53 protein-coding genes and 1 pseudogene (2 of these 54 only partly in view) are annotated in these 57,671 nt (G+C 63.5%); 19 read left to right on the top strand and 35 right to left on the bottom strand.

What is annotated here, in order from left to right:
• From ACFOEV_RS10010 to glsB, 5 genes are all read left to right on the top strand, one after another.
• Positions 1-313, top strand: the 3' end of a protein-coding gene (locus ACFOEV_RS10010) for an alpha/beta hydrolase (protein ID WP_386773424.1). Its footprint begins 719 nt before the window's first position; only the last 313 of its 1,032 coding nucleotides appear in the window; its start codon lies off the left edge, out of view; the stop codon is at positions 311-313.
• A gap of 389 nt (positions 314-702) precedes the next feature.
• A complete protein-coding gene (locus tag ACFOEV_RS10005; RefSeq protein ID WP_386773422.1) occupies positions 703-2,430 on the top strand; it encodes a transporter substrate-binding domain-containing protein in 1,728 nt (575 codons plus the stop codon).
• Between the two features lie 62 nt (positions 2,431-2,492).
• Entirely contained in the window at positions 2,493-3,905 is a 1,413-nt protein-coding gene (locus ACFOEV_RS10000; RefSeq protein WP_386773420.1) for a sigma-54-dependent transcriptional regulator, read from the top strand.
• A 373-nt stretch (positions 3,906-4,278) separates the two neighbouring features.
• Positions 4,279-5,745 (top strand): alanine/glycine:cation symporter family protein, encoded by a 1,467-nt coding sequence (locus ACFOEV_RS09995; protein WP_386773877.1) that lies wholly within the window; start codon positions 4,279-4,281, stop codon positions 5,743-5,745.
• 117 nt (positions 5,746-5,862) lie between these two features.
• On the top strand, positions 5,863-6,783 hold the full coding sequence (glsB, locus tag ACFOEV_RS09990; protein ID WP_386773418.1) for a glutaminase B: 921 nt from the start codon (positions 5,863-5,865) through the stop codon (positions 6,781-6,783).
• Positions 6,784-6,822: 39 nt separating this feature from the next.
• Here the strand turns inward: glsB and ACFOEV_RS09985 are convergent, their stop codons facing one another.
• Positions 6,823-8,028, bottom strand: a complete 1,206-nt coding sequence (locus tag ACFOEV_RS09985) for an MFS transporter (RefSeq protein WP_386773416.1) — start codon at positions 8,026-8,028, stop codon at positions 6,823-6,825.
• Positions 8,029-8,132: 104 nt separating this feature from the next.
• Between ACFOEV_RS09985 and gmk the strand changes: the two genes are divergently transcribed.
• From gmk to ACFOEV_RS09955, 6 genes are all read left to right on the top strand, one after another.
• Positions 8,133-8,792 carry a guanylate kinase gene (gene gmk, locus ACFOEV_RS09980; protein WP_386773414.1) on the top strand — a complete coding sequence of 220 codons (660 nt, stop codon included), beginning with the start codon at positions 8,133-8,135 and terminating at the stop codon, positions 8,790-8,792.
• Positions 8,793-8,864: 72 nt separating this feature from the next.
• Entirely contained in the window at positions 8,865-9,116 is a 252-nt protein-coding gene (rpoZ, locus tag ACFOEV_RS09975) for a DNA-directed RNA polymerase subunit omega (protein ID WP_386773412.1), read from the top strand.
• Between the two features lie 29 nt (positions 9,117-9,145).
• Positions 9,146-11,284 carry a RelA/SpoT family protein gene (locus ACFOEV_RS09970; RefSeq protein WP_386773410.1) on the top strand — a complete coding sequence of 713 codons (2,139 nt, stop codon included), beginning with the start codon at positions 9,146-9,148 and terminating at the stop codon, positions 11,282-11,284.
• A 90-nt stretch (positions 11,285-11,374) separates the two neighbouring features.
• Positions 11,375-11,764, top strand: coding sequence for a RidA family protein (locus ACFOEV_RS09965; RefSeq protein WP_386773408.1), 390 nt, complete (start codon positions 11,375-11,377; stop codon positions 11,762-11,764).
• Positions 11,765-11,780: 16 nt separating this feature from the next.
• Positions 11,781-12,299, top strand: a complete 519-nt coding sequence (gene thpR / locus ACFOEV_RS09960; RefSeq protein ID WP_386773406.1) for an RNA 2',3'-cyclic phosphodiesterase — start codon at positions 11,781-11,783, stop codon at positions 12,297-12,299.
• Positions 12,300-12,308: 9 nt separating this feature from the next.
• Positions 12,309-12,815 carry an acyloxyacyl hydrolase gene (locus tag ACFOEV_RS09955; RefSeq protein WP_386773404.1) on the top strand — a complete coding sequence of 169 codons (507 nt, stop codon included), beginning with the start codon at positions 12,309-12,311 and terminating at the stop codon, positions 12,813-12,815.
• Positions 12,816-12,822: 7 nt separating this feature from the next.
• On the opposite strand, the gene ACFOEV_RS09950 is transcribed toward ACFOEV_RS09955, so the two are convergent.
• Positions 12,823-13,698 carry an SDR family oxidoreductase gene (locus ACFOEV_RS09950; protein WP_386773402.1) on the bottom strand — a complete coding sequence of 292 codons (876 nt, stop codon included), beginning with the start codon at positions 13,696-13,698 and terminating at the stop codon, positions 12,823-12,825.
• 82 nt (positions 13,699-13,780) lie between these two features.
• Here ACFOEV_RS09950 and ACFOEV_RS09945 point away from each other — a divergent pair, with 82 nt between their 5' ends.
• Together ACFOEV_RS09945 and recG are read left to right on the top strand one after the other, a co-directional pair.
• A complete protein-coding gene (locus tag ACFOEV_RS09945) occupies positions 13,781-14,704 on the top strand; it encodes a hydrogen peroxide-inducible genes activator (RefSeq protein ID WP_386773401.1) in 924 nt (307 codons plus the stop codon).
• On the top strand, positions 14,701-16,782 hold the full coding sequence (recG, locus tag ACFOEV_RS09940) for an ATP-dependent DNA helicase RecG (RefSeq protein WP_386773399.1): 2,082 nt from the start codon (positions 14,701-14,703) through the stop codon (positions 16,780-16,782). Before ACFOEV_RS09945 ends, recG begins: the two co-directional genes overlap by 4 nt.
• A gap of 160 nt (positions 16,783-16,942) precedes the next feature.
• On the opposite strand, the gene ACFOEV_RS09935 is transcribed toward recG, so the two are convergent.
• The 3 genes from ACFOEV_RS09935 to ACFOEV_RS09925 form a co-directional block, all read right to left on the bottom strand.
• Positions 16,943-17,299 (bottom strand): hypothetical protein, encoded by a 357-nt coding sequence (locus tag ACFOEV_RS09935; protein ID WP_386773397.1) that lies wholly within the window; start codon positions 17,297-17,299, stop codon positions 16,943-16,945.
• A 131-nt stretch (positions 17,300-17,430) separates the two neighbouring features.
• Positions 17,431-17,706 carry an HU family DNA-binding protein gene (locus tag ACFOEV_RS09930; RefSeq protein WP_386773395.1) on the bottom strand — a complete coding sequence of 92 codons (276 nt, stop codon included), beginning with the start codon at positions 17,704-17,706 and terminating at the stop codon, positions 17,431-17,433.
• 145 nt (positions 17,707-17,851) lie between these two features.
• Positions 17,852-19,012, bottom strand: a complete 1,161-nt coding sequence (locus ACFOEV_RS09925) for an NAD(P)/FAD-dependent oxidoreductase (RefSeq protein ID WP_386773394.1) — start codon at positions 19,010-19,012, stop codon at positions 17,852-17,854.
• 147 nt (positions 19,013-19,159) lie between these two features.
• Here ACFOEV_RS09925 and ACFOEV_RS09920 point away from each other — a divergent pair, with 147 nt between their 5' ends.
• The 4 genes from ACFOEV_RS09920 to phoR all read left to right on the top strand — a co-directional run bounded on the left by ACFOEV_RS09920 (position 19,160) and on the right by phoR (position 22,669).
• Entirely contained in the window at positions 19,160-19,636 is a 477-nt protein-coding gene (locus ACFOEV_RS09920) for a chorismate--pyruvate lyase family protein (protein ID WP_386773392.1), read from the top strand.
• Between the two features lie 29 nt (positions 19,637-19,665).
• Complete coding sequence (gene ubiA / locus ACFOEV_RS09915; protein ID WP_386773390.1) at positions 19,666-20,556, top strand: 4-hydroxybenzoate octaprenyltransferase; 891 nt, start codon at positions 19,666-19,668, stop codon at positions 20,554-20,556.
• Positions 20,557-20,658: 102 nt separating this feature from the next.
• Positions 20,659-21,348, top strand: a complete 690-nt coding sequence (gene phoB / locus ACFOEV_RS09910) for a phosphate regulon transcriptional regulator PhoB (protein ID WP_386773388.1) — start codon at positions 20,659-20,661, stop codon at positions 21,346-21,348.
• Position 21,349: 1 nt separating this feature from the next.
• Positions 21,350-22,669 (top strand): phosphate regulon sensor histidine kinase PhoR, encoded by a 1,320-nt coding sequence (gene phoR, locus ACFOEV_RS09905; RefSeq protein WP_386773386.1) that lies wholly within the window; start codon positions 21,350-21,352, stop codon positions 22,667-22,669.
• Here the strand turns inward: phoR and cysZ are convergent.
• From cysZ to ACFOEV_RS09875, 6 genes and pseudogenes are all read right to left on the bottom strand, one after another.
• Positions 22,657-23,394 carry a sulfate transporter CysZ gene (gene cysZ / locus ACFOEV_RS09900; protein WP_386773384.1) on the bottom strand — a complete coding sequence of 246 codons (738 nt, stop codon included), beginning with the start codon at positions 23,392-23,394 and terminating at the stop codon, positions 22,657-22,659. The genes phoR and cysZ overlap by 13 nt on opposite strands.
• Before the next feature lie 87 nt (positions 23,395-23,481).
• Positions 23,482-24,210 (bottom strand): phosphate signaling complex protein PhoU, encoded by a 729-nt coding sequence (phoU, locus tag ACFOEV_RS09895; RefSeq protein ID WP_386773382.1) that lies wholly within the window; start codon positions 24,208-24,210, stop codon positions 23,482-23,484.
• A 32-nt stretch (positions 24,211-24,242) separates the two neighbouring features.
• A complete protein-coding gene (gene pstB / locus ACFOEV_RS09890; RefSeq protein ID WP_386773875.1) occupies positions 24,243-25,046 on the bottom strand; it encodes a phosphate ABC transporter ATP-binding protein PstB in 804 nt (267 codons plus the stop codon).
• Positions 25,047-25,087: 41 nt separating this feature from the next.
• Positions 25,088-26,671: a phosphate ABC transporter permease PstA gene (gene pstA / locus ACFOEV_RS09885; protein ID WP_386773380.1), complete on the bottom strand. Its 1,584-nt coding sequence runs from the start codon at positions 26,669-26,671 to the stop codon at positions 25,088-25,090.
• Positions 26,668-27,603, bottom strand: a pseudogene (locus tag ACFOEV_RS09880) (ABC transporter permease subunit); the annotation flags it as partial. The pseudogene ACFOEV_RS09880 and the gene pstA, both read right to left, overlap by 4 nt.
• Before the next feature lie 994 nt (positions 27,604-28,597).
• Positions 28,598-29,536, bottom strand: a complete 939-nt coding sequence (locus tag ACFOEV_RS09875) for a PstS family phosphate ABC transporter substrate-binding protein (protein ID WP_386773378.1) — start codon at positions 29,534-29,536, stop codon at positions 28,598-28,600.
• A gap of 161 nt (positions 29,537-29,697) precedes the next feature.
• Here ACFOEV_RS09875 and ACFOEV_RS09870 point away from each other — a divergent pair, with 161 nt between their 5' ends.
• Positions 29,698-30,114 (top strand): acyl-CoA thioesterase, encoded by a 417-nt coding sequence (locus ACFOEV_RS09870; protein WP_386773872.1) that lies wholly within the window; start codon positions 29,698-29,700, stop codon positions 30,112-30,114.
• 56 nt (positions 30,115-30,170) lie between these two features.
• On the opposite strand, the gene ACFOEV_RS09865 is transcribed toward ACFOEV_RS09870, so the two are convergent.
• The 3 genes from ACFOEV_RS09865 to hexR all read right to left on the bottom strand — a co-directional run bounded on the left by ACFOEV_RS09865 (position 30,171) and on the right by hexR (position 34,674).
• Complete coding sequence (locus ACFOEV_RS09865; RefSeq protein WP_386773376.1) at positions 30,171-31,259, bottom strand: TRAP transporter substrate-binding protein; 1,089 nt, start codon at positions 31,257-31,259, stop codon at positions 30,171-30,173.
• 147 nt (positions 31,260-31,406) lie between these two features.
• On the bottom strand, positions 31,407-33,614 hold the full coding sequence (gene uvrD / locus ACFOEV_RS09860) for a DNA helicase II (protein WP_386773374.1): 2,208 nt from the start codon (positions 33,612-33,614) through the stop codon (positions 31,407-31,409).
• Positions 33,615-33,810: 196 nt separating this feature from the next.
• The gene (gene hexR / locus ACFOEV_RS09855) at positions 33,811-34,674 is read right to left on the bottom strand and encodes a transcriptional regulator HexR (RefSeq protein WP_386773372.1); all 864 of its coding nucleotides are present in this window, start codon (positions 34,672-34,674) and stop codon (positions 33,811-33,813) included.
• 289 nt (positions 34,675-34,963) lie between these two features.
• Between hexR and ACFOEV_RS09850 the strand changes: the two genes are divergently transcribed.
• Complete coding sequence (locus ACFOEV_RS09850; RefSeq protein ID WP_386773370.1) at positions 34,964-35,164, top strand: PA3496 family putative envelope integrity protein; 201 nt, start codon at positions 34,964-34,966, stop codon at positions 35,162-35,164.
• Between the two features lie 89 nt (positions 35,165-35,253).
• On the opposite strand, the gene ACFOEV_RS09845 is transcribed toward ACFOEV_RS09850, so the two are convergent.
• The 21 genes from ACFOEV_RS09845 to ACFOEV_RS09745 all read right to left on the bottom strand — a co-directional run.
• Positions 35,254-36,594, bottom strand: a complete 1,341-nt coding sequence (locus ACFOEV_RS09845; RefSeq protein WP_386773367.1) for a sodium-dependent transporter — start codon at positions 36,592-36,594, stop codon at positions 35,254-35,256.
• Positions 36,595-36,937: 343 nt separating this feature from the next.
• Positions 36,938-37,795, bottom strand: a complete 858-nt coding sequence (locus ACFOEV_RS09840; RefSeq protein WP_386773365.1) for a DUF72 domain-containing protein — start codon at positions 37,793-37,795, stop codon at positions 36,938-36,940.
• A gap of 35 nt (positions 37,796-37,830) precedes the next feature.
• Positions 37,831-39,666, bottom strand: coding sequence for a glutamine--fructose-6-phosphate transaminase (isomerizing) (gene glmS, locus ACFOEV_RS09835; protein WP_386773363.1), 1,836 nt, complete (start codon positions 39,664-39,666; stop codon positions 37,831-37,833).
• Positions 39,667-39,679: 13 nt separating this feature from the next.
• Complete coding sequence (glmU, locus tag ACFOEV_RS09830) at positions 39,680-41,053, bottom strand: bifunctional UDP-N-acetylglucosamine diphosphorylase/glucosamine-1-phosphate N-acetyltransferase GlmU (RefSeq protein WP_386773870.1); 1,374 nt, start codon at positions 41,051-41,053, stop codon at positions 39,680-39,682.
• Positions 41,053-42,159, bottom strand: coding sequence for an FAD:protein FMN transferase (locus ACFOEV_RS09825; RefSeq protein ID WP_386773362.1), 1,107 nt, complete (start codon positions 42,157-42,159; stop codon positions 41,053-41,055). The genes glmU and ACFOEV_RS09825 overlap by 1 nt, the downstream gene beginning before the upstream one ends.
• Before the next feature lie 23 nt (positions 42,160-42,182).
• Positions 42,183-42,980, bottom strand: a complete 798-nt coding sequence (locus tag ACFOEV_RS09820) for an undecaprenyl-diphosphate phosphatase (RefSeq protein WP_386773360.1) — start codon at positions 42,978-42,980, stop codon at positions 42,183-42,185.
• A gap of 204 nt (positions 42,981-43,184) precedes the next feature.
• A complete protein-coding gene (mgtE, locus tag ACFOEV_RS09815) occupies positions 43,185-44,558 on the bottom strand; it encodes a magnesium transporter (protein ID WP_386773358.1) in 1,374 nt (457 codons plus the stop codon).
• A gap of 122 nt (positions 44,559-44,680) precedes the next feature.
• Positions 44,681-45,109, bottom strand: coding sequence for a F0F1 ATP synthase subunit epsilon (locus tag ACFOEV_RS09810; RefSeq protein ID WP_386773356.1), 429 nt, complete (start codon positions 45,107-45,109; stop codon positions 44,681-44,683).
• Between the two features lie 27 nt (positions 45,110-45,136).
• On the bottom strand, positions 45,137-46,513 hold the full coding sequence (gene atpD / locus ACFOEV_RS09805; protein ID WP_386773354.1) for a F0F1 ATP synthase subunit beta: 1,377 nt from the start codon (positions 46,511-46,513) through the stop codon (positions 45,137-45,139).
• Between the two features lie 151 nt (positions 46,514-46,664).
• Positions 46,665-47,546 carry a F0F1 ATP synthase subunit gamma gene (atpG, locus tag ACFOEV_RS09800; RefSeq protein WP_386773352.1) on the bottom strand — a complete coding sequence of 294 codons (882 nt, stop codon included), beginning with the start codon at positions 47,544-47,546 and terminating at the stop codon, positions 46,665-46,667.
• Between the two features lie 74 nt (positions 47,547-47,620).
• The gene (atpA, locus tag ACFOEV_RS09795; protein ID WP_386773350.1) at positions 47,621-49,165 is read right to left on the bottom strand and encodes a F0F1 ATP synthase subunit alpha; all 1,545 of its coding nucleotides are present in this window, start codon (positions 49,163-49,165) and stop codon (positions 47,621-47,623) included.
• Positions 49,166-49,181: 16 nt separating this feature from the next.
• On the bottom strand, positions 49,182-49,718 hold the full coding sequence (locus ACFOEV_RS09790; RefSeq protein WP_386773348.1) for a F0F1 ATP synthase subunit delta: 537 nt from the start codon (positions 49,716-49,718) through the stop codon (positions 49,182-49,184).
• Between the two features lie 11 nt (positions 49,719-49,729).
• On the bottom strand, positions 49,730-50,200 hold the full coding sequence (locus ACFOEV_RS09785; protein ID WP_386773346.1) for a F0F1 ATP synthase subunit B: 471 nt from the start codon (positions 50,198-50,200) through the stop codon (positions 49,730-49,732).
• Between the two features lie 65 nt (positions 50,201-50,265).
• On the bottom strand, positions 50,266-50,514 hold the full coding sequence (gene atpE / locus ACFOEV_RS09780) for a F0F1 ATP synthase subunit C (RefSeq protein WP_386773344.1): 249 nt from the start codon (positions 50,512-50,514) through the stop codon (positions 50,266-50,268).
• Positions 50,515-50,567: 53 nt separating this feature from the next.
• Positions 50,568-51,431, bottom strand: a complete 864-nt coding sequence (gene atpB, locus ACFOEV_RS09775; protein WP_386773342.1) for a F0F1 ATP synthase subunit A — start codon at positions 51,429-51,431, stop codon at positions 50,568-50,570.
• Between the two features lie 14 nt (positions 51,432-51,445).
• Positions 51,446-51,844 (bottom strand): ATP synthase subunit I, encoded by a 399-nt coding sequence (locus ACFOEV_RS09770; RefSeq protein ID WP_386773340.1) that lies wholly within the window; start codon positions 51,842-51,844, stop codon positions 51,446-51,448.
• 199 nt (positions 51,845-52,043) lie between these two features.
• Entirely contained in the window at positions 52,044-52,970 is a 927-nt protein-coding gene (locus ACFOEV_RS09765; protein WP_386773338.1) for a ParB/RepB/Spo0J family partition protein, read from the bottom strand.
• A gap of 29 nt (positions 52,971-52,999) precedes the next feature.
• Complete coding sequence (locus tag ACFOEV_RS09760; protein WP_386773336.1) at positions 53,000-53,770, bottom strand: ParA family protein; 771 nt, start codon at positions 53,768-53,770, stop codon at positions 53,000-53,002.
• Between the two features lie 56 nt (positions 53,771-53,826).
• Positions 53,827-54,489, bottom strand: coding sequence for a 16S rRNA (guanine(527)-N(7))-methyltransferase RsmG (gene rsmG / locus ACFOEV_RS09755; protein ID WP_386773334.1), 663 nt, complete (start codon positions 54,487-54,489; stop codon positions 53,827-53,829).
• A complete protein-coding gene (gene mnmG / locus ACFOEV_RS09750) occupies positions 54,486-56,381 on the bottom strand; it encodes a tRNA uridine-5-carboxymethylaminomethyl(34) synthesis enzyme MnmG (protein ID WP_386773332.1) in 1,896 nt (631 codons plus the stop codon). Before mnmG ends, rsmG begins: the two co-directional genes overlap by 4 nt.
• 544 nt (positions 56,382-56,925) lie before the next feature.
• A protein-coding gene (locus ACFOEV_RS09745; protein WP_386773330.1) for an amino acid ABC transporter ATP-binding protein crosses the window boundary here: on the bottom strand, positions 56,926-57,671 show its 3' portion. The gene runs 28 nt beyond the window's last position; 746 of the gene's 774 nt are visible here — the last part of the coding sequence; its start codon lies off the right edge, out of view; it ends in the stop codon at positions 56,926-56,928.

Below are 57,671 nucleotides of genomic sequence, written 5' to 3'. Positions count from 1 at the left end.
TTCACGGGGTGAATACACACCTGAGAGTTCTTCACCGCAGTTGACCACTCATCCGACGCTGACCAGCAATGTCAAATTCATGAATTTCTATCCGTTCGAGGACATCGCGACGATCTCGCCGCGTCCGATGCTGTTCATCGCGGGTGAGAATGCGCATTCCATCGAATTCAGCGAAGACGCCTACCGGCTGGCTGCCGAGCCAAAGGAACTGGTGATTGTCCCGGATGCAGGCCACGTGGATCTGTATGATCGTGTCGATCTGATCCCATTTGATAAACTGGAAGCGTTTTTTCAAAGTCACTTGAAGCTGTAACGTTCTGCCGCAGCTGGCCGGGGGTGTCGCTCGTTGATATCCCGATTTTCTGCCTCCCCGTCAGAGATCCTTCAATCCCTCATTTTGGATTCATCCCAAAATGAGGGATCATTATGAGTGCATGACTACCACGGGTCAGGTGTACTCATCCTGATACCTCAACGTGCCAACGCCACGCCCATAGCGGTGTTGCGCTCAGAACCTGCATCCGCCCAATAAGAACCGCACGATTTGAGCGTGAGGACCGAAGCCCACCTAGGGTAGCTGTTCCAAAAGGCCAAAGTTGGAGAACGACGAGGCCGTAGGGAGTACAATGAGGAGCGATTGGCGACCAGGGCGAGTCGATATCTCAGTTCATTGATATACAAAGAAGAACCTCAAGGATCTGGATGCGGATTGAACATCGAGTGACGCGGTGGCTGGTGGCGATCGCCGCCTGCCTCGTACTGATTCCTTTGCAGAGTTGGGGACAGGAGTCACCCTCCGCCAGGGGAGACAGGGGTGACACCATCGTCGTCGGCGGGGATCACTACCACCCGCCTTACGAGTTTCTCGACGAGGATGGCCAGCCTGCTGGCTACAACGTGGAGCTGACCCGGGCCATCGCCGAGGTCATGGGAATCGACGTGCGAATCGAGCTGGCCACCTGGGGCGACATGCGCGAGCGGCTGGAGAACGGCGAGATCGATGCACTCCAGGGCATGTCCTACTCCGACGAGCGCGCCGAGCAATTCGATTTCGCGCCGTCTCATGCCATCGTGCATCAATCGATTTTCGCCCGACGTGGCGACCCGGTGGTGGACGTGGAAGGCTTGCGGGACAAGGAAGTGATCGTCCAGCGCGGCGACATCATGCACGATTACCTGATCGAGCATGACGTGGGCGCCAAACTGATCACCGTGGATACCCACGCCGATGCGCTTCGGGCGCTGGCTTCCGGCCAACACGACTACGCCCTGGTGGCCAATCTGCCGGCGCTCTACCTGAGCCGGGAGCTGGGGCTGACCAATCTCGTGCCGGTGGCAAAGCCCTTTTCCCTGCGCTACGGCTACGCGGTGAAGAAAGGGAACTCGAACCTGCTCGCCCAGTTCAGCGAAGGGCTGGCCATCCTGAAGAACACCGGGCGCCACCAGGCGATCTACGACAAGTGGCTCGGCCCCCTGGAGGGCACGCACGGCATCCCCTGGAAGAAAGTCGGCCAGGTCGGCGCGGCGGCCTCCGCGGCCCTGCTGCTAATTCTCGGCGGTATCGTGGTCTGGAACCGGATGCTCAAGCGGCAAGTCGCCAGCCGCACCGAGGAACTGCGCCAGCATCAGCAGCAGCTGATCCAGGCCGACAAGATGACCTCGCTGGGCATTCTGGTGTCCGGCGTGGCGCATGAGATCAACAACCCCAGCAGCCTGCTGCTGCTGAACCTGCCGGTACTGCGCGACGCCTATGCCGATTCCCGGGAAATTCTCGAAGCGCACTACCGCACGCACGGCGATTTCACGCTCGGCGGTCTGGCATATTCGCGGATGCGTGAAGAGATCCCTCTCATGCTCGACGAGATGCTGGAAGGCACCCAGCGTATCAAGCGCATCGTCGGCGATCTCAAGGACTTCGCGCGCCAGGGCAGCGCCGACCTGGGCGAAACCCTGGACCTCAACCAGGTAGTGATCACCGCCGTACGTCTGGTCGACAACTCGATCCGCAAGGCCACCTATCGCTTCGAGACGCACTACGCCACGGACCTACCGCCGCTCAAGGGCAACGCCCAGCGTATCGAACAGGTGGTGATCAATCTGGTGCTGAATGCCTGCCAGGCCCTGGACAGCACGGAACAGGGCATCTTCCTGGCGACCCGCCATGATCGTGTGAAGCGTTGTGTGGTACTGGAAATCCGCGATCAGGGCAGGGGCATCGATCCCGAATCGCTGACCCTGCTGACGGATCCCTTTTTCACCACCCGGCGTGAATGCGGCGGCACCGGGCTGGGCCTGTCGGTATCCTCCGGAATCGTTCGCGAACACCATGGCACCCTGGAGTTCGACTCCAGGCTCGGTGAAGGCACGACCGTTACCCTGGCCTTGCCGGCATCAGCGGAAACGACGCCCTCGCGCCCGGCGCCGAGCTGAAGCAACGCACGCTCGCAGTACGACCAATCACGCAATCCTGGACGGTAGGTGGAAAGCGCTCGATGACGATGAACCTGTACCCCTCATTCGGCCTGCTGCTCGTCGACGACGAGCCCTCTTTCCTGCGCAGCCTGAGCATTGCGCTGGAGCGCTCCGGCGGCATCACCCATATCCACCGCTGCCAGGAGAGCCGCGAGGTGATGGGGATCCTGGCGCGCGAGAACATCGGCCTGGTGACCCTCGACCTCACCATGCCGCACCTCTCCGGCGAGCGGCTGCTGAAACGCATCGTCGAGGAGCACCCGGATATCGGCGTCATCGTGATCAGCGGCCTGAACCAGGTGGAAACCGCCGTGAACTGCATCAAGCTCGGTGCCTTCGACTATTTCGTCAAGACCGATGAGGAGGGTCGGTTGATCGAAGGGGTCAAGCGGGCCATCCACCTGCAGGAGCTGCGGCGCGAGAACCAGGAGCTGCGCAAGCGCTTCCTCAACGACACCCTGGAACATCCCGAGGCGTTCGCGCATATCGTCACCGGCGACAAGGGCATGCGCTCGGTCTTCCAGTATCTGGAGTCGGTGGCGCCGACCAACCAGCCGATCCTGGTGAGTGGGGAAAGCGGTGTGGGCAAGGAGCTGATCGCTCGCGCGGCCCACACCCTGAGTGGTCGACAGGGCCCGCTGGTGTGCGTCAATGTGGCGGGGCTGGATGACAACGTCTTCGCCGATACGCTGTTCGGCCACCAGCGCGGGGCCTTCACCGGCGCCGAACAGGCGCGTGCCGGCATGATCGAACAGGCGGCGGACGGCACCCTCTTTCTCGACGAGATCGGCGACCTCAGCATGGCCTCCCAGGTAAAGCTGCTGCGCCTGCTGCAGGAAGGCGAGTACTACCCGCTCGGCAGCGACCGGCCCAAGCGCATGCGGGCCCGGGTCGTGGTCGCCACCCACCAGGACTTGGGCGAGAAGCAGAGGGCGGGGGAATTCCGCAAGGATCTCTACTACCGGCTGCGCACCCACCAGGTCCATATCCCGCCGTTGCGGCAGCGCAAATCGGACATTCCGCTGCTGCTCGAGCATTTCCTGAGCGAAGCGGCCGAGGAGCTCGGCAAGGACAAACCGACTTATCCCCCCGAACTGACGGTACTGCTAGCCAACTACGGCTTTCCCGGCAATGTGCGCGAGCTGCGCGCCATGGCCTTCGATGCCATCAGCGTCCACAAGGCCAGGACGCTGTCCATGGATGTCTTCAAGCGCACCATCCATCAGACAAACCAGGACGCCGGCACGGACCTCGCCGTCGAGCGCACCGTGTTCGCGGCCGATGAATCCCTGCCGACGCTGCATGAAGTAACCGACCTGCTGGTGCATGAAGCGATGCGGCGTGCCGAGGGCAACCAGTCCATCGCCTCGCGCCTACTGGGCATCTCGCAGCCGGCGCTGAGCAAGCGGTTGAAGAAGATGCGCACGTCCTAGGAAAACCCTGATCGCCAACCCCCTATAACCAAAGCGATATTTATAACATTGGTTATAATCGGCGATATCTCATTGTATTCCCAGTAATTTCCATGCCGCCCCTCAATGATCGTCAGGCATTGGTTATACCCCTTTGTTGTGCGCCGACTACCAATCCACTTCATGAATTATATACAAAACAATAAGTTAACTTCATCAACGTAACTGGCATGCTCTTTGCGTTATATGGGATCGGCTCGCACATCGCGAGCCCGGTATCGACAAACGCAAGTCAAGAGGTTCGACTCATCATGCCAAAAACAACAATGGCGGTAGCCATCCCACGGGTTGCTTCGCTTTCCCTGTCTGCAACGGCCACGGATGGAGATTCATGATGCTGGATTTGATCAACGATCTCCTCTGGGGCAAGGTGCTGATCGCACTGCTGATCGCGGTTGGCATCGGCTTTACTCTGGCCTCCCGCTTCGTCCAGTTTCGTTATTTTGGCCGCATGTTCCGAATCCTGAGCGCCAGCCAGGCGTTCAAGCGGGACAAGCACGGCCACCTGAGCTCTTTCCAGGCCTTGCTGCTGTCCGTCGCCGGGCGTGTCGGTGGCGGCAATATCGCCGGGGTGGCGGTGGCGATCACCCTCGGCGGTCCGGGCGCCATCTTCTGGATGTGGGTGGTCGGCCTGATGGGCATGGCCACCAGCTATCTCGAATGCACCCTCGCCCAGGCCTACAAGACAGCGGAACCCAACGGCACCTATCGCGGCGGCCCGGCGTACTACATCTCCCGCGGGCTGGGCAGCAACTGGAAGTGGCTCGCAAGCCTCTATTCGGTGCTGCTGCTGGTCACCTTCGGGTTCGGCTTCACCGCCCTGCAATCCTATGCCGTCGCCACCTCGGTGGATGATGCCTTCGGCATCCCGGTCCTCTACACCGGTATCGGCATGGCAATTGTCGTCGGCCTGATCATCTTCGGTGGCGTCAAGCGGATCGCCCGGGTGGCGGAAGTTCTGGTGCCCGTGATGGCGGTCAGTTATCTGCTGGTTGCCATCGTGGTGCTGGCCCTGAACGTCACCCGGATCCCCGAGGCGATCATGCTGATCGTCCACAGCGCCTTCGGTCTCGAGCAGGCGGTCGGCGGCGGTATCGGGGCGGCCATCCTGATGGGGGTCAAGCGTGGCCTGTTCTCCAATGAGGCGGGCCTGGGCAGCGCCCCGAACGTGGCCGCGGTCGCCTACGTGCCGCACCCGGCCAACCAGGGCATCGTGCAGGCGTTCTCGGTGTTCATCGACACCCTGATCATCTGTTCGGCCACGGCCTTCATCATCCTGCTTAGCGGCGCCTACGACCCAGCCTCCGGGATCGAGATCGGCGGCGTGGCGCTGACCCAAGCCTCGCTGGCCGATCATGTGGGCGAATGGGGGCGTAGCTTCGTCAGCGTCGCGCTGCTGCTGTTTGGCTTCAGCACCATCCTCTACAACTACTATCTCGGCGAAAACAGCATCAACTTCTTGAGCGAGCAGAACAAGACGTTGTTCAACGTCTTCCGGATCGCCATCATCGGCCTGTGTAGCTGGGGAGCGATCACCGATCTGGGTACCGTGTTTGCCTTCGCCGACGTGACCATGGGCTTCCTGGCGCTGGCCAACCTGATTGCCCTGATCATGCTGATCAAGCCGGGGCTGCGTTTCATGCGTGACTTCGACGACCAGATCAAGGCGGGTATCAAACAGCCGATTTTCGACGCCAGCAAGTTTGCCGACCTGGACATCGATGCGGCCGCCTGGGATATCGAGCCCGAGGACTTGCAGCGGGTACAACAGGCTCAAGTGGCCACACCTCCCTCCAGCTAAGCGGACAGGTAGCATCCGCGATTCGTCCGGCCCGGAGCGACATGGTCGCTCCGGGCCGGCTTCCCCTCATCCCTTGCAAGTTATGCAAGGACGCCTGAAAACCTGGTACCTGAACTCATGGTGAAGATGCGGGATTGGGTAGAAGAGATAAACGAGCGGGCCAGAACCAAGCTCGGAATCGGACGCGTCGCCGACTACATCCCGGCGCTGGCGGAACGGGATGCCAACAAATTCGGCATCGCCATCTGTACCAATGAAGGAGAGATATACGCGGCAGGCGATGCACTCGAACCGTTCTCGATACAAAGTATCTCGAAAGTGTTCCTGCTGACCCTGTCGCTACGAGTTTATGGAAACGCGTTATGGGAGCGGGTCGGACTCAATCCATCGGGCATGCCGTTCAATTCCCTGACGCAGCTCGAGGCGGAACGAGGCAAGCCTCGAAACCCCTTCATCAATGCCGGCGCCATCGTGGTTGCCGACCGCCTGGTCAGCGCCTTCGCCACGCCGTCGAAGCATCTCCAGGATGTCGCCAGGAAATTGTCCGGCAACGAGTCGATCCTGATCGACAGGCGTGTCCTGGAGTCGGAATGGCAGCATCGCTCACGCAACGCCGCCATGGCCTACCTGATGAAGGCTTTCGACAATATCGACAATGACGTCGATCATGTCCTGCATTCCTATTTTTCCTGCTGTTCATTGAGCATGAGCTGCATCGACCTCGCCATTGCCCTGAATTATCTGGCGGCAGACGGTCATGCACACGCCACGGGCGAGCCGTTCATCGCGCCGGACCTGGCGCGCCGGATCAATTCGATCATGGTTACCTCCGGCATGTATGACGCCGCGGGCGACTTCGCCTACCGTGTGGGGTTACCCGCCAAGAGCGGTGTCGGTGGCGGCATCGTCGCCATCGTGCCGGGCAAATTCTCGGTGTGTGCCTGGTCGCCGGCACTCGACGAAAACGGCAACTCGGTGGCCGCCCAGTATGCCCTGGAACTGCTCGCGAGTGAGATGGACGCGCGGCTCGGGCGTTAGCACTGCCCGAGCAAACCGCCGTGGCCGTTCGTTGCCCGGTTACACCGAGGACGCCAGGGTGCGCCGCCGCAATAGCACCAGTGCCACGGCCGAGAGTAGCGCCACGAAGCCAGCGAACCCCACGCCGGTGGCCGCCAGGCCGATGACCCGTGCCACCAGCCCGATGCCGACCACGGGAATCGACAGCGCCACGTAGGCCACGACGAAGAACGCCGACGTCACCGCGCCACGCTGGTCGACTGGACTCGCCGCAGCGACCGCCCCCAGCCCGGCACGGAAGGCGATGCCTTGCCCCAGCCCGACGACGGCCGCCCCGGCCAGGAAGATCCCCAGCGAGGGTACGCCGATGCCGGTGCCGATCAGGCCTGCCCCCACGATCACCACGCTACAACCCAGCGGTAGACGCCTGTGCTCGGCAAAACGCCCCTGTAGGCGCTGCCCCAGGGTCGAGGCGAAGAAGACCCCGCCGGCGACGACGCCGATCAGCGCCAGGTGGGAGTAACCCAGCACCTGCCCCATGAAGGCCGGCGCGGTGGCGGTGAAGAAGCCCAGCACCGCGAAGCCGGCAAACCCGGCAGTGGCTGCGGGGAGAAACACCTCGCGTACCTCGGGTGGCACCTTCAGACGCTGGAGAGACAAGCGTGGATGGGCGGGGCGTACGACCGTCTCCGGGGCCAACCACACGGCGACCATGGCCAGCGCGAGCAAGCCCAGATGAACGGCATAGGCGAGATGCAGCGGCCAGGGGGCATATTGTCCCAGCAGCCCGGCGGTCACTGGCCCCAGGCCCAGACCGCCCATGTTGGCGGCGGTGGCGACGAAGGTGGCGGGTCGCTTCCAGGCCGGCGGTGCCAGTTCGATCACCGCCACGGTCGCCGTGCCGGTGAAGATCCCGGCGGAAATGCCCGAGAGGAGACGCCCGGCGAGTAACGATGTCAGGCCATCGCTGTGATAGAACACCACATCGCTGGACGCGGCAGCGACCAGCCCCAGGAACAGCAGTGGGCGACGACCGACCTGATCCGACCAGCGTCCGGTGACGATCAGTGCCGCGATCACCCCCACTGCGTAGACAGCGAAGATCACCGTGATCATCAACTGGGAAAAGCCGAACCGCTGCTGATAGAGCGGATACAGCGGTGTCGGCAGGGTCGTACCCAGCATGATCACCAGGAAGGCGAAGGCGACACCGAGGAAGAGCAGACGCGAGGTGAGCGCACGGGGAGGCGACGAGACAGTGGGCATAGCCATCCTTGTCCGGAGGAATCCGACTGCGACAGTGTAGAAGCAGCTAAACAATGTGCGATAATACGCGTTTCTCTCGAAGCGGCTCAATCGGACACACCACCATGTCCCAAGGTACCTCTCGCAGTACCCTCGCCTACGGTACTCTGTTCATCGTTTCCGCGCCTTCCGGCGCCGGCAAGACCAGCCTGGTCCGTGCGCTGCTCGGGCGTCTCGGCGACCTCCAGGTTTCGGTATCGCATACCACCCGCCCCCAGCGGCCGGGCGAAGTCGACGGCGTCAACTACCACTTCGTCGGGGTGGCGGCTTTCGAGTCGATGATCGAACGCGGCGACTTCTTCGAATACGCCCGGGTGTTCGACAACTACTACGGCACCTCGCGCCCGGCGGTACAGGCGCTACTGGCCGCCGGACAGGATGTGATCCTGGAGATCGACTGGCAGGGCGCCCGCCAGGTGCGCGCCCAGGTACCGGAGGCGGAGTCGATCTTCATCCTGCCGCCCTCGCGGGAGGCCCTGCGCCAACGGCTATCGAACCGCGGCACCGACGACGCCGCCGTGATCGAACGGCGCATGCGCGATGCCATCAGCGAGATGTCGCACTTCGATGAATACCGGCATGTGATCATCAACGACGACTTCGACACCGCCCTGGCCGATCTGGAGAGCCTGATCCGCGCCAACCGTTCGCAACTGGCGCGAATCAAGGAGCGCCACGCCCCATTGCTGGAAGCGCTCTTGTCACATGGTAAAGGGGTCGAGTAGACTCATTAGTTCCCTCCAAAGATTTCAACCACGTGCGTTTGACGCATCAACCGCAATATCAGGATACCGCTCATGGCGCGAGTCACCGTTGAAGATTGTCTGGAAAATGTCGAAAATCGGTTCAAGCTGGTGATGATCTCCACCCAGCGCGCCCGCCAGTTGGCCCGCGGCTCTCGCGATGCACTGCTGCCGTGGGAGAACGACAAGTGCACTGTCATGGCCCTGCGTGAGATCGCCGCCGGCAAGATCGACGAGAATGTGCTCGACGAACCCATCGAAGCCCCGGTGCGCATACGCCGTGAGCCCGAGATGGGAGAGGAGTGACATTCGTCATTTTGGTATAGGCGCGTAGCATGTTTACCATCGATGACCTGGCCGACCGCCTTGGCGGCTACCTTCCCCCGGACGAGATCCAGCAGGTCAAGCGCGCCTTCTACTACGCCGAGCAGGCCCACGATGGCCAGCGCCGTCGCTCCGGCGAACCCTATGTGACCCACCCCCTGGCGGTGGCCAATATCCTCGCCAACATGCACATGGACCATCAGAGCCTGATGGCCGCCATGCTGCATGACGTCATCGAAGACACCGGCGTGTCGAAGGACGCCCTGGCGTTGCAATTCGGCGAACCGGTCGCGGAGCTGGTCGATGGCGTCTCCAAGCTGACCCAGATCACCTTCGAGGACAAGGCGGTCGCCCAGGCGGAGAATTTCCAGAAGATGGTCCTGGCGATGTCCAAGGATATCCGCGTGATCATCGTCAAGCTCGCCGACCGCCTGCACAACATGCGCACCCTGGGTGCCCTGCGCCCGGAGAAGAAACGGCGCATCGCCCGCGAGACGCTGGAGATCTACGCGCGCATCGCCAGCCGGCTGGGCATCAACACCATCCGCGTCGAACTCGAGGACCTGTCCTTCCAGGCCCTGCATCCGATGCGCGCCGAACGCATCAAGCGTGCCGTCAGCAAGGCCCGTGGCCATCGTCGCTCGACCATTCGCCAGTTGCAGAACAGCCTCCAGAAGTGCCTCGACGATGACGGCCTGCCGGGCACGGTGATCGGCCGCCAGAAGCACCTGCTGTCGATCTATCGCAAGATGCGCGACCAGCGCAAGTCGTTCGCCGAGATCATGGACGTCTTCGGCTTCCGCATTCTCACCGACGACGTCGACAGCTGCTATCGCATCCTGGGGGCGGTGCACAACCTCTACAAGCCAGTCCCGGGGCGCTTCAAGGACTATATCGCCATTCCCAAGGCCAACGGCTACCAGAGCCTGCACACCACCTTGTTCGGCAGCGGTGGCATGCCCATCGAGGTGCAGATCCGCACCCGCGAGATGGAGGCCATGGCCAACAACGGCATCGCCGCCCATTGGCTGTACAAGGCCGGCCAGACCGCACGCCCCATCGCCGCCGGCAGCCATGCCCGGGCGCGTGAGTGGGTACGCGGCCTGCTCGAGATGCAGCGCCATGCCGGCAACCCGCTGGAGTTCATCGAACACGTCAAGAACGACCTGTTCCCCGACGATATCTACGTGTTCACCCCCAAAGGCGACATCATGGAGCTGCCCCAGGGCGCCACGGTGATCGACTTCGCCTACAGCGTGCATACCGATATCGGCAACAGCTGCATCGCCTGTCGTATCGACCGCCACCTGGCACCGTTGTCGAGCCGCCTGGAAAGCGGCCAGACACTGGAGATCATCACCGCCCCCGGCGCGCGCCCCAATACCACCTGGCTGTCGTTCGTGGTCACCGCCAAGGCCCGCTCGGCGATCCGCCACGCCTTGAAGCATCAACAACATACCGAGTCGGTGCAGCTTGGCCGCCGACTGCTCAACAAGGCCCTGGCCGACTTCGATACCAGCCTCGAGGAACTGCCCAAGGGGCACCTGCGCAAGCTGCTCGACGAGATGGGGCTCAAGCACGAGGACGATCTGCTGGAGTCCATCGGCCTCGGCACGCGACTGGCCTACGCCATCGCTCGCCGGCTGATCGACGCCCTGCCCGACAGCAGCGGCCCGGCAGAGCGCCCGCGCGCTTCGTCGCAGGGCGGCCCCATCGTGATCAGCGGCTCCGAAGGCATGGTCATCAACTTCGCACGTTGCTGTCACCCACTGCCGGGCGACCCGGTGATCGGCCACTTGTCGGCAGGCAAGGGAATCGTCGTCCACCGTACCGAGTGCCGCAATCTCGGCGAACGCAAGAACAACCCGGAAAACCTCTTCGCCCTGGAATGGTCGCAACACATCCAGGATGATTTCCCGGTCGCGCTGCGCATCCAGATGGAGAGCCGTCGGGGGCTGGTCGCCGAGCTGGCCAGCCTGGTCACCGACGCCAATGCCAATATCGAGCGTATCGGCATCGAGGAGCGCGACGCCCGGTTGTCGATCGTCAACCTGACGATCGCCGTACGCGATCGCGTGCACCTGGCACGCATCATCAAACGGATCCGCAACCTGCCCCACGTGGGCAGGATCAGCCGCGTCAGAAACTGAACCATGCGATCGCCCCGCCACCCGGTAGAGGTGGCGGGGCGATCGTTTTTCATTACAAACATTGCGTCCCACATCGCAAGGAGTCATACCATGAGCAACAAGGCCGTCATCAACACCGACAAGGCACCCGCCGCCATCGGCCCCTACTCCCAGGCCATCAAGGCCGGCAATACCGTCTACCTGTCCGGGCAGATCCCGCTCGACCCAGCGACCATGGAGCTGGTCTCCGACGACTTCGAGGCTCAGGCACGCCAGGTCTTCACCAACCTGAGCGCGGTCTGCGAGGAAGCCGCCGGTTCGCTGCAGGATATCGTCAAGATCAACCTCTACCTGGTCGATCTAGATAACTTCGCCATCGTCAACCGGGTGATGGAGGAGTTCTTCGCCGCACCCTATCCGGCACGTGCCGCGGTCGGCGTCAAGGCACTGCCCAAAGGCAGCCAGGTGGAGGCCGAGGCGGTGATGGTACTCGGAGACTAGAAAGCGGGAATGGGACATGATGCGGTTGTTCTTCGGCCTATGGCCCGATGAGGCACTGCGTCACCAGCTGGCCACGCTGGCGCGACAGGTGCAGGGTACTTGCGGCGGGCGCTGCCCGCGCGAAGAGGCTATGCATCTGACCCTGGCGTTTCTCGGCGATGTCTCCCCGGCGCAGGCCTCGCGGCTGATCACGCTGACCCAGCACTTCGACTGCCCGGCCGGTGAGTGGACGCTGGATCACTTCGGCCACTTCCGGCGCAGCGGCATCCTGTGGCTGGGCAGTCAGTCGCCGGCGCCGGGGCTGGAAACCCTGTACCGGAATCTCTGGAAGGCGCTGGTCGTGCGTGGATTCACACCGCCGAAGCGTCCCTTCCTGCCGCATGTCACGTTGCTGCGCAAGGTTCGCCGGCCGAACATGGCGACACTGCCCGACATTCACGTCGACTGGCGTTATAATCAGCTAAAACTGATACATTCCGTCGCTGATGGTCCGGTCCGCCGCTATGTCTCCCTGGCCCACACGACGACCGGTTGAGGAGTCACCATGACAAGAAAGCTCCGGGCCGTCAGGCTCTCATTGCTGGTCGCGGCGCTGCTGGCCACATCTCCCGCCTATGCCGATCTTTCTGTGGCAGGCGGCATCACCAGCGAAAGCACCGCGGCACTGAAGGTCGAGCTCGACCGCGAATTCAGCCTCGAGAGCTGGCACCCACGTCTCAGCCTGCGCCTCGCGACCGGCCTGCTACTGCTTTCCAGCGACACTGAGCACGGCAACGCTGCCTGGCTGCTCACCCCGGCCTTTCGTTACACCTTCGCCGGTGAGAGCGGCACCTTCCTCGAAGCGGGAATCGGTGCCAGCGTGTTTCTCGAGACCCGGGTCGAATCGCGCGAACTCTCGACCTCCTTCCAGTTCGAGGACCGTCTGGCGCTGGGCATGCCACTGGCCCGAGGCGAAATCATGGCCAGCGTGACACACTACTCCAATGCCCGCATCGCACGGCCCAACGATGGCTTCGAGGTCTTTGCCTTGAGCTACCGTCGCCCTTGGTAGGGAGGGTTCAGGCTTTCTCCTGGTGCAGAAAGCCCCCTTGTTCGAGCACCTGGGCATAGCCTTCGCGATAGCTGGGAAAACGGAACAGATAGCCGGATTCACGCAGGCGGGTGTTGTCGCAACGCTTGCTGGAACGACGCCGCAGCGGTGACTGGATGGTCTCGGTGGTTTCCACCTTGAGCTTGCCGGCCAGCCAGGCCATGACCTCGTGCAGCGGAGCGGGCTCGCAATCGGTGGCCAGATACAGCTCACCGATGCCCTCACCGCCGAGCGTCAGGTCGATCAGATGGGCCAGCACGCCGGCACAGTCGTCACGATGAATGCGATTGGTATACATCGGCGGTGCGGCAGGAGCGATACGGCCCTCGCTGACCTGCCGAATCAAGCGATCACGCCCCGGACCATAGATGCCGGAGAAGCGCACCACGGTGCCGGGCAACTCGTGTTCGAACAGGACTTGCTCGGCCGCGTGCATCAACTGCCCGGAAAAGCCGTGCGGGTTGATGGGACTGGTCTCGTCGACGAGCTCACCGTCCTGCTGGGCATAGACGCTGGTCGAGGAGACGAAGAAGATGCGTTTGGGTGGGTTATCGCGACGGCCATATTCATTCAGCACGGCCTTGAGGCCCGTGGGGTAAGCGGCCTGGTAGGCGCTTTCCTCGAAGTGGTCGGCGCTTACCACATAGACGACGATATCGGCATCGGGCAACGCCGCCGGCGTACCTTCGGCATTGATATCCAATGCCAGCGCCTCGATGCCGCTGCCCTCGAGTGCCCGCGCATTGCGACGCACGCCCAGCACCCGCTGGCCAGCGTCGCGCAACTGCCGGCCCAGGGTCATGCCGATATCGCCACAGCCTATAATCAGAGTCGTCGTCTTCACCTTTCCTTCGCCCCTTGATAAAAAGTCCCTATTGGAAACTATCCGTCCATTTGCTTCGAGAGGATGCCGCGAAGGCACCACCATGACTCTAACAGAACTTAGGTACATCGTAACCTTGGCCCAGGAACGTCATTTCGGTCGCGCCGCCGAGCGTTGCTTCGTCTCCCAGCCCACCCTGTCGGTCGCCGTCAAGAAGCTCGAGGAAGAGCTCGGCGTGGCATTGTTCGAGCGCTCCAAGTCCACGGTGCAGGTCACGCCGCTGGGCGAGCAGATCGTCGAACAGGCCCAGCGCGTGCTGGAGCAAAGCAGCGTCATCAGGGAGCTGGCCAACGCCGGCAAGGATCAGCTCGCCAGCCCCTTGCGCATCGGCGCCATCTACACCATCGGCCCCTACCTGTTTCCGCACCTGGTCCCGGAACTGGCCCGCTCGGCATCACAGATGCCGTTGTACATCGAAGAGGGATTCACCGCCAACCTGCGTCGCAAGCTGCGCAGCGGAGAACTGGATGCGATCATCGTCGCCCTGCCCTTTACCGAAACCGACGTGCTGACCAAACCCCTGTACGACGAGCCCTTCGAGGTGCTGATGCCGGCGGGCCACCCGTGGACGGCCAAGGCCACCATCGACAAGGAAGACTTGCTCACCGAACGCTTGCTGCTACTCGGCGAGGGGCACTGTTTCCGCGACCAGATCCTCGAGGCCTGCCCAGCGATCAGCGCCCAACTCAACAGCCCCAGCAATACCCTGACTGCCGAGGGCGGATCGCTGGAAACCATTCGCCACATGGTCGCCTCCAAGCTCGGCGTGACGGTGCTGCCGCATTCAGCCATCGGCACCGGGCATTATGAAGCCGGGGTGCTGGAAAGCCGCCCGTTCACGCCCGAGGCGCCGGCGCGCACCGTGGCCATCGCCTGGCGGGCCAGTTTCCCGCGGCCCAAGGCCATCGATGCCCTGACCGAGGCCATCGGCCGCTGCCGTCGTCTGCAGCAGCTCGAGCCGGCATGAGCGACCTGGCGCAATCCGTCACGGCGCTGTCCGGCATCGGCGAGGCACTGGCCGCCAAGCTGGCGCGGCTGCGCATCGAGAGCGTCGCCGACCTGCTCTTCCATCTGCCGCTGCGCTATCAGGATCGCACGCGCATCACGCCCATCGCCACCCTGCGCGCCGGGCACGAGGCGGTGGTCGAAGGCGAGGTGGCCGCCAGCGATGTGGTGCGGGGGCGGCGACGCAGTCTGCTGGTGCGCCTCAAGGATGGCTCGGGCATCCTCAGCCTGCGCTTCTTCCATTTCTCCCCCGCCCAGCAACAGCAGTTCCACCCGGGCGTCCGCGTGCGTTGCTTCGGCGAGGCCCGCGCGGGTGCCACCGGGCTCGAGATCTATCACCCGGAATATCGGCTGCTCAAGGCCGACGACACCCCGGTGGAAGATCACCTGACCCCCATCTACCCCACCACCGAGGGTCTCAATCAGGCCCGCCTGCGAGGGCTGATCGGCCAGGCCCTGAAAGTGCTCGACGCAGCGCCCGCCTCGCTGCCCGACTGGATTCCCGAGACTCTGCGCGAGAGGTTTCGCCTGCCCGAGCTGCATGACTCACTGCGCTACCTGCACGAGCCACCACCGGACGCCGATCTCGCCCGCCTGGCCGATGGCCGGCATCCCACCCAGCGCCGCCTGGCCCTGGAAGAGCTGCTGGCCCACCAACTCAGCCTGCGGCAGGTGCGTCTGCGCATCCAGTCCGATGGTGCCCCCACGCTGACCTCGGGGCGCGGCCTGCAGACTCGCTTCGTCACCCAACTGCCGTTCGCCCTGACCGGGGCCCAGCGCCGGGTGTTCGACGAGATCGCCCATGACCTGGAGCGGCCACTGCCGATGCTGCGACTGGTCCAGGGCGACGTCGGCTCGGGCAAGACGGTGGTGGCGGCGATGGCCGCGCTGCAGGCGATCGCCAACGGCTGCCAGGCGGCGATGATGGCGCCCACCGAGATCCTCGCCGAACAGCATTTCCGCACCTTTCGCGACTGGCTTGCGCCCCTCGGCATCGACGTCGCCTGGCTGGCCGGCAAGCTCAAGGGCAAGGCGCGGCTCGACACCAAGGCGGCGATCCTCGACGGCCGCGCGCAGATGGTGGTCGGCACCCATGCGCTGTTCCAGGGCGACGTGCACTTCCAGCGCCTGGGCCTGGCGATCGTCGACGAACAGCACCGCTTCGGCGTCCACCAGCGCCTGGCCCTGCGCGAGAAGGGCGAGGCCGGCGGCCTGACGCCTCACCAGCTGGTGATGACCGCCACGCCGATTCCGCGCACCCTGGCGATGAGCGCCTACGCCGATCTCGATGTCTCGGTGATCGACGAACTGCCGCCCGGCCGCACCCCGGTGCAGACCGTCGCCGTGCCCGACGAACGCCGCCCCGAGGTCGTCACCCGCATCCGCCAGGCATGCGCCGCGGGGCGCCAGGCCTATTGGGTATGCACCCTGATCGAGGAGTCCGAGGCACTGCAGTGCCAGGCCGCGGAAGCGACCCGCGACAGCCTTGTCGAGGCGTTGCCGGAGTTGACCATCGGGCTGGTGCATGGGCGCATGAAGGCCACCGAGAAAACCGAGGTGATGGCCGCCTTCAAGGCCGGTGAGCTGGACCTGCTGGTCGCCACCACGGTGATCGAAGTCGGCGTCGACGTGCCCAACGCCAGCCTGATGATCATCGAGAATCCCGAACGCCTGGGCCTGTCGCAGTTGCACCAGCTACGCGGCCGTGTCGGGCGCGGCTCCACCGAGAGCTTCTGCGTACTGCTCTATCACCCGCCCCTGTCTGCCCACTCCCGCGAGCGGCTGGCGGTGATGCGCGAAACCAACGACGGCTTTCGCATCGCCGAGAAGGACCTGGAGCTGCGCGGCCCCGGCGAAGTGCTGGGGACCCGCCAGACCGGCCTGGCCCAGATGAAGATCGCCGACCTGGAACGCGACCGCGACCTGCTCGAACAGGTCAGCCCTCTTGCCAAGGCCTTGCTGGAGGAGGCCCCGGCCGCCAGCACGCCGCTGATCCGCCGCTGGCTGGGCGAAGAAGCGGGAAGGTATGGGCAGGTGTAGGATTACCGGCAACGAGCGGCGAGCTTCGGGCAGCGAGCTGGCAGAGGCTTGTAGCCCGTAGCCCGTAGCCCGTAGCCCGTAGCCCGTAGCCCGTAGCCCGTAGCCCGTAGCCCGTAGCCCGTAGCCCGTAGCCCGTAGCCCGTAGCCCGTAGCCCGTAGCTCAAAGATACTTTAGCAACTTCTGCAGTTTCTGCAGATCGCCGGAATCGCCGACCAGGCGTACGTTACCGGCCATCATGCCGTCGAGGAAGGCCCGCTGGGTGGGTCTTCTGAGTACCTTGACGGCGGTGGCTTCATCGTCGAAGCGTAGTTCGAGGTCGAGATCCACCGGCAGGCCAGGGCCGGTCTCGATGCCCTTGGGTGACATGCGGTAATGGCGGGCGATGGATAGGTCTTCGGTGGCGATGCCCCAGTCGAGGCCGCGAATCTCGGCAAGCGCATCGCGAAAACGTGGCTTGCGACGCTGGGCACGCTTGAGCATCAAGCCGAGTAACCACAGCATCAATCGAAGCTTCATGGCGGTCCTTGCGAAAGAAGGAAAACGGGAATGCTCGCCGGCTGCTGAATGACAGCCGGCGGGGCCTGGCGCAGGGTTCCCCCTCTCGATGCTCCAACACCAGGCAGCCTCGAAAGGCTCCGAAGCCGGCGCTACTTGGTCACTGCTTCCTTGAGTGCCTTGCCTGGCTTGAAAGCCACCGTCTTGCTGGCCGGAATGGTCAAGGGTTGGCCAGTTTGCGGGTTCTTGCCGGTACGAGCGGCACGCTCGCGCACGGTGAAGGAGCCGAAACCGATCAGGGATACGTCCTGCCCCTTGGCCACACTGCCGGTAATCTCGTCGAGAATGACATTGAGTACCTGCCCGGCCTTGTCCTTGGAAAGATCGGCACGCTCGGCAATCGCCGAGGCGAGTTCTGGTTTGCGCATAAAAAACCCTCCTGATTTGGCATAAGCAAGGCGGCCTGGCCGCCGTCATTATTGTTCATTGAGAAGCGACACCCGTTGCGATGCATTGTCGTTCCCTGCGAGAACGACTGCCGCCCCCTGCGAGAACGACTGCACCATAACGTCACTAGACTAGCAACGCCGGGGCCGCTCGCGCCAGTTCGACTTTCCGCCTGACGCAGGCGCCTGTCAACGCAAATCCAATCAAACGTCCGTCTTCGTCCTCGGCCAAGGCTGTCAAGTCGGGGCTCTCCCCTTCGATATGCCAACGCGCCGGCGCCTGTCTCGGCGGCAGGGAGACCACCGGACATACCGGGGTCTTGACCAGCACCGGCCAGGGACCATAGCTGACTCGCGTCGGGGTGCCGGAGAGGGTGGCCGCCAGGGCCTTGGCACAGGCCTGCAACGGCTGTACGTACATGGCATTGATACCGTCCACACAGGCCACGTCGCCCAGAGCATGGACTCCCGGGGCCGACGTGCGCAGATAGCGGTCGGTATGGATACCCGCATCACTGACCTCGAGCCCCGCTTCGGCGGCAAGCTGGATACGCGGCTTGAGGCCGGTGGCGACCAGCACCAGGTCCGCTTCCAGGGTATCGCCATCGCTCAATGTCATACTTACATTAGCTCCGCCCTCTTCGAGAGTGGCCAGGGTGCGCCCCATCCGCAGCTCGATACCGCTATCGCGCATGGCATCGCCCAGCGCCTTGCCCAGTGGCTCGGGCAGCAGACGCGCCAAGGGCGTGGTTTCCGGAGCGATCAGGCAGACCCGATGACCGCCATCGGCGAGATCGTTGGCGAACTCGCAACCCACCAGTCCGGCGCCGACGATGGCTACCCGGCCGGGCCGGCCGAGACGACTCAGGGCATGATGGAAGACGCGGTAATCATCGAGATCGTTGATGGTGAAGACCCGCCCGCTGACACTCTCGGCAATCGCCATCGGCGGCTGCGGCACCGCCCCGGTGGCGATCACCAACTCGCCGTAGGGCAGCGCTTCGCGATCCAGCCACAGCGTGTTGGCCTCGACATCGATGGCCGTGACCCGCGTATGGGTACGCACCACCGCCTCCAGTTGATCCGCCACCTCCAACGCCGAGCGTTGCGCCAGGCGTTCGGGGGGCAGGCCCTTGGCGAACCCGGTAGACAGCAGGGGCTTGGAGTAGTCATCGCCACTGTCCGCCGTAATCAGCGTGATCGCTCGCTCGGGATCCCGGGCACGCAGTTGTCGGGCCAGGCCGAGGCCAGCCATGCCGGTACCGAGAATGGTCAGAGGTTCGCTCATGAAGCTCCTGGCAAGCCAATATCATCGAGCCCACATGTTACACTACGCGCCCCGTTCCTGACCCGGAGACGCGAGGTGCGCGATCGCCTGACAATCGTTGCGAGCAGATGCCCTCATTGGCATCCCGCCGCTGCCAGTCGCCCGGCCATGAGTCCCGCCTGGTGGGATTGGGTTGCCTCCAGCGATTCGCTGACGGCGCGCCTGATCGCGGCCGCAGGAAGCCGTGACTTCCGCGTCTGCTTGCTCGACCAGCGCATCGGCCGCCCCCGGCGTGACGAGGCCCAGGCCCTGGGTCTGCCGTTGGGCCGGCATGCCTGGCTGCGCGAAGTGGCGCTTAGTGTGGCCGAACGCCCTTGGGTGGTAGCGCGTTCGGTGGCCCCCCTGGCGCAACTGCGCGGCCAGCGCCTGGACCGCCTGGGGGAGCGCTCCCTGGGGAGCTGGCTGTTTCGTCAACCCGACCTCGAACGCAGTTCCATCGAAACCACCCACCAGCCGGCCCCCTTCTATCCAGCCCCTGGCCCCTGGGGACGACGCTCGGTGTTCCGCCACGGGCGCTTCGCGGTGCTGGTTCAGGAATTCTTCCTCGACACCATGGCGGATGATTTGCGCCTGCCGCCGCGCTAGGATATCGGCCAATCGTCCTGGAGGTTGCGATGGAACAGACTTTGCCCCCCCGCGGCATCAGACGCCTGCCCGATTTCCTGCACCTGATGCGGCTCGACCGCCCGATCGGCACCTGGCTACTGATGTGGCCCACACTGTGGGCGCTGTGGATCGCTGCCGAGGGCCTGCCAAGCCGTGACGTGCTGTTGATCTTCGTTGCCGGAGTGTATCTGATGCGGGCCGCCGGCTGTGTGGTCAACGACTATGCCGATCGCCATTTCGATGGCCACGTCAAGCGCACCCGCGACCGGCCACTGGCCACCGGCCGCATCCGCGAGCGGGAAGCCAAGGTATTGTTCGGCGTGCTGGTGGCCAGCGCCTTCGTGCTGGTGTGTTTCACCAACCTGTTCACGGTGATGCTGTCCTTCGTGGGCGTGGCCCTCGCCTTCATCTATCCCTTCATGAAGCGCTATACCCACTTGCCGCAGCTCTTTCTCGGCGCTGCCTTTTCATGGGCGATCCCCATGGCCTTCGGTGCGGTACGTCAGGAACTGCCGGTGGAGGCCTGGCTGCTATTCGCCGCCAATGTCGCCTGGACGGTGGCCTACGACACCCAGTACGCCATGGTCGACCGCGACGACGACCTCGAGATCGGCATCAAGTCCACCGCGGTGCTGTTCGGGCGCGCCGACAAGCTGATGATCGGCCTGCTGCAACTCGCGACACTGGGACTGCTGGGCTGGCTCGGGATTCGCCTGGCATTGGGCGGTTTCTACTGGCTGGGGCTAGCGGCCATGGCGGCGATTTTCGTCTACCAGCATTGGCTGATCCACGACCGTTCCCGCGAACACTGCTTCCGCGCCTTTCTCAACAACCACTGGGCGGGCCTGGTGGTCTTCGCCGGCCTGGTCCTGGCGCTGTGGCCGCCCGCGAGCGGGTGAGCGGGGCTACATCAGGCTCGGCCAAGAGCGGCTGTCATGGTATTGTCATATCAGCATGTTGCAATCGTCATCACTCCGTCATTGCCTTCATGAGGCCTGCCAATGACCGCCAAGACCGTTCTGATCGTCGATGACGAAGCCTCGATCCGCGAGATGATTGCCGTGGCCCTGGAAATGGCCGACTACCGGGTACTGGAAGCCGACAGCGCCCAGACAGCGCATGCCATGGTGGTCGATCACCAACCCGACCTGCTGCTGCTCGACTGGATGATGCCCGGCACCAGCGGCATCGAACTGGCGCGGCGCCTCAAGCGTGAGGAGACCACCGCCGAGCTGCCCATCATCCTGCTCACCGCCAAGAGCGAAGAGGACAACAAGATCCTGGGGCTCGAAGCGGGGGCCGACGACTACATCACCAAACCCTTCTCGCCGCGCGAGCTGGTGGCACGTCTCAAGGCGGTGCTGCGGCGCACCACCCCCAAGGGGGTCGAGGAAGCCGTGGAGGTCGAGGGCCTGATACTGGACCCGGCCAGCCATCGCGTCAGTGCCCACGGCAGCGCCGTGGATATCGGCCCTACCGAATATCGTCTGCTGCAGTTCTTCATGACCCACCAGGAACGCGCCTATACTCGCAGTCAACTGCTCGATCAAGTGTGGGGCGGTAATGTCTATGTCGAGGAGCGGACCGTGGACGTGCATATCCGTCGCCTGCGCAAGGCGTTGGGCGACACCCATCAGCATCTGATCCAGACGGTGCGCGGCACCGGCTATCGGTTCTCCGCCAAGGGCTGACGTGCATCTCTGGACCCGCGAACTGTGGCGGCTAGCCGCCTTGGCCATCGCCGGTCTGGCAGCGGGCTGGGTGATCGGCGTGCCCGGGCTGGGATTGGCCGCCGGGCTGGGTATCTACCTGGCGATGCACCTGTACCAGTTGCGTGCCCTGTATCGCTGGCTGACCCGCCACCCGCATGACGAACCACCGGCTGGCAGCGGCGTGTGGGGGGAGCTGTTCGATCGCCTCTACAAGTACCAGAAGGGCCAGCGCCTCACCCAACAACGCCTGCGTTCCACTCTGCGGCGTATCCAGGAATCGTCAGAGGCGATGAATGACAGCGTGGTCATGCTCGACCGGCGCGGCGACCTCGAGTGGTGGAACAGCGCCGCCGAGCGCATGCTGGGCCTGGTGGCCGCTCACGACCGCGGCCAGCACATCACCAACCTATTGCGCGATCCGCGCTTCATCGACTACTTCAATGCTCGTGACTACCGCGAACCGCTGACCCTGCCATCCCCGATCGACGAGCGCCGGGTGCTGCAGTTCCAGATCACCCTCTACGGCGACGACGAGCGTTTGCTGATGGCCCGCGACATCACCCGGCTGCACCGCCTGGAACAGATGCGCCGCGACTTCGTGGCCAATGTCTCGCATGAGCTGCGCACGCCGCTGACGGTGCTCAGCGGCTATCTGGAGACCTACTCGGATTACGCCGACCAGTTGCCGGCCCGCTTCGCGCGTGGCCTGGCCCAGATGCAGGAACAGACCACGCGCATGCAGAACCTGGTCAACGACCTGCTGCTGCTGTCGCGCCTGGAGATCGACCAGCGCACCGACGATGCGACCCCGGTACGGGTCAGCGAGCTGCTCGAGGCGATTCGCCGCGATGGCGAGTCGCTCTCCGGCGGGCGTCACATCCTGAGTGTCGAACTCGACGACGACCGCCAGTTGCTGGGCAGCGAACAGGAATTGCGCAGTGCCGTTTCCAACCTGGTGTTCAATGCCGTGCGCTATACCGCCGAGGGCTGCCATATCGTGTTGCGTTGGCGCGCCTACGGCGCCGGTGCCTGTCTCGAGGTGGAGGACGACGGCGACGGTATCGACCCGGTGCATATCCCGCGCCTGACCGAACGCTTCTACCGTGTCGACAAGGGCCGCAGCACCGCCACCGGCGGGACCGGCCTGGGGCTGGCCATCGTCAAGCACGTGCTGCTGCGCCATGATGCGAGCCTCGAGATCGACTCCCATCCCGGCAGCGGTGCCTTGTTCCGCTGCGTCTTCCCCAAGACGCGCCTGATCGCCACCAACAACGATCGCAGCGAAGTTCAGCGCGCCTGAACCACCCCCATGGCGGGATCGCGGTAGTGCCGGTCCCACATCAACACCGCGCCGGCCACGGCGCCGGGCAGCAGGAACAGGTTGGCCAGCGGAATCCAGGTGATCAGGGTGACCCAGCCGCCATAGGTGAGGGTCGGCCACCAGCGCGCGCGCAGCCGGCGCTTCATGTCGGCGAAGCCGACCTTGTTGTTGTCCATCGGATAGTCGAGATAGGTAATGGACATCATCCAGGCCGAGAAGGCGGCCCACAGCAATGGGGCGATGAGGTTGATGCCCGGGATCCAGCTCACCACGAGCAGCAGTGCCAGCCGCGGCAGAATATAGGCCAGCTTGACCATTTCGCGGCCCAGTGCGTCGATGCCGGTCTTGAGCAGTCCCCGATCGTCGGCGGGCGGCCTGCCGGTCACGCGGGTTTCCACCTTGGCGGCCAGAAAGCCGTAGAAAGGGGCGGCGATCATATGGGTCACCAGGGTGAAGGTGAAGAATACCACCAGCACCAGGGCGATCACGAACAGCGGCCAGATCAGCCATTCCAACCATCCCAGCCAGGCCGGGACCATGGCCATCCAGGCATCCAGCCAGCCACCGAAGCTGGCCAGCACATAGTGCAGCATGGCGGCATAGACCAGCAGATTGATCAGCACCGGCGCGAACACGTAGCGCCGCAGACCCGGCGAGAACACCAGTCGCGTACCCCGCGTGAGTGCGGTCAGGGCATTCAGCATCGCAAGCGAACTCCGAACAGGAAACGACGAGACCGTCGCCAGCGAAGGGCGACGGTCGTCAGTATCGCATCGCGTGGCGGAAAATACTCAGCGCTTGCGCTTCAAGGCGTCCTCGTCGAGGTCATCGGGATCGATGTGGCGGATATCCAACCCCTTGACCAGATAGATCACGTATTCGGCGAGGTTGTCGGCATGATCGCCGATCCGCTCCAGCGCGCGCAGGATCCACATCACGCTCAACACCGATGTGATCGAGCGCGGATCCTCCATCATGAAGGTCACCAGCGAGCGCATGGCGCTGGTGTATTCGCTGTCCACCGCATCGTCTTCATGGACCACGGCCAGGGCCAGGTCGATGTCGAAACGAGCGAAGGCGGTGAGCGCATCGCGCACCATCTTGCGCACGTGCTCGCTGATATGGCGCACCTCGACGAAGCCCTTGGTGCCGTTGCCATTTTCCGTCAGGGCCAGGGCATTGCGCGCGATCTTGCTGGCTTCGTCGCCGATCCGCTCGAGATCCGAGGTGGCACGGATCACCGCCAGCACCAAGCGCAGATCGGACGCCGCCGGCTGGCGGCGCGCCAGCACCCGGGTGCATTCGTCATCGATCTTGATCTGCAGATCGTTGACGGCCTTGTCGTTGTCGCGCACGCGTTCGGCCAGGCGGCTGTCGCCGTCGAGCAAGGCGGCGACGGCCTCCTGAACCTGGCGCTCCACCAGGCCGCCCATGGTCATCAGGTGCGTCTTGAGTTCCTCGAGCTCATGGTTGAACTGCTTGGAAATATGCTGGCTGTGCGTTTCGCTGGTGATATCCAAGGGTCTCTCTCCTGTGGCCTGCCGGGGCACTCTCAGCCCATCCGGCCGGTAATGTAGTTTTCGGTACGCGCCAGGCGCGGATTGGTGAACAGGGTGTCGGTGGCCGCATACTCGATCAGCTCGCCGCCATGCAGGAAGGCGGTGTAGTCCGAGACCCGCGCCGCCTGCTGCATGTTGTGGGTAACCAGCACCAGGGTCAGCCGTGACTTCAGGCTACGGATCAGTTCCTCGATCTTGAGCGTCGAGATCGGATCCAGAGCCGAGGCCGGCTCGTCGAGCAGCAGCACCTCGGGTTGCACCGCCAGGGTTCGGGCAATCACCAGGCGTTGCTGCTGCCCACCGGACAGCGACCAGGCGGAATCGTATAGCCGGTCCTTGACCTCGTCCCACAGCGCCGCCGACTGCAGTGCCCATTCGACCACTTCGTCGCGCTGACGCTTCTTCATCGCCACCTGCAGGCGCAGGCCGAAGGCCACGTTCTCGTAGATCGACATGGGAAAGGGATTGGGAGTCTGGAAGACCATGCCGACCCGCCGCCGGAGTTCCGCGACCACCACCTCGGGGGCATGGATCTCCTGCCCCTCGAGGCGGATATGCCCCTGACGCTGCACGTCCTCGTTGAGGTCATGCAGACGATTGAGGGCGCGCAACAGCGTCGACTTGCCACAGCCCGAAGGCCCGATGAAGGCCGTCACTCGCTGACGCGGAATGCGTAAGGTCAGATTGCTGAGCGCCGGAGTATCGCCATAGGCCAGCGACAGCCCCTCGAGTTCGAAGCAGCTGGCGGCCGAGGGGATCTCGGTCACCGCGCCGGCGGCGACAGGTGCCGGGGGCATTTTTTCGGTAACGGGGTCGAGAGACGACAACGGCGAGCCTCCTAGCGTTGCAGCGCGCCATGACGCGCCTTGACATGATGCCGCAGAAAGATTGCAGTCAGGTTAAGCACCAGGATCACCAGGACCAGCAACAGCGCCGTGGCATAGACCAGCGGCAATGCTGCCTCGACATCGCCGCTGAAGAAGCCGACATCGAAGATGTGGTACCCCAGGTGCATGAACTTCCTTTCAAGATGGAGGAACGGGAAGGTACCGTCCACCGGCACCTGCGGGGCCAGCTTGGCCACCCCCACCAGCATCAGCGGCGCCACCTCGCCGGCGGCACGCGCGATGGCCAGGATCACCCCGGTCAGCATGGCCGGCACCGCCATGGGCAGCACCACCCGCCTCAAGGTCTCGGCGCGCGTCGCACCCAGCGCCAGGGCACCCTCGCGTTGATGGTCGGGAATCCTGGCCAGGCCCTCCTCGGTGGCGACGATCACCACCGGCAGGGTCAGCAGTGCCAGCGTCAGCGACGCCCACAGCAGACCGCCGGTACCGAAGGTCGGCGACGGCAGCGTATCGCTGAAGAACCACTCGTCGAGCGTCCCGCCGATGCCATACACGAAGACCCCCAGACCGAACACGCCGTAGACGATCGACGGCACCCCGGCCAGGTTGCGCACCGCGATACGCACCAGTTTCGTCACCCGTCCCTGCGGAGCGATCTCGTTGAGGTACACCGCCGCCAGCACCCCGAAGGGCGTGACCACCACCGACATCAGCAACACCATCAGCACGGTGCCGAAGATCGCCGGCCATACGCCGCCCGCGGTATTGGCGGCCCGCGGGCCCTCGCTGAGGAAGCGCCACACCTCCTGCCCCCAGACCATGGACTTCTCCACCACCGACATGGCATTGGGGCGGCGTATTTCGTATACGGCATCGAGGGGCTGGATCAGGCGATGACCGTCGACGCTCTCCAGCACCAGGCTGTCGCGGGCCATGGCCTCCTGCAATGCCAGTACCTGGGCATTGGCCTCGGCCAGTTCGCTGGCCAGGGCCGCCATCCGTTCGGCATCGCGATCGTCCTGGCGGCGCCGGTTGGCCAGGCGGTTGGTCAGGGGATCGACCAGCGTCTCGCGCAGGACATCCCGATCCTTTCGCAGGCGCAGGGTACGCGCCAGGCGTTGCTGCACCGTCGGCCACAGTTCGCTATCGGCGATCGCGAGATCGCGGCCCGCCTCCTGCAGGCCCACCACCCGGCCGAGGAAATCGCTCCACTGGCTGCGCTCGACGACCACCAGCTCGGCCGGGACATCCGGGGTGGCGATACGCTCGGTCGCGACCCAACGCCAGACGTCGCCCTCCAGCTCGCGGTTACCGGTATGGTAGAGCCGCTCCGACGAGGCCGCCCGGTCGGGCGATAACCGCTCCTCACGCACCAGACGACCGGCGAAGCGCTGTCCGTCATCGAGCGTGACCAGGGCGATGTCGGCCGGCCAGAAATGCGCCAGGCCACGCCCGGCCAGTACCGCCAGCAGGATCACCACCATCAGCAGCGACAGGGCGACGCTGCCCGCCGCCAACCATGGCCAGGGCCCCTCGCCGCGCGGCAAGCGTCGGCGGCGTCCCCATCCCTTCATGGCCGGCCTCCCAGGCGCCGATAGCGATGCTTGAGCCGGGCACGTACCACCTCGGCCACGGTGTTGACACAGAAGGTGAAGACGAACAGCAGCAAGGCGCTGAGCAGCAACAGCCGGTAGTGCGTGCTGCCGAGCACGGCCTCTGGCAATTCAATGGCGATATTGGCGGCCATCGAGCGCATGCCCTCCAACGGACTCAGGGTCATCACCCCCGTATTGCCGGTCGCCATCAGCACGATCATGGTCTCCCCCACGGCACGTCCGGCGCCGATCATCACGGCCGAGAAGATGCCGGGACTGGCCGCCGGCAGCAGCACCTTCCACAGCGTCTGCCAGCGCGTCGCCCCGAGTGCCTGAGCGCCTTCCCCGAGGGTGGCCGGCACCCCGGACAGGGCATCCTCGGTCAGGGCGTAGATGGTCGGAATCACCGCGAAGCCCATGGCCAGGCCGACGATCATGGCGTTGCGCTGGACATAATCGAGTCCCAGGGTGCGTTCCAGCCACAGGCGCAGATCGCCGGCGAAGAGTACGCTTTCCAGCATCGGCGACAACCACATGGCCAAGGCGATCAACGCCGCCAGCCAGGGCATCAGCCACAGCCCCGCCCAGCCCAGTGGCAGCCTCGCCTGCAGCGCGGGGGCAAGACGCGACCACACCCAGCCGCCGCCGAGCAGGCCCAGCGGCAACACCAGCAGCAGGGCGAAGGCGCCGGCCAGATGACGTTCGATGTAGGGGGCCAACGCCAGCCCGGCGATGAAGCCGATCACCACTCCCGGCATGGCCTCCATCATTTCGATGGCCGGCTTGATGCGATGTCGCAACGGACGCGACATGAAACACGCCGAGTGAATCGCAGCCCCCAACGCCAGGGGAATGGCGAACAGCAAGGCATAGGCGGCGGCCTTGAGCGTCCCCCAGGCCAGCGGCGCCAGGCCGAACTTGGGCTCGTCCGCGGGGCTGGTGACACTGGACTGCCAGCGGTGCTCGGGAGCGCCGTGGCCTTCGTAATGCTGGGGCCGCCATAGGGTATGCCAACTGATCTCGGCATGCCTGGCATCGATGGTCAATCGCTCGACTCCTGCCTCGCCCACCCAGACGAGCCTGCCTTCGGCATCGAACCCGGCGGGCTCGCCCTGGGGGGCCTGTCCCGTCCAGCGCTGGCCGGCAAGGGCCTGGTAGAGCGTCAGGTCCCCGGCGGTGTCGAGGGCCAGGAACAGGCGTCGTTCCGGCAGCGGCATCAGGGTGCGGATCGGTGCCGGGCCCTTCTCGCGGTAGGCCGTGGTGGGTACCGGCAGGGCACCGTCGGGGCCCATCACCCAGCGCCTGACGCCACCGCCGTCGTCGCCGACGATCAGCGCCTGGCCACCGACCAGGGCGGCCAGCGCGCTGATGCGCCGCCCCTCCTCGACCGCCGTGACCCGGCCCAGCAGCTGCGGCTCGTGCCCCGCCAGCGAGAACACCTCGAGTTCATCCTGGTTGGCCAGCCACAGATACTCGTCGCCAATGGCCAGCACCGGCGTCGCCTGGCGGGCGATCCGCGCGGCGAGTTCGCCGCCAAGCGGCAGCTCGGCGATCGCCTGCCGTCCGGGACGCCACCAGGTACGCTGCCAGTCGACGACTCGCCCCCTCTCCTGCTCGGCCTGTGGCGCCTGACTGACCTTGGCCGGAGCGAACAGTGGCATCACCTCCACCGCCAGAAACACCCCGATCGCCAGCACGGCCCCGATCACGCCGATACCGCAGGCGCTGATCAGCCATGTGGCCAGGCGATCACGCACCCACCGCTTACGCCGGCGCCGTTGCGCCGTGAGGATGAAGGAATCGATCATGGACGGCGGATATCGGAAAACATGCGAATTGACCGTACGGACAACGAGGATCTGCCACAAAAGTAAGGCAACTGTGTGACAGCCAGATGACAGCGTTTCATGGGGGCGGCGGCAACGGTTCCAGGGCCAGGGACTCGCGACTGGCCGCGATCATCTCATCCGGCAGAGGCACGAATCCCAGTTCGCGGACGGTTTCCTGCCCGGCTGGCGACAGCACCAGGTCGATAAAGGCCGCTTCCGGTTGGGGAAGCCGCTCCCCAGGCGGCAGATTCACATACAGATACAGGGTGCGAGACAAGGGGTAAGCGCCGCTCAGCGTTGCCTCGATGCTCGGCGCCACCGCCCGCCCCTCGCCGTCACGCAGGGCCACGGCCCGCACCGACGACGTCAGATAGCCCATCCCGGCGTAACCGATGCCTCCCGGGCTCTGTGCCACCGCCGCGACCACCGCCGAGGAGCCCGGGTATTCGTTGACGTCGAGCCGGAAGTCTCCCCCGCACAGCGCGATGCGCTTGAAGATGCCGTAGGTGCCGGAAGCCGAATTGCGACTGTGGCGCACGATCGGCTCGGCCCTGCCCCCCAGGGTATCCCACCGCTCGAGGGGGGCGGTGGCACCACAGCGCCGGGTATCGGAAAAGATGGCGTCCACCTGCGCCAGGCTCAACGCTTCGAGCGGGTTGTGGCGATGCACGAACACCGCCAGGGCATCCATGGCCACCGGTATCCGGGTCGGCGCATGCCCCTGGCGAACGGTGAAGTCGTGCCGTTCGGCCTCGGACATGGGGCGCGACATGGGACCCAGCCGCGTGGTCCCGGCCGCCAGCGCCGGCGGTGCCGTTGCCGAGCCACTGGCCTGGAGCTGCAGGCGGACCCCGGGATGGCGGTCCTCGAGTTGCTCGCCCCAGCGCAGCATCAGACCGGCGAGGGTCTCGGAGCCGATGGAATTGAGGGTTCCCGCGACCGGCCGCTCGGCGCCGGACGCCAGCCCGGCGGCCGTCAACCACAGCAGGATGACCGCTACCATCCTGAGGATCATGAATGCCTCCCTTGGCCGATGTCGGGTGGGATGAGTTGTCGCAGAAGGTGGTGATCACCCGGCACTGGCGTATAAGATGCTATTCGATACCGCGCTGCGGGGGCATGCCACTCGCCGCGCATCGTGTGCCTTCCGACAACAACAAGCCCATACATGACACCATGACCAATCTCGATGATGTTCCCGCACCGCAGGGCCAGTTGACGCTGAAAGTGCTGGCGTCCCGCCAGGATACCAATTTCTACGGCGATATCCCCGCCGGCTGGCTGATCGGCCACATGGATCAGGCCGTCGAGTTGGCCGCCGGTCGCGAGGCGCATGGGCGTACCGCCACCGTGGCCATCGAAGCCATGGATTTCCTGTGCCCGGTACGGGTGGGTTCCGTGGTCAATATCTATACCGCGGTACGCGAGATCGGGCGCAGCTCGATCAATATCGATGTCCAGGTGTGGATTCGCCCGCCCCATGAGCGCGACCCCGACGAACTCTACAAGGTCACCGAGGCGCGCTTCGTTATGGTCGCGCTCGACGACAACGGGCGCATTCGTGCCGTTCCCGACGGGGACCGCACCGCCTGAATCCGTCGCCAGCGCCATGACCGCCCATGACGCGGCAGCGAGCGGGGAGCCTTCGGTCAGGCGCTGATCGCGTCGCGTGTCTTGAGATAGGCGAACTCGCCGACGTCGGTGAACGAACGTACCAGTGTCTGGAACTCGCGGTAGGACTCGTAGATCTTGCGCGAATCGGGGTCGTTGTCGACCTGGCTCTGCAGCACCTGCTGAGAAGACTCGTACAGTGCCTGCATCACGTCCGCGGGGAAGCTGCGCAGCTGCACGTTGTGCTCGTCGACCAACGTCTTCAGCGCCTGCGCATTGCGATAGGTGAATTCGTCGATCATCGCCAGGTTGGCGCTGCGCGCGGCTTCACTGACCACGGCCTTGAGATCGTCGGGCAGCGCGTTCCACGCGTCCAGGTTGACGGTGCCTTCGAGAATCGCGCTAGGTTCATTCCATGCCGACGTGTAGTAGTAGTCGGCTACCTGGTGCAGGCCGAACGCCAGGTCGTTGTAGGGGCCCACCCAGTCGGCGGCATCGAGCACGCCGGTCTGCATCGAGGTGAAGATCTCCGAGCCCGGCATGTTGACCGTGGTGACGCCGATGCCTTTCATGGCCTCGCCGGCGAGCCCCGGCAAGCGGAGCTTCAAGCCCTGCATGTCGTCCAGCGAATGGATTTCCTTCTTGAACCAGCCGGCCATCTGGGTGCCGGTGTTGCCCACCGCCAGCGGCTTCAGGTTGTGCTTGGCGTAGAGTTCGTCCCACAGCTCCATGCCGCCACCGTTGTACAGCCAGGAGTTGGTCTCGGCGGTGTTCATGCCGAACGGCACGGCGGTGAAGAACTGCGCCGCGGCGACCTTGCCACGCCAGTAATAGGCGGCGGAATGGCCCATCTCGGCGGTCCCGGCGGCCACCGCGTCGAAGACCTCCAGTGCCGGCACCAGCTCACCGGCGCCATGCACCTGCACCCGCATGCGGCCCCCGGACAGGGTTTCGATGCGTTTGGCGAAGTCATTGGCCCCGGTACCCAGGGCGGGGAAGTTCTTCGGCCAGGAAGTGACCATGTTCCAGGTGACGGTCTCCTGGGCGTTGGCCGTGGAAACAAAGGGCGCGGCGACGGCACCGGCCGCACCGGCGCCCAGTGCGGTCAGGAATTGACGGCGTTGCATGGCGAGTGAGACTCCCGAATGCGTTGTTGTGATTTCCTGCGAAGGACCGGGCCGGCAGGAAAAGTGTCCGCCTCGGAGTATGCGTCAGGGGTGATTTGTCCGGCAAGCGTCGCCGCCAACGTTCCTGACGTTGACGTCAACTAGCACCTATAGCGGCGTCAGCTTGGCAAAGCCCAGCACCAGCCACTTGTCGCCTTCGCCCTCGAAGCTGACTTGCACCCGGGCCCGCTCGCCTTCCCCCTCGGCATTGAGGATCACCCCTTCCCCGAACAGCGGGTGACTGACCCGCTGGCCCAGCGACAACGATGGCAGATCGCCGCCGCCGTTGACCGACGTCTGGCGCGACAGTCCGGTCCCCGGTCGGGTGGCGGTCACCGGCCGCGAGATCTGACCGCGCAGGCGCACTTCCTCGAGCAACTCCTCGGGCAACTCGCGCAGGAAGCGCGACGGCCGCTGAAAGGTCTCCTTGCCATGCAGTCGCCGCAGCTCGGCATAGGTGAGGTACAGCTTGCGCATAGCGCGGGTCACGCCCACGTAGCACAGGCGCCGTTCCTCTTCGAGACGCCCGGGCTCCTCCAGCGACATCTTGTGCGGGAACAGGCCCTCTTCCACACCGGCGATGAAGACCACCGGAAATTCCAGCCCCTTGGCCGAATGCAGGGTCATCAATTGCACGCCGTCTTCGAATTCATCGGCCTCGTGATCGCCGGCGTTCAGGGCCGCCTCGGCCAGGAACGGCTCCAGCGCCGCGGCGCCCTCGCCGACCTCGGGAGGATCCAGGGCATCGCCCAGGGTGAAGGCACGCGCGGCATTGACCAGTTCCTCGAGGTTCTCGACCCTGGCCTGGCCCTTTTCCCCCTTTTCGCTGCGGTGGTGCTCGATCAATCCCGAGACCTGATTCACGTGGCCGATGATCTCATGTAGCGACATGCCGGCGGTGTCGTTGTCGAGGCGCTCGATCAGGTCGGAGAAAGCCTGGACGGCGTTGCCGGCACGCCCCTTGAGGGTGGCGTCTGCCAGACAGTCATGCAGCGCCTGCCATAGCGAAACATTGGCGCGGCGGGCGTGCTCGCGCAGGATCTCCACCGTCCGCGTGCCGATGCCCCGTGCCGGTACGTTGATCACCCGCTCCAGCGAGGCGTCGTCCTCGCGATTGAGCAGCAGCCGCAGGTAGGCCAGGGCATTCTTGATCTCCAGGCGCTCGTAGAAACGCTGGCCGCCGTAGATGCGATAGGGTACGCCCTGACGGATCAGGGTCTCCTCGAGCACCCGCGACTGCGCATTGGAGCGGTAGAGAATGGCGATCTCGCGGCGTGTGAAGCCTTCGTCGACCTTCTCCTGGATGGTATCGACGATGAAGCGCGCTTCGTCGAGATCATTGAAGCCGGCATACACCGAGATCGGTTCGCCGCGCTCGCCGTCGGTCCACAATTCCTTGCCCATGCGACCGGCATTGTGGGTGATCAGCGCATTGGCGGCGTCGAGAATGGCGCTGGTGGAGCGATAGTTCTGCTCCAGGCGCACGGTTCGGGTATCACGGAATTCCTGCTCGAAACGACGGATATTCTCGACCCGAGCACCGCGCCAACCGTAGATCGACTGGTCATCGTCGCCGACCACCGTCATCCCGGCCTGGTCGCCGGTGAGCAGCTTCAGCCAGGCATACTGCAGGGTGTTGGTATCCTGGAACTCGTCGACCAGCACATGGGCGAAGCGCTCGCGATAATGGGTCAGCAGCGCCGGGTTGTCGCGCAGCAGTTCGAGACTCCTGAGCAGCAACTCGCCGAAGTCGACCAGTCCGCCTCGCTCGCAGGTCAGCTGGTAGCGCTCGTAGAGCTCGACCATCTGCGTCATGTAGGTGTCGCCATGGGCATCTACCTGATGCGGACGCAGGCCCTCTTCCTTGCAGCCGGAGATGAAGTACTGCACCTGGCGCGGTGGGAAGCGCTCGTCGTCGATCCGATGATCCTTGAGCAGGCGCTTGATCAGGCGCAACTGGTCGTCGCTGTCGATGATCTGGAAATGCTGCGGCAGACGGGCGTCCTGCCAGTGGGTACGCAGCAGGCGGTGGGCAATGGAGTGGAAGGTGCCTACCCACATGTTGCGTAACGACAGGCCCAACAGCGCCTCCAGACGGGTGCGCATCTCGCGGGCGGCCTTGTTGGTGAAGGTCACGGCGAGGATGGCATAGGGCGACAGCCCCTCGGTCTGCAGCAGCCAGGCGATGCGATGCACCAGTACCCGGGTCTTGCCGGAACCGGCCCCTGCCAGTACCAGCATGTTGCCTTGGGGGGCGCTGACCGCCTCGCGCTGCGCGGGGTTGAGATGATCGAGAATCGCCGTGACGTCGTCCATAGCAGGCAGGCACTAGAGGTAGAAAAATGGACGATTAGCTTAACATATCGGCCCCGCCAGCGGGGCTGGCAACACGCTCCGAGCTGCGAGCAATAAGCGCCACGATGGAGAACTTTCCGCGCAGTGCTTATATCCGTAGCCCGTAGCCCGTAGCCCGTAGCCCGTAGCCCGTAGCCCGTAGCCCGTAGCTACAAGTCTATGTCTTGCCCTCCGGCTCCGGAAAACGCAACGGATTGAGGCTCTTCTTCACCGCCTTCAACTGCTCGGCAAGCTTGGGGCCACGGGTCTTGGCCACCCCTACCGCCAGCACGTCGATCAGCACCAGATGCGCGATGCGCGAGCTCATCGGGGTATAGATCTCGGTATCCTCATGCACATCGATGTACAGCGGCAAGGTGACCTCTTCGGCCAGCGGCGAATCGCTGGGACACAGGCCGATCACCGTGGCACCGGCCTCACGAGCCAGGCGCACGCTGGCCACCAGGGCCCGGGTACGGCCGGTCTGGGAGATCGCCACCACCACATCGCCCTGCTTCAGCGTCACCGCCGACATGTTCTGCATGTGCGGGTCGGAGTAGGCGGAGGTGGAAATCTGCAGGCGGAAGAACTTGTGCTGGGCGTCGAAGGCCACGGCCCCCGAGGCACCGAAGCCGTAGAACTCGACCCGGTTGGCCATGGCCAGCGCGTTGACGGCCTTGCCCAGGGCATCGTTGTCGAGACGGTCACGCACCGACAGCAGGGTCCCCACGGTGGAGTCGAAGATGCTGTGGGAGAACTCGGCGACGCTGTCGCTATCGTTCATCGAGAACTGGGCAAACTGGCTGCCGCTGGCCAGCATCTGGGCGAGCCGGAGCTTGAAGTCCTGGAAACCATTGCAGCCCAATGCCCGGCAGAAGCGTACCACGGTGGGTTCGCTGACCTTGGCTTCGGTGGCCAGGTCGACGATGCGCATATGAATGACTTCGTCGGGATTCCGCAGCACGAAGCGCGCCACCTTCTGTTCGGAGCGACGAAAGTGCTCCATGCGGCCTCTTAACTCATCGAATAGGGCACGGCTCACGGCTCGCTCCTTGACGGCATGTCTCTTGCGCTATCGCGCGGCTCTTCGTCACATATTTTGCAATTGGTTGCATAACGCACACTTCTTCAATGGCCGATGCTTCGGCCCGATCCGAGGCAATCGATGCGCACAGTATGCCCCACTTGGCCGGTCGATTGTCACATCTTGAGTGAGATAAGCGTTGTCACCCACGTCGTCATCATTCTGTCAAGTGGGTTATAGTAAGTAGTGACGTGTCGTAACAACTGCAGGAACCCGATACGTTCACCGTAAGCCAGGAGAGTCGATCATGCGTAATGTCGAACAGGTGTCCTCCGTCAAGAACGAACTTCTCGACATCTTCATGAGCATGGAAGTGGCCGAACACAAGCAACGCCAGAAGAGTGCTGCCGTGCGTTATCTGAGGGCCCGGCGCGGCATCGAGCTACACAACGAATTCAAGCAGCTGGAGCGGGACATCGCCGGGTTCGACGATGAACTGATGCAATAGCGATCGAAGCGGCGCCAAGCGAGCGTTGCGGATCCGCCAGCGAATGAGCCCCGGGGATCGCCGGGGCTCGGAAGGTCATTCGGCGCTTATTACAGACTGCCGATAAACACGATGATCACACCGATCGGCGCAATATAGCGTGCCGTGGCGTTCCATAACATCTCACCGGTGCTACCCAGTGCCAGCTCCTGACGGACACTCTGGCGGTCCAGGCACCAGGCGACGAAGACGATGGCGGCGAGGCCAGTCAAGGGCAACAGGAACTTGCTGGTCAGGGTATCCAGGAAATCGAAGATACTCAGCCCGACGATCGACACCTCGCTCCACACGTTGAACGACAGCAGCGCGGCGATACCCAGCGCCCAAGTGGCGATCCCGGCCACCAGCGTGGCGCCCCCTCGCGACAGCGGAGTGCGTTCCTCGACGAACTCCACCACCGGCTCGAGCAGCGAGATCGCCGATGTCAGGGCGGCGAAGGTCAGCAGCAGGAAGAACATCAGCCCGAGGATAGTCCCGCCGGTCATGTTGCCGAAGGCCAGCGGCAGGGTGACGAAGATCAGCCCCGGTCCTTCACCGGCATCCAGGCCATTGGCGAAGACGATGGGAAAGATCGCCAGGCCGGAGACCAGCGCCACCAGGGTATCCAGGATGATCACGGTACGCGCGGTGGCGAGCAGATTCACGTCCTCCCCCAGGTAGGAGCCGTAGGCCATCATGATGCCCATGCCCAGTGACAGGGTGAAGAAGGCCTGGCCCATGGCCGCCAGCACCACGCCGCCGCTCAGAGCCCCCAGGTCGGGGTTGAACATGAAGGCCAGCGTCTCGCCGAAATAGCCGGAGGCGATACCGTAACCCACCAGCACCAGCAGCAGGACCCCCAGCGCCGGCATCAGGGTACGCACCGCCCCTTCCAGGCCCTTGGTCACCCCCCGGGCAACGATGCCGATCACCAGCAGCATGAAGGCCGAATGCCACAACAGCAGGATCCCGGGGCTGGCCAGCAGGCTGTTGAACAGGGCGTTGACACCCTCAGCGTCCTGGCCGCTGAAGGCACCGGTCACCGAGCTCAGCGTATAGGACAGCGACCAGCCACCGATCACGCTATAGAACGACAGGATCAGGAAGGCCCCCAGGACGCCGCTGACGCCCACCAGCACCCAGGCACGGTTATGCCCCGACTGCTCGGCCAGTTCGGCCATGGTATTGATGGGATTCTTCTGGCCCCGCCGGCCGATCAGCCACTCGGCGATCAGGATCGGTAGACCGATCAGGGCGATACAGAGCAGGTAGACGAGTACGAAAGCGGCGCCGCCACTGTCGCCCACCATATAAGGAAATTTCCAGATATTGCCCAGGCCGACCGCGGAACCGGTAGCGGCGAGGATGAAGGTCAGCCGGGATGACCATTGTGCGTGGGAGAGTTTGGACATGTTTCACCTTGGATTGCGTGTCGCCAACGATCGGTCGGATGCGATGGCGGCTTGTGCTTGTTGTTGCCACGCCCTTGGCATCCTGGGTCACAGGACGCCATCAAGACATGACAGGATCCAGGCAGGATCGCTGCCAGCGACTCCTCCGCCGGTACCCGGTTCGTTCGGTGCCGTGGGAGAAGCGGAATACCGGCCGTTTTGTTCCGGAAACGACGATGTTGCCGTTACATTTCAGGAAAATCGATGGGTAGCCGGTATCTGAGCGGTAAAACTATCCGATCATACGCTTGATGGCTAGGGGAAACCGAGCGCCTTCCGTCCCTTTTCGTACGTCAGGCGGCACTCAAAACAGTGTGGACTGCGCTTCACCGGCAAAGGCAGCGAGTGACGGCAAGGCATACTGCCGGGCGAGCCTGGCATGGAAACGTCGCGCCAATTCGGGAGCCTGCCGATTGTCCGGCGTGTGCACAAAGAGAAAAGGGGTTTTCCCCTGTTTTATCCACAAGATGAGCCGTTCGATCCACGGGGTGAAATAGGCATCGTTGAGGTCATCGTCCAGATGGCCGATGAATCGTACCAGCGGGTGATCGCCCGTGGAAATCACGTGTAATGGGCGTTTTGGCTTTTCCCCCTGTGCCTTGAGCAGACGAGGATCGCCGTTCGCCGCCGTGGCGAACAAGGGACGGACATCGAGCATCACTCGATCCACACCATGACTTATCAACAGGCGGTTGAGTGCAACCTCGACCTTCCCCTTGTGGAAAAATTCACTGTGTCGCACCTCCACCGCACAGGGGAATTCGTCAGGCCAGCGTGTCAGCAGCCGATCCAACTGCGGCAATTCCTGTTCACCAAAATCGCGCGGCAATTGCACCATGGTGGGGCCCATGCGGTCGTGCAGCGGTGCCAGCCGTTCGAAGAAGGCCTCGAATTCGGCCTCGATACCGATCAGGCGCCTTTCGTGGGTCAGGTTAGCCGGTAACTTGAAGCAGAAACGAAACGACCGCGGCGCCTGGTGCGCCCAGGCGGCGACCGTCTCGGCACGCGGCGCCCCGCTGTAGAAGGTGGTGTTGCCCTCGACGGCGCTGAACACCCGAGCATAGTCAGCGAGCCGTCCCTCCTGGCCACCATGGGGGGCATAGAGGCCACCGCGCCAGTCACTGTTGGCCCACATGGCCAGGCCCAGGTGGAGCCTGGCCATCAGCTCCTCCCCGGGTGTAGCCCTTGCTTCACCGCCTACTCCACCGTCACCGATTTGGCCAGGTTGCGGGGCTGGTCCACGTCGGTGCCCTTGAGCACCGCCACATGGTAGGACAGCAGTTGCAGCGGCAAGGTGTAGAGGATCGGCGTCAGCGCCTCGTCGACATGCGGCAAGCGCAGGATATGCACGCCTTCCTCCGCATTGATCGCCACCTGCTCATCGGCGAACACGAACAATTCTCCGCCACGCGCCCGCACCTCCTGGAGATTCGACTTGAGCTTGTCGAGCAGCTCATCGTTGGGCGCGACCGAGATGACCGGCATTTCGCTGTCGACCAGCGCCAGGGGACCGTGCTTGAGTTCCCCCGCCGGATAGGCTTCGGCGTGGATATAGGAGATTTCCTTGAGCTTGAGCGCGCCCTCCAGGGCGATGGGGAAATGCGCGCCACGCCCCAGGAACAGGGCATGGTGTTTCTCGGCGAAGGCCGCCGACAGCGTTTCGATCTGCCCATCCAGCGCCAGCACCTGGCTGAGCAGCGTGGGCAAGCCACGCAGCGCCGTGATGATCGCCGTCTGACGCGCCTCCTCCATGCCCCGCTGCTTGCCCAGCGCGAGGGTGAAAAGCAGCAGCGCCGTCAACTGGGTGGTAAAGGCCTTGGTGGAGGCCACGCCGATCTCGGGACCGGCCTGGGTCATCAGCGTGAGATCGGATTCGCGCACCAGCGAGCTTCCCGGTACGTTGCAGATCGCCAGGCTGCCCAGATAGCCGCTGTGCTGAGCAAAGCGCAATGCGGCCAAGGTATCGGCGGTCTCGCCGGACTGTGACAACGTCACGAACAGCGTGCCCTCGGGCACGACCACCTGCCGGTAGCGGTATTCGGAGGCCACTTCCACCTGGGTGGGAAGGCCGGCGTAGCGCTCCAGCCAGTAACGCGCCACCATGCCGGCATGATAGCTGGTACCGCAGGCGACGATATGGACCTGTTTGGCCCGCGAGAACAGCACCTCGGCGTTGGCCCCGAAACTCTTGACCAGCACCCCGCGCTCGCTCAGGCGCCCTTCCAGCGTCGCCGCGATCACCTGTGGCTGCTCATGGATCTCCTTGAGCATGAAGTGGCGATACTCGCCCTTGCTGGCAGCGCCATCGCCATGCTCGAAGACCTGCACCGGACGCTCCGCCATCGCACCGCGATGGTCGAAGATCTCGACCGTCCCTTTCTGCGACAGGCGCACCACGTCGCCTTCCTTGAGATAGATGAAGCGGTCGGTGACCTGCAACAGCGCCAGTGGGTCGGAGGCCAGAAAGGCTTCCTCGATGCCGACCCCGACCACCAGTGGACTGCCCTTGCGTGCCCCGATCACCACGCCCGGCTCGTCCTTGTGCACCACACCCAGCGCATAGGCACCGTCCAGCATGGCCAGCACCCGCTGCACGGCCATCAACAGGTCCCGGTGACGGGTAAATTCGCGAGCCAGCAGATGGGCGACGACTTCGGTGTCGGTCTCCGAGGTGAAGACATAGCCCTGGCCCTCGAGTTCGGCCTTGAGACTCTCGAAGTTCTCGATGATGCCGTTGTGCACCACGGCCAGACTGTCACCGGACTGGTGGGGGTGGGCATTGCCCTCGCTGGGGCGCCCATGGGTCGCCCACCGGGTATGCGCAATGCCCACGCTGCCATTGAGCGGGCCCTCCTTGAGCCGTGCATCCAGCGCGGCGACCTTGCCCATGGTGCGCTGACGATTGAGGCGGGCATCCGCCGAGAGTACCGCCATGCCCGCCGAGTCATAGCCGCGATACTCGAGGCGCCGCAATCCCTCGAGCAGAATGCCCTGAACGTTACGCTCGGCGACCGCTCCCACGATTCCACACATGCCGATCTCTCCTTTATTGGTCCTTGGCCGAGCTCTTGCGCGGTCTCGGCCAGTCGGCCTTGCTTATCTGACGCCCGCGCGCCACCGCCAGCGCACCGTCGGCGACATCCTTGCTGATGGTCGAGCCAGCCCCCACGGTCGCGCCTCGTCCCACGGTCACCGGCGCGACGAGGGCGGTATTGGAGCCGATGAAGACCTCGTCGCCGATCTCGGTGTGATGCTTGTTGGCGCCGTCGTAATTGCAGGTGATGGTGCCGGCACCGACGTTCACCTCCCGCCCCAGGCGAGCATCGCCGACATAACTCAGGTGGTTGATCTTGCTGCCCTCGCCGACCTCGGCGTTCTTGGTCTCGACGAAATTGCCGACCTTGGCGCGTACCGACAGTCGCGAGCCGGGACGCAACCGGGCAAAGGGGCCGATACGATTGAATCCGGCCGCCACCGCGCCCTCGACCACGCAATGGGCCTCGACCACGCTCTCCGCACCGATATGGCTGTCGCGAATCACGCAGTAAGGGCCGATGCGCACGCCTTCGCCCAGCTCCACCTCGCCTTCGAAGACACAACCGACGTCGATCTCGACGTCATGACCGCAGGTCAGGGTACCGCGCACATCCAGGCGCGCGGGATCGGCCAGGGCCACGCCGTCGTCCATCAGTCGTTCGGCGATCGTGAGTTGGTAGGCACGTTCGAGACTCGCCATCTGAGTGCGGTCGTTGACCCCTTCCACTTCCAGCGGGCTCGACGGCTGGGCGGTAGCGATGATCACCCCTTCGGCGGCGGCCATGGCGATCACATCGGTCAGGTAGTACTCGCCCTGGGCATTGTCGGCCGAGAGCTGCGGCAGCCAGCGCTTGAGCTGGGCAGCGGTCATGGCCATGATCCCGGTGTTGCACTCGCGCACCGCGCGTTCGGCACCGCTGGCGTCCTTGTGTTCGACGATGGCCACCACCTGGCCTTCGCCATTGCGCAGGATGCGCCCATAACCGTCGGGGTCGTCGAGGGTCACGGTCAACAGCCCCATGTGCCGTTCGTCGACCTTCGCCAGCAGCGCCGCCAGCGTATCGCGTCGAATCAGCGGGACATCGCCGTACAGCACCAGCACCTTGTCGTGGCCCAAGGCGCCCAGCGCTTGGGACACGGCGTGGCCGGTGCCCTTCTGTTCCTCCTGCACGGCGAAATGCGCGGGGCAATCCCCCAGCGCCACGCGAACCTGGTCGCCACCATGTCCCACCACCACATGCAGGCGATCGGCACCCAGTTGCGACGCCGTGTCGATCACATGACGCACCATCGGCTTGCCAGCCAGCCGATGCAGCACCTTGGGCTTGTTCGAGCGCATCCGCTTGCCTTGCCCGGCTGCCAGAATCACCACATCGAGCGTCATCATGACTCCTTGTATCTGTCACTGTTCGTTTCGTCATCGGGCAACGCGATGCCCGTCTCGGCCAGCGCCGCCTTACCGAAGAAGTCGACGAAGGCCGGGCTGGCCTGGCTAGCCCAGCCTTCGCCGTCGCGTACCAGGGTCAGTATCCGGAGGTCCCGTTCACGAGCCAACGCCATGGCTTTCTCCGGCCCCATCACTAGCAGCGCCGTGGCCCAGGCATCGGCCCAGGCATTGGACTCGTGGACCACAGTCACCGAGGCCAGTGAATGGCGGACCGGGTAGCCAGTGCGAGGATCGATGGTGTGCGAGAAACGCTGGCCGTCCTCCTCGAAATAGTTGCGGTAATCGCCCGAGGTCGCCACCGAGATATCGTGTAGCGGCAGGATATGCTGGGCGACCCGGCGCCTGCCATCGGGGACTTCGACACCGATGCGCCACGGGCTCTCGTCTCCATCACGATAGCCCCTGACGATCAGCTCGCCACCTATATTGATCAAATAATGTTCAATGCCCTGGGCGTCGAGATAGGCCGCCACCTTATCGGTAGCATACCCCTTGGCGACGCCAGACAGATCCACGAAGATATCACTGAGGCGTCGCGCGCGCCGCTTCTCCACATCCAGTTCCAGCTTGCCATGACCGACCTCGGCGAGTCGCGCTTTCAGCTCCGCGGCCCCGGGAATTTCCCGAGGCCGGGCCTCGGGACCAAAGCTCCACAGGTTGACCAGCCCCCCGACAGTGATATCGAAGGCACCCCCACTGGCCCTGGACACCGCCTGGCTGATCGCCAACACCTCGATCAGCTCCCCGGACAGGGGCTGCCATTCGCCTATCGGCGCCTCGTTGAAGGCCATCAGTTCCGAGTCCTCCCGGTAGGTGGACATCGAGGCATCGACCTCTTCGAGTACCTGGCCGAAGCCCGCTTCCAGGGTGCTGGCGCGCTCCCTGGTCAGCGGCTCGGCGATGGTGACCTGGTAGAAGGTCCCGAAGATATCGCCTTCCATGCGTACCGGCGAATCGAGTTCAGGATCGCTATCCGAACACCCCGCCAGCAATGCCAGAAGCGCCAGCATTGCCCATGCTGACAAGCTACGAAGCGTGATCATGGATCGAGTCTCCCACATCGGGCCTACCAGAAGAACCACAATAACCACAGCCCGAAGACCACCCGATAGACCACGAAGGGCTGCATACCGATGCGCTTGATGAAGGCCAGGAAGTAATGAATGCACAGGAAGGCGCTGATCCCCGACAACAGCGTCCCGCTTACCAGCGCCGGCCAGTCGACGACCCTCGGGTCGAGCACCAGGGTACAGGCCTCGAGCCCCCCGGCCAGCACGATCACCGGAATCGACAGCAGGAAGGAGAAACGTGCCGCCCCCTCGCGGCTCATGCCCAGCAGCAGCGCCGCCGTGATGGTGATGCCCGAACGCGAGGTGCCGGGAATCAGCGCCAGCGCCTGGGCGAAACCGATCAGCAGGGCATCTTTCAAGGTCAGTTGATACTCGCTCCGATACCCTCTCTTGCCCCAGTCGGCATAGCTCAACAGCAGGCCGAAGCCGATCAGGCTGCCGGCCAGTATCAAGGGAGATCGCATGCCGATCGCGATGATGTCGTGAAACAGCAGCCCCATCAGCCCCACCGGAATGGTCGCCAGCAGCACCCACCAGGCCAGGCGGCCATCTTCGTCGGTGGGGCGTCCGCGCAGGGAAGCGATCCAACTGACACACATGCGTGCCAGATCGCGACGAAAATACACTACCACCGCCAGCAGCGTGCCCACGTGCAACGCCACATCGAAGGCCAGCCCCTGATCGGGCCAGGCAGTGAGTTCGGGTACCAGAATCAGATGGGCGGAGCTGGAAATCGGCAGGAACTCGGTAACGCCCTGCACGACGGAAAGAACAAAAACCTGGAGCCAATCCATTGGAGGTTTCCCCATTAGCCGGAACATTCAATGCCACCCTGGAACGGGCAGGACCAGCGCCAGTCACACGCCTGCGCGGCGTCTCCCTCGACTGGCCGCAAAGAGCATACACATCTTTGCCGATGCTGTCCGCCTGCCCACCCGATTGGGGCAAAGCCGTCGGGTAGCAGGGGGCATGTCGCCTCAGGCGGACCGGATAGTCGCTCAGAGCCCGCTGAGGATCGCCGTGGCGATGCTGAAATAGATCAACACGCCAGAGGCGTCGATCAGCGTCGTCACCAGTGGTGCCGAGGCCGTGGCCGGATCCCAGCCCAGCCGATCGAGCAGGAAGGGCAGGCACATCCCCAGCAAGCTGCCGAACAGCACGATGGTCACCATGCTCATGGCCACCACCATGGCGACCGCTTCACCGCCGCGCAACACCCCGATCGGTGCCACGGCGATCGCCATCGTCGCGCCCAGCGAGCCGGCCACCAGCAGCTCGCGCCCCAGCAGCTTGCCCCAGTCCTTGACCCCCACATCCCCGGTCGCCATGCCGCGTACCATCAGTGTCGCGGCCTGGGCACCGGCATTGCCCCCGCTACCGATCAACAGCGGCAGGAAGAACACCAGCGCCACCTGGCCCGTGATGAGATCCTCGAAATAGGCGATGCCGGCCCCGGAAAACAGGTTGGCGAACACCAGCAGTACCAGCCACACGATGCGCTTGCGATACAGACTCCACAGCGGCACCCGGCTGACCCCGTCTCCCAGCTGGCCGATCGACATCCCCTTGTGGATATCTTCGGTAGCCTCCGATTCGGCCACGTCCATGGCATCATCGTGGGTCACGATTCCCACCAGACGCTCCTCGGCATCGATCACCGGCACCGCCAGCAGGTCATAGCGCGCCACCAGCCGTGCCACCTCTTCCTGGGGATCATCGACACGCGCCCTGATCACGTCCTTGATCATCAGGTCGTCGACCCTGGCGCCGGGACGCGCCACCATCAGTTGGCGAAGCGATAGCGTGCCGGCAAGACACCCTTCATGGTCCACGATATAGATCTGATAGACCGTCTCGGCATCCGGTGCCGTCTGGCGGACCCGCATCATCGCCTGGGACACCGTCATGCCGCTGGGAATGGCCACGTAGTCGGAGGTCATCACCGACCCGGCGGTGCCTTCCTCGTAGCTGGCCAGCCGCTTGATGTCTTCGCGTTCCTGACGCGCCATGCGGCGCAACAAGCCTTCGCGGCGATCCTCGTCGAGCAGGTTGAAGAGGTCGGCGCGCTCGTCGGCTCCCATTTCCTCGAACAGCGCGAGCAGCGTCTCGTCGGACATCGATTCGGTCAATTCACCCTGCAATTCCGCCGGCAGGTAACCGAACACATTGGCACGACGCTCGAGCGACAGCAGATTGAGCAAGGCGAAGACGGTGGGGGTATCGTCATCCTCCTCGGCAATCTCCTCGAGGACTTCGGCGATATCCGCGGCACGCAACTCGGGCAGCAATGCATCCAGCACATCGGTGTCGTTCTTCTCCACGGCCGACACCAATATGGCCTTCTGTTCACTCAGGGTTTCATTCAATGACATGGGCATCCTTTTGACGCTTCCACGACGGCCAAGGTCTGCCCTCGAGCCACGGGGACGCGTGACAAAAAACGCCCCTTGAATGACTCCAAGGGGCGCTTACGCAGCCAGTCAAGTCGATCGACTCAGCCCTTGCCTGCCTTCTTGCGCAATTGCTGGATGGTGCGCAACTGCGCCACCGCCTCGGCGAGCTCCGCCGCCGCCCGGCCGTAGTCGATTTCCGCGGATGAGTCGTTGATTTCTCTCAGCGCATGCTGCCGGGCTTCCTCGGCAGCTGCCTCGTCGAGGTCCGCGGCGCGCACGGCGGTGTCGGCCAGGACCGAAACCAGGTCAGGCTGGACTTCGAGGAAGCCACCCGTGACATAGTAGTTTTCTTCCTCGCCACCATCGTGGATGACCCGAACCGGGCCCGGCTGGAGTTCGGTCAGCAACGGGGCATGCCCCGGGAGTATCCCCAGATCCCCCATCACTCCGGCCGCGATGACCTGCTCGACCTCGCCCGAGAAGATCGACGCCTCGGCACTGACGATCTCGCACTTGAAGCTTTTCGCCATAGCTATGTCCCCTCTGGGTGGACGGCCTTACTGCATGGAATTGGCTTTCTCGACGGCTTCGTCGATCGTTCCCACCATGTAGAAGGCCTGCTCCGGCAGCTCGTCGTAATCGCCGTTCAAGATGCCCTGGAAACCACGGATGGTTTCTTTCAACGACACGTACTTGCCGGAGGAGCCGGTGAAGACCTCGGCGACGAAGAACGGCTGCGACAGGAAGCGCTGGATCTTGCGCGCCCGGTTGACGGACAGCTTATCCTCATCAGACAGCTCGTCCATACCCAGGATCGCGATGATGTCCTTGAGTTCCTTGTAGCGCTGCAGAACGTTCTGCACCCCACGCGCGGTGTTGTAGTGCTCTTCCCCGACCACCAGCGGATCCAGCTGGCGCGAGGTGGAATCCAGCGGATCGATGGCCGGGTAGATGCCCAGCTCGGCGATCGAACGCGCCAGTACCACGGTGGCATCCAGGTGGGCGAAGGTGGTCGCCGGCGACGGGTCGGTCAAGTCGTCCGCGGGCACGTAAACGGCCTGTACGGAAGTGATCGAGCCGGTCTTGGTGGAAGTGATGCGCTCCTGCAATACGCCCATCTCCGCGGCCAGTGTCGGCTGATACCCCACCGCCGACGGCATGCGACCCAGCAGTGCCGACACCTCGGTCCCCGCCAGGGTGTAACGGTAGATGTTGTCGATGAACAACAACACGTCACGGCCTTCGTCACGGAACTTCTCGGCGATGGTCAACCCGGTCAGGGCCACACGCAAGCGGTTGCCGGGCGGTTCGTTCATCTGCCCGTACACCAGCGAGACCTTGTCGAGAACGTTCGACTCCTGCATTTCGTAGTAGAAATCGTTACCCTCACGGGTACGTTCACCGACACCGGCAAACACCGAGTAACCGCTATGCTCGGTGGCGATGTTACGGATCAGCTCCATCATGTTGACGGTCTTGCCCACCCCGGCACCACCAAACAGGCCGACCTTGCCGCCCTTGGCGAACGGGCACACCAGATCGATGACCTTGATGCCTGTTTCGAGCAGTTCGTTGGTGGCTGCCTGATCGGCATAGGTCGGCGCCTGGCGGTGGATCGGCATGCGCTCCTGTTCACCAATCTCGCCGGCTTCGTCGATCGGCTCGCCGAGCACGTTCATGATCCGGCCCAGGGTTTCCTTGCCGACCGGCACGGAAATGGGGGCTTCGGTATCCACGACCTCGAGGCCGCGCTTCAGGCCCTCGGTGGAGCCCATGGCGATGGCACGCACCACGCCATCTCCCAGCTGCTGCTGGACTTCCAGAATCGTCTCGCCCTGCGAGACTTTCAGCGCGTCGTAGACCTTGGGCACGGAGTCCCGCGGAAACTCTACGTCAATCACCGCGCCGATGATTTGTACGATACGTCCGCTCATCTTGGTTCCTCTTAAATACCTGCAAATGAAACCTGTTTTGCCTGAAAACGCCTCGGGTGGCGTTCCACCGGGTGGCGTTCCACCGGGTGGCGTTCCACCGGGTGGCGCTCCACCGAAGGAGAACTGTCAGCCCGGGCATCTTCCTGCGGCGCTATACGGCTGCGGCACCGCCAACGATCTCGGAGATTTCCTGGGTAATGGCCGCCTGACGGGCCTTGTTATACACCAGCTCCAAGTCATCGATCAGATTGCCAGCATTGTCAGTGGCGCTCTTCATGGCGATCATCCGTGCGGCCTGTTCGCAGGCGGCGTTCTCGACCACCGCCTGATAGACCTGCGACTCGATGAAGCGCACCAGCAAGTTATCCAGCAGCGCCTTGGCATCCGGCTCATACAGGTAGTCCCAAGTCCTGGGACGCGTCTGTTCTTGGTCTTGCGTGTCGCCACCAATATCGGTAGACAGGGGCAATAACTGGCGCACGACCGGTCGCTGGGTCATGGTGTTGACGAACTCGTTGTACACCACGAACAAGCGGTCGATGCGTCCCCCGTCATACGCCTCCAACATGATCTTGATACTGCCGATCAGGTCCTGAACCTCCGGCGCCTCGCCGAGGCCACTTCGGGCGGCCACCAATTCGCCACCGTACTTGCGGAAGAAGCCGCTGGCCTTGGCCCCCAGGGCGCAGAACTGCAGTTCCACTCCCTGGTCGCGCCAGCTCTTGGCATCCTTGAGCACCGACTTGAACATATTGACGTTCAAACCGCCGCACAGGCCGCGGTCGCTGGAAACCACGATGTAACCGACCCGCCTGACCTCGCGCTCGATCATGTAGTCATGCCGATACTCGGGGTTGGCATCGGCGAGATGAGCGACGACATTGCGGATCTGCCGGGCATAAGGCTGACTCGCCCTCATGCGATCCTGGGCTCTACGCATCTTCGATGCAGCGACCATCTCCATGGCGCTGGTGATCTTCTGCGTGTTCTTGATGCTCCCGATCTGGGTGCGTATCTCTTTTGCAGCTGCCATAGCGATCTACCCTCTCGTTCTCGGCCTCACAAGCTTGTTTGGCCCGCTCCGGAACCCCGGAACGGGTCAATGGATTACCAGCTCTGAGTGGCCTTGAACTTCTCGAGACCCTCTTTCAACCCCTGCTGGATCTCGTCGTTGTAGTCGCCGGTCTGGTTGATCTTGTCGAGCAGTTCGCCATGTTCGGCCTTCATGTAGCCGTGCAGAGCACTCTCGAAGTCCAACACCTTGTTGACATCCACGTCGTCCAGATAGCCCTGATCGGCGGCATACAGCGACAGCGCCATCTCGGCCACCGACAGCGGCGAGTACTGATGCTGCTTCATCAGCTCGGTGACGCGCTGACCGTGTTCGAGTTGCTTGCGGGTCGCTTCATCCAGGTCGGAAGCGAACTGCGAGAAGGCCGCCAGCTCGCGATACTGGGCCAGTGCCAGACGCACGGCACCACCGAGTTTCTTGATGATCTTGGTCTGCGCCGCACCGCCCACGCGGGATACCGACAGACCGGCGTTGATGGCCGGACGGATCCCCGCATTGAAGAGGTTGGTCTCGAGGAAGATCTGGCCGTCGGTGATCGAGATCACGTTGGTCGGCACGAACGCCGAGACGTCGCCCCCTTGAGTCTCGATGATCGGCAATGCGGTCAATGAACCTGTCTTGCCCTTCACCTCGCCATTGGTGAACTTCTCGACATAGTCGGCATTGACGCGCGCGGCGCGCTCGAGCAGACGCGAGTGCAGGTAGAAGACGTCACCCGGATAGGCTTCACGGCCCGGCGGACGACGCAACAGCAGCGATACCTGGCGATAGGCCACGGCCTGCTTGGAGAGATCGTCGTAGACGATCAGCGCGTCTTCGCCGCGATCGCGGAAGTACTCGCCCATGGTGCAACCGGAATAGGCGGCCAGGAACTGCATCGGGGCCGGATCAGCGGCGCCGGCAGCGACCACGATGGTATGTTCCATCGCGCCATGTTCTTCGAGCTTGCGCACCACGTTGGCAATGGTCGACTGCTTCTGGCCGATCGCCACGTAGACGCAGGTGATATCCTTGCCTTTCTGGTTGATGATGGTATCGACGGCGATCGCCGACTTGCCGATCTGGCGGTCGCCGATGATCAGCTCACGCTGGCCGCGACCGATCGGCACCATCGAGTCGATCGACTTGAGACCGGTCTGCACCGGCTCGTCGACGGACTGACGGGTGATGACGCCCGGCGCGACCTTTTCCACGGCGTCGGTCATCTTGGCATTGATATCGCCCTTGCCATCGATGGGGTTGCCCAGTGCATCGACCACGCGGCCGACCAGTTCGGGTCCCACCGGCACCTCGAGGATGCGGCCGGTACACTGAGCGGTCATGCCCTCTTCGAGCAGCAGGTAGTCGCCCAGTACCACGACCCCCACACTGTCACGCTCGAGGTTGAGCGTCATGCCGTAGATACCACCGGGGAATTCGATCATCTCGCCGAACATGGCGTCTTCGAGGCCGTGAATACGCACGATGCCGTCGGAAACGCTGACGATGGTGCCCTGATTGCGGGCTTCGGATGCGACATCCAGCTTCTCGATACGCTGCTTGATGATGTCGCTGATCTCGGAAGGATTCAGTTGCTGCATGCCATGTCCCTCAGACTCAGGCGGAAAGGGCCTCGTGGAGGCGATTCAGTCGACCGCGCACCGAACCGTCAATGACGGTGTCACCGGCACGCAGGATGACGCCAGCCAACAAGGCAGGGTCCACCTGAGTGGTAATGGAGATTTCGCGATTGAGACGCTTCTTGAGTGCACTGCTGAGCTTGTCCTGCTGCTCGGCATCCAGTGCGAAAGCCGACACGATGGTCACTTCCACGCGCTTCTCATGGTCGGCGCGAAACGCTTCGAACTGCTGCGCAATCGCTGCCAGTGCCTGCAGGCGTCCTTTCTCTCCCAGGTAATCGAGGAAACGCCGGATAGCGTCATCGCCCTTGACATCGGCAATCTCGATCAGAAGCTCGATCTTGTATGCCGTATCAAGCTTAGGATGGGAAAGAACTTTCTGCATGTCACGATCGGCAACGACCCGGCCTAGCTTGCCAAGCCGCTCGGACCAGGTAGAAAGTGCCTCATGCTCGCGTGCGTACTCGAACGCCGCCTTGGCGTAGGGTCGAGCGACGGTAGACGTTTCCGCCATGGGTCACCTCCTCAAAGCTCTTGGGCGAGTTTGTCGACGAGCTGGCCGTGTTTCTTCTCGTCGATGGAGGCCTCCAGTATCCGCTCTGCGCCTTCGATGGCGAGTCGCGACACCTGGACACGCAGCTCTTCTTTCGCGCGGTTGATTTCCTGCTCGATCTCGGACTTGGCATTGTTGATCATGCGCTCACCTTCCAGGCGAGCACTGTCACGTGCCTCCTCGACCATCTGGGTAGACCGCTTGTGGGCCTGCTCCAGGATTTCGGCTGCCTGCTCCTTGCTCTCACGCAGGGTCTTGTCGGCCTGTTCCTGCGCCAACTCGAGGTCCCGCGTAGCACGGCTGGCAGCGTCCAGGCCATCGGCGATCTTCTTCTGGCGTTCCTGCAGGGCCTGCATGATCGGTGGCCAGACAAACTTCATGCAGAACCAGACGAAGAACGCGAAGGCGATAGCCTGGCCGATCAGGGTAAGGTTCAGATTCACGCCAGCACCTCTCGCGTCACAAGTTCGGGGTTAAAGTCACAACGGGTCGTGTCGACCACCGTGGCTTAACCGACAAACGGGTTGGCGAAGGTAAAGAATAGCGCAATACCTACACCGATCATGGACACGGCGTCCAGCAGGCCAGCGACGATGAACATCTTCACCTGCAGCATCGGAATCATTTCCGGCTGACGTGCGGCGCCTTCCAGGAACTTGCCGCCGAGGATGCCGAAGCCGATGGCGGTGCCCAAGGCGCCCAAGCCGATCAGCAGGGACACGGCGACGGCGGTCATACCCAAGATTTGTGCTTCCATGATGGTCTCCAGTTTCAGTCAAGTGGTTTAGCGGGTTAAGGGGTTCAGCGAAATCAGTGTTGTTCCACCGCCATGCTCAGATAGACGATGGTCAACATCATGAAGATAAAGGCCTGCAGGGTGATGACCAGGAGATGGAACACCGCCCAGGTGAAATGCAGCGGCAGCTGCCACAGCCCGATGATGGCGATCAGGATGAAGATCAGCTCACCGGCATAGAGGTTTCCGAACAAACGTAGACCGAGCGAAATCGGCTTGGCCAGTAGGGTTACGGCTTCGAGAATGAAGTTGATCGGAATGAACAGGGCCTGGATCAACTTGTTCGAGGAGTTGAACGGATGCAGGGTCAGATCGCCGATGAAGCCGGAGACACCCTTGGCGCGAATGGTATAGAAAATGACCAATGCGAAGACCGACAGCGACATGCCCAAGGTGGCATTGACGTCGGTAGTCGGCACTACCTTGAAGTAAACGTGCTGGGGATCAGCACCGAAAAAGCCGCCGATCTTCTGCGCCAGCATGGGCAGGAAATCGACCGGTACCAGGTCCATCAGATTCATCAAGAAGACCCAGCAAAAAATGGTCAGCGACAGAGGCGCGATCACCCGACTCTTGCCGTGGAAGGTTTCCTTCACCGAGTTGTCGACGAACTCGACCATCAATTCGACGAAATTCTGCAGCCCGGCGGGCACACCGGTGGTCGCCAACTTGCCCGCCTTGCGGAAGATCAGCAGGAAGATCACCCCCAGTCCGATCGACCACCCCATGGTGTCGAGGTGGATCGCCCAGAAGCCCATTTCGGAGGCCTCCTCGGCGGAATGGGCGATCGACCAGCCATGTTCCGGGTGCCGGCCGAAGGTCAGGTTCTGCAGGTGGTGCTGGATATACTCCGTCGGAGTCGGGTTGTTGCCTGCCATGCTCTGCCTCGATTTCAGGTGTGCGACGGTCGCCGCAGTAGCCAGGGTCCCAGCCAATGCACGAACAGCGTCGCCACGTAAGCGCCAAAGAAGAAAGCGGGATTTGAGGGGGGCACTGTCACGAACACCAGCGTGAACAATGCCACCGTCAAACCAAACTTACCGGCTTCAGCGCGATAGAAGCTCTTGATAATATCCCGGGTACGCTGCGCGCCCTGGTAGCGAAAGGCCCGCCAGGCAAAGTAGGCATTAGGCAGCAAGGCCACCCCGCCTCCCAGCAACGCCGAAACCGCAGCCGCCATGCCACCCACGTACGCGCCTAGCCCCGCTGCGGCGCACATGATCACGAACTGAGCGAGCAACAGAGGCAGGATTCGCGGACGCTTGAGCTTGGCTGCTGGTGGATTTCCCATGCTCTCCGTCTGCACTGCTGTCTGCCAAAATCGCTGCCGAAGTCGAACCGGCGGCAAGCCCGGACGCGATTATAGGGAAGCCCCCCGGCCCCTTCAACCGAAGTCAGCGCGATTCTGCACGATATCGCGCCAGCTTACGACCAAATGGCAAGAAATATCTGATGAAACAATTTAGCTTGCTAACAAACAAGGCGGGAACTCAGCGAATATGCCCGAGGATGCCGTCGAGTTCATCGAGGCTCGAATAACGGATGGTCAGGCGCCCCTTGCCGCTGCGACCATGCTGGATCCTGACCGGCGCCCCGAGCAGCTCGCCAAGCTGATTCTCCAGCCGCCCGACGTCGGCCGAGGGAGCTTCGCGGGCCGGCTTGGCCGGTGTACCGCTGGCCAGTCGCTTGACCAGGGCCTCGGTGTCACGCACCGTCAGGTCCTTGTTGACCACTTCATGGGCCGCCTGGCGCTGCTTGGCGCCGGACAGGCCCAACAGGGCTCTCGCATGCCCCATGTCCAGATCGCCACGTTCGAGCAGGGTCTGCACTTCGGGGTCGAGTGCCAACAGCCGCAACAGGTTGGCCACCTGGGCGCGGGACTTGCCCACCGCGTCGGCGACCTGCTGCTGGGTCAATTTGAACTCGTCTATCAGGCGCTTGTGCGCCAAGGCTTCCTCAATAGGATTGAGGTTCTCGCGCTGGATGTTTTCGATCAGTGCCAGCGCCAGGGCGGCCTGATCGCTGACGTCACGGATCACCGCCGGGATGACATCGAGCTCGGCGAGTTGGGCGGCCCGCCAACGTCGTTCGCCGGCGACGATCTCGTAACGCTCCTCGCCGAGCGGGCGCACCACGATCGGCTGCATCACTCCTTGGGCACGGATCGAGTCGGCCAATTCTTCCAGCGCCTCGGGCTGGATATCGCGACGCGGCTGATACTTGCCGCGCGACAACTGCCCCAGCGGCAGACGCTCCAGGCGTTCACCCGGTTCGGGTGTCAGCTCGGGCGTCAAGTCGACGCTGCCATCGACGGCGAGCAAGGACGTCTCGGCATCGCCTTCCAGGGTCTCACGGCGGCGAGCACCGGCACCGATCAGGGCATCCAGGCCGCGTCCCAGAGCGCGTTTACGTGTCATCGGCACCTCCTCGAATGGTTCCGCTGCGCCTACAGCGACAGACGACGAATCAATTCCTTGGCCAGCACCCGATGGGCCTGGCTACCGCGCGAAAAACGCGCGTATTTGGTCACCGGCAGACCGTGACTGGGCGCCTCGGCGACCCGTACGTTGCGCGGTACGGTGGTCTTGAGCAAGGTATCACCGAAATAGTCGCGCAACTGCTTGCTGACATCGCGCGTCAGGCTGTTGCGAGAGTCGAACATGGTACGCACGATGCCGAAGACCGCCAGCTCGGGGTTAACGCTGACCTTGATCTGGTCGACGGTGTCGAGCAGCGCCGAGAGCCCTTCCAGTGCATAGAATTCGCACTGCAGGGGAATCAGTACTCCGTCGGCGGCGGTCAGGGCATTGACGGTGAGCATGTTGAGCGATGGCGGACAGTCGATCAGCACCACGTCGTACTCGCCGGACACCCCGCGAATGCCATCGCCCAGGCAGCGCTCGCGCCCCTCGTCGCGATCGAGCAGGTCGACCTCGGCGGCGGTCAGGTCGCCGTTGCTGGGCAGCAGCGCATAGCCGGCATCGGGACAATCGAGGATCACTTCGGAGGCGCGTTTGTCGTTCAGCAACACGTCGAGCACGCTGCCGTCCAGTTCGTGCTTGTCGATACCACTGCCCATGGTGGCATGCCCCTGGGGGTCAAGATCGATCAACAGCACCCGCCGATGCAGGGCCGCCAGGCTGGCTGCGAGATTGACGGCGGTGGTGGTCTTGCCCACGCCCCCCTTCTGATTGGTCAAGGCGATGATCTTGGTCACGAGCGGCTTCCTTCCTGAGTCCGGCTCCCTGGTGGCGGGCAGCCTGCATGTTCTCGTTACGGCGTCAGGCGACGGCACAGCGTCAACAGATGCCGTTGCCCCGGTGCTCCCGGGATCCGCAGCGCTTGACGATCGACCAGCTCGACACCCTCCGGCAAGCGTTGCAACTCGTCCTCCAGGAGCCTTCCCTTCATGGCCAACCACTCGCCATCGACAGCCAGCAGAGGCTCGGTCAGGGAGACGAAATCCTCCAGGCTGGCAAATGCCCGCGAAATCACCTGGGCGAAGGGCCGGTCCTCGTAACTCTCGACCCGTGCCTGTACCGGGACGGCATTCGTCAAGCCCAATTCCAGCACAGCCTGGCGTTGAAAACGCACTTTCTTGCCGTTGCTGTCGAGCAGGGTCACCGTCACGTCGGGGCGCAGGATCGCGACGACCAGCCCCGGCAGCCCCGGTCCCGAGCCCACATCCAGCAGCCCTGGTCCATGTACGGCAGGCAGCACCGCGGCGCTGTCGAGCAGATGCCTGGTCACCATGGCATCGAGCGAGCGTACCGCGGTGAGGTTATAGGCGCGATTCCACTTGTGCAACAACGCCAGTAACGCCAACAGGCGTTCGCGTTGCCGCGCATCGGGACAGAGTCCCAGTTCGGCGAGTCCGTCATCGAGGAGCGCGACGACTTTCGGCTCCAGTACAGGAGTCGTCAGGCCCGCGGTCATCCGTTCACCACCCGGCTATCGTCCAGCAGGCGACGCTTCTTGAGATGAATCAGCAGGATCGATATCGCCGCCGGGGTCACCCCGGAGATACGTCCGGCCTGGGCCAGGGTCGCCGGGCGCGAGGCCTTGAGCTTCTGGCGAATCTCGTGGGACAGGCCCTCGACCCGATCGTAGTCCAGCGATTCGGGCAGCGGCGTGGCCTCGTGACGCTTGAGCTTGTCGATCTCGTCCTGCTGGCGGTCGATATAGCCCTGGTACTTGGCCTGGATCTGCACCTGCTCGGTGACGCTGTCATCGGCAACCGCCTCACCGACCAGCCCGGCGATATCGGCATAGCCGAGTTCGGGGCGCTTGAGCAGGTCCATCAGGTTGTATTCCCGTGTCAGGGGCTTGCCGGTCTTGGCCTCGATGGCCTGCGCAGCGGGCGTGCCGGGCTGGACCCAGCTGGCCTTGAGTCGGGCGCTTTCACGCTCGATGGCCTCGCGTTTGGTGGCAAACGCCGCCCAACGCGCGTCGTCGACCAAGCCCAGCTCTCGACCGATCTCGGTGAGTCGCAGGTCGGCGTTGTCCTCGCGTAGCAGCAGCCGGTATTCGGCCCGCGAGGTGAACATGCGATACGGCTCCTGGGTTCCCATGGTGATCAGGTCATCGACCAGCACGCCCAGATAGGCTTCATCGCGACGCGGCGCCCACGTCGCCAGTTCCTTGGCACGGCGCGCGGCATTGAGCCCGGCCAGCAGGCCCTGGGCACCGGCTTCCTCGTAGCCGGTGGTGCCATTGATCTGTCCGGCGAAGAACAGGTTGTGGATAAACTTGGTCTCCAACGAGTGCCTGAGATCGCGTGGATCGAAGAAATCGTACTCGATGGCGTAACCGGGCCGCGTGATATGGGCATTCTCCAGGCCGCGAATCGAACGCACCACCTCGAGCTGCACATCGAAGGGCAGCGAGGTGGAAATGCCGTTGGGGTAGAGCTCCCGGGTCTCCAGGCCTTCCGGTTCGATGAACACCTGGTGGCTCGCCTTGTCGGCGAAGCGATGCACCTTGTCCTCGATCGACGGGCAGTAGCGTGGGCCAACGCCCCCGATCACCCCGGAATACATCGGCGAGCGGTCGAGATTGGCGAAGATGATCTCGTGAGTGCGTTCATTGGTATGGGCGATGTGGCAACTCACCTGACGCGGATGCATCGCGCGCGAGCCCAGATAGGACATCACCGGGATGGGAGTATCGCCGGGTTGTTCCTCGAGCGCCGAGAAGTCGACGCTCTTGGCATCGAGCCGCGGCGGCGTGCCTGTCTTGAGCCGTGCGACGTTGAACGGCAAGGCGCGCAGGCGTTCGGCCAGGGCGTTGGAGGGGGCATCCCCGGCACGGCCGCCACGGCTCTGATCCAGGCCGATGTGGATCACGCCGCCGAGGAAGGTGCCGGTGCATAGCACCACCGTTTCGGCGTGGAAGCGAATACCGGTTTCGGTGACCACGCCGCGTACCGTGTCGTTATCCACGATCAGATCGCCGGCTGCCTGCTGGAAGATCGTCAGCCCGGGCTGGTTCTCCAGTAGGCCGCGGATCGCCGCCTTGTAGCGCACGCGATCGGCCTGGGCGCGGGTCGCCCGTACCGCTGGCCCCTTGCGGGCGTTGAGCACCCGGAACTGAATGCCACCCTGGTCGGTTGCCAGCGCCATGGCGCCGCCGAGCGCGTCGATTTCCTTGACCAGGTGACTCTTGCCGATGCCGCCGATGGCCGGATTGCAGGACATCTGGCCCAGTGTCTCGATGTTGTGTGTGAGCAGCAGGGTCTGACAGCCCATGCGGGCGGAGGCCAGAGCGGCTTCGGTTCCCGCATGGCCACCGCCAATGACGATGACGTCAAAGCGGTCGGGGTAATCCACGTTGCACCTCGAATGGCGCCGGTCGCGCCGATCATGAAAGCGAAGATCGAAATCAGCGGCCCAGTATAAACCTCCTGTGGGTAACCGTCAGGGGTTTTCCACACCCGGAAGCTCGCCGGCTTCCCTCCTTGCGAGATAACATCATCAATATAAAGAAAGAGAAAAGAAGTTCTGTTGTGGTAGTGATTACTGGTGTGGACATTTTTTGTGGATAAGCATTCTTATCCATTAAAAAACAATATATTGCAATGTTGACCAAGTCTTGGACAAGAGGCGTAGTGGTTGCGTACAGGATGTCGTGAGCCTGTGGACGGAATCACGACTTGCCCACATGCCAATCCGCTCACCGTTTATGCACCCATGACTACCGGGCTTGTCACCGTGGCTGTACACATCGCGGGCATCTGGGCGTATCGCCGGTAACCATGGGCATCAGCGTATCTTTTGGGGTGTTTGGGAGAAAAATTTATCCACAGGCAAAAAAAAGCCTGTCGACTATCGACAGGCCCGAGACGTGTGGCAAATCGTGCGAGAATCAGCGGATTCAGTGCTTGAGGACGCGTGACAGGAAACTCTGGGTACGCTCATGTTGTGGGTCATCGAAGACCTCTTGGGGGGATCCCTGTTCGACGATCTGCCCGCCATGGATATAGATCACCCGATCGGCGACTTCGCGGGCGAAGCCCATCTCATGGGTGACGATGATCATGGTCATGCCCTCGTTGGCCAACTCGCGCATGGCATCCAGCACCTCACCGATCATTTCCGGGTCGAGTGCCGAGGTAGGCTCATCGAACAGCATCAGTCGCGGTTCCATGGCCAGGGCACGGGCCAGTGCCACACGCTGTTGTTGGCCCCCCGAGAGCTGGCTGGGGTACTTGTCGGCCTGGTCGCTGATCCCGACCCGCTCGAGCAGCTTGTCGGCAATCGCGGTGGCCCGATCACGGGCGAGCTGGCGTACCTTGATCGGCGCCAGGGTGACGTTGTCGCGTACGCTCAAGTGGGGAAAGAGATTGAATTGCTGAAAGACCATGCCGACTTCGGTGCGGATGGTCTGCAGAGCCTTGCCGCTCCTGCCGTTCGGCAGCAGCTCGTTGCCGTCGACCTCGATATGCCCTTGCTGGAATTCTTCCAGGCCATTGATGCAGCGGATCAGCGTGGACTTGCCCGAACCACTGGCGCCGATGATCACCACCACTTCACCGGGCACTATCTCGAGGTCGATATCCTGCAGCACATGCAGGCTGCCGAAGTACTTGTTGACCTTGTCCATGCGCACGATGGGTACGC

Source organism: Litchfieldella rifensis, from assembly GCF_042646605.1.
Lineage (GTDB): Bacteria > Pseudomonadota > Gammaproteobacteria > Pseudomonadales > Halomonadaceae > Litchfieldella > Litchfieldella rifensis.
This window is presented reverse-complemented; position numbering and strand designations above follow the sequence as displayed.

Coding starts and splice junctions, on each gene's coding strand:
- glmU (WP_386773870.1), bottom strand. CDS start 41,053: ATGACGCTCGATGTGGTGATTCTGGCAGCCGGGCAAGGCAAGCGGATG.
- uvrD (WP_386773374.1), bottom strand. CDS start 33,614: ATGGACGACGTCACGGCGATTCTCGATCATCTCAACCCCGCGCAGCGC.
- glsB (WP_386773418.1), top strand. CDS start 5,863: ATGGTGAAGATGCGGGATTGGGTAGAAGAGATAAACGAGCGGGCCAGA.
- ACFOEV_RS09955 (WP_386773404.1), top strand. CDS start 12,309: ATGACAAGAAAGCTCCGGGCCGTCAGGCTCTCATTGCTGGTCGCGGCG.
- ACFOEV_RS09995 (WP_386773877.1), top strand. CDS start 4,279: ATGCTGGATTTGATCAACGATCTCCTCTGGGGCAAGGTGCTGATCGCA.
- rpoZ (WP_386773412.1), top strand. CDS start 8,865: ATGGCGCGAGTCACCGTTGAAGATTGTCTGGAAAATGTCGAAAATCGG.
- cysZ (WP_386773384.1), bottom strand. CDS start 23,394: ATGCTGAATGCCCTGACCGCACTCACGCGGGGTACGCGACTGGTGTTC.
- ACFOEV_RS09925 (WP_386773394.1), bottom strand. CDS start 19,012: ATGAGCGAACCTCTGACCATTCTCGGTACCGGCATGGCTGGCCTCGGC.
- ACFOEV_RS09810 (WP_386773356.1), bottom strand. CDS start 45,109: ATGGCGAAAAGCTTCAAGTGCGAGATCGTCAGTGCCGAGGCGTCGATC.
- atpA (WP_386773350.1), bottom strand. CDS start 49,165: ATGCAGCAACTGAATCCTTCCGAGATCAGCGACATCATCAAGCAGCGT.
- ACFOEV_RS10005 (WP_386773422.1), top strand. CDS start 703: ATGCGGATTGAACATCGAGTGACGCGGTGGCTGGTGGCGATCGCCGCC.
- pstB (WP_386773875.1), bottom strand. CDS start 25,046: ATGCCCCCGGCACCTGTCGCCGCCGGCGCGGTGACCGAGATCCCCTCG.
- rsmG (WP_386773334.1), bottom strand. CDS start 54,489: ATGACCGCGGGCCTGACGACTCCTGTACTGGAGCCGAAAGTCGTCGCG.
- ACFOEV_RS10000 (WP_386773420.1), top strand. CDS start 2,493: ATGACGATGAACCTGTACCCCTCATTCGGCCTGCTGCTCGTCGACGAC.
- ACFOEV_RS09765 (WP_386773338.1), bottom strand. CDS start 52,970: ATGACACGTAAACGCGCTCTGGGACGCGGCCTGGATGCCCTGATCGGT.
- gmk (WP_386773414.1), top strand. CDS start 8,133: ATGTCCCAAGGTACCTCTCGCAGTACCCTCGCCTACGGTACTCTGTTC.
- ACFOEV_RS09840 (WP_386773365.1), bottom strand. CDS start 37,795: ATGGCCAGGCTCCACCTGGGCCTGGCCATGTGGGCCAACAGTGACTGG.
- mgtE (WP_386773358.1), bottom strand. CDS start 44,558: ATGTCATTGAATGAAACCCTGAGTGAACAGAAGGCCATATTGGTGTCG.
- ACFOEV_RS09865 (WP_386773376.1), bottom strand. CDS start 31,259: ATGCAACGCCGTCAATTCCTGACCGCACTGGGCGCCGGTGCGGCCGGT.
- atpD (WP_386773354.1), bottom strand. CDS start 46,513: ATGAGCGGACGTATCGTACAAATCATCGGCGCGGTGATTGACGTAGAG.
- ubiA (WP_386773390.1), top strand. CDS start 19,666: ATGGAACAGACTTTGCCCCCCCGCGGCATCAGACGCCTGCCCGATTTC.
- phoB (WP_386773388.1), top strand. CDS start 20,659: ATGACCGCCAAGACCGTTCTGATCGTCGATGACGAAGCCTCGATCCGC.
- thpR (WP_386773406.1), top strand. CDS start 11,781: ATGATGCGGTTGTTCTTCGGCCTATGGCCCGATGAGGCACTGCGTCAC.
- ACFOEV_RS09870 (WP_386773872.1), top strand. CDS start 29,698: ATGACCAATCTCGATGATGTTCCCGCACCGCAGGGCCAGTTGACGCTG.
- atpB (WP_386773342.1), bottom strand. CDS start 51,431: ATGGCAGGCAACAACCCGACTCCGACGGAGTATATCCAGCACCACCTG.
- ACFOEV_RS09790 (WP_386773348.1), bottom strand. CDS start 49,718: ATGGCGGAAACGTCTACCGTCGCTCGACCCTACGCCAAGGCGGCGTTC.
- ACFOEV_RS09935 (WP_386773397.1), bottom strand. CDS start 17,299: ATGAAGCTTCGATTGATGCTGTGGTTACTCGGCTTGATGCTCAAGCGT.
- ACFOEV_RS09985 (WP_386773416.1), bottom strand. CDS start 8,028: ATGCCCACTGTCTCGTCGCCTCCCCGTGCGCTCACCTCGCGTCTGCTC.
- ACFOEV_RS09920 (WP_386773392.1), top strand. CDS start 19,160: ATGAGTCCCGCCTGGTGGGATTGGGTTGCCTCCAGCGATTCGCTGACG.
- glmS (WP_386773363.1), bottom strand. CDS start 39,666: ATGTGTGGAATCGTGGGAGCGGTCGCCGAGCGTAACGTTCAGGGCATT.
- ACFOEV_RS09965 (WP_386773408.1), top strand. CDS start 11,375: ATGAGCAACAAGGCCGTCATCAACACCGACAAGGCACCCGCCGCCATC.
- atpE (WP_386773344.1), bottom strand. CDS start 50,514: ATGGAAGCACAAATCTTGGGTATGACCGCCGTCGCCGTGTCCCTGCTG.
- ACFOEV_RS09945 (WP_386773401.1), top strand. CDS start 13,781: ATGACTCTAACAGAACTTAGGTACATCGTAACCTTGGCCCAGGAACGT.
- ACFOEV_RS09770 (WP_386773340.1), bottom strand. CDS start 51,844: ATGGGAAATCCACCAGCAGCCAAGCTCAAGCGTCCGCGAATCCTGCCT.
- ACFOEV_RS09845 (WP_386773367.1), bottom strand. CDS start 36,594: ATGTCCAAACTCTCCCACGCACAATGGTCATCCCGGCTGACCTTCATC.
- ACFOEV_RS09820 (WP_386773360.1), bottom strand. CDS start 42,980: ATGGATTGGCTCCAGGTTTTTGTTCTTTCCGTCGTGCAGGGCGTTACC.
- ACFOEV_RS09850 (WP_386773370.1), top strand. CDS start 34,964: ATGCGTAATGTCGAACAGGTGTCCTCCGTCAAGAACGAACTTCTCGAC.
- ACFOEV_RS09825 (WP_386773362.1), bottom strand. CDS start 42,159: ATGATCACGCTTCGTAGCTTGTCAGCATGGGCAATGCTGGCGCTTCTG.
- pstA (WP_386773380.1), bottom strand. CDS start 26,671: ATGAAGGGATGGGGACGCCGCCGACGCTTGCCGCGCGGCGAGGGGCCC.
- ACFOEV_RS09930 (WP_386773395.1), bottom strand. CDS start 17,706: ATGCGCAAACCAGAACTCGCCTCGGCGATTGCCGAGCGTGCCGATCTT.
- ACFOEV_RS09875 (WP_386773378.1), bottom strand. CDS start 29,536: ATGATCCTCAGGATGGTAGCGGTCATCCTGCTGTGGTTGACGGCCGCC.
- recG (WP_386773399.1), top strand. CDS start 14,701: ATGAGCGACCTGGCGCAATCCGTCACGGCGCTGTCCGGCATCGGCGAG.
- ACFOEV_RS09970 (WP_386773410.1), top strand. CDS start 9,146: ATGTTTACCATCGATGACCTGGCCGACCGCCTTGGCGGCTACCTTCCC.
- atpG (WP_386773352.1), bottom strand. CDS start 47,546: ATGGCAGCTGCAAAAGAGATACGCACCCAGATCGGGAGCATCAAGAAC.